Consider the following 57,671-nt stretch of genomic DNA (forward strand, 5'->3'; position numbering starts at 1 on the left):
GGGCGCTTTAATCGAATAAAAAGGAGAAAACATATTATATATGACTAATATGTTTTCTCCTTTATTTTTTATGGATTTTTATAATTCAGGTCTTGATAACTTCAGCAACCTTTTCTTTTTCTAAGCATATCAGAATTGTCTATGATATGCTTCTTTAATAATACAGAACTTTATTTTTTAATAATGTGAGAAAACACCCTCTATAAATTTAAAAAGGGTGTTTTCTAATGTATTTACTCTTTGTCTATAGTGTTGTCTGTTATGTGCATAGTGGATTATAGTACAACACCTTATTAGGTATATAGTTATAGTTGTTTATAGTTTTATTTGTTTTTTCGATTTAAGAAATCCAAACTTTACAACAATAAAGGCTGATAAGATTAACAAAAGAATAGCCCAAGGAAGTGTTTGTATTCCAATGATTTCCAAGAAAATTCCTCCTACAACACCTCCACCACCAATCGCCAAGTTCCAAGATGTTACAAGCATCGCTTGTGCTACGTCAGCATTTTCTCCGGCTGCTTCAGCAGATGCTGTCTGCAATAAAGTAGCAGCCCCACCAAAAGTAAGTCCCCAGATTGCAACACCTAAATAAATAGTAGTTGGAAAACTTATAGCTATTCCGATTAAAACGGATGCAAGGGCAAAACCGGCAAGACTTAGCAGTATTAATACACGTAACCATTGATCAATGAATATTCCTATTAACCAAATACCAATAACAGATGCTACGCCAAATATAAGTAACATTAGCTCTACAGTTCCTTTTAAGTCTGCACTAGCCAGATAAGGAGCAATATAAATATATAAAATATTGTGTGCAAGCACCCATGCAAGGACAACAATTAAGATTGGCCGTATACCAGGCAGGAAGAAAACTTTATTAAGAGGTTGTTTACTAGCCCTAGAATCCTGTCCAGAGAAATCAGGCAGCTTCCAAAGTATCCAGAAAACTAGGACAAGTGCCATTAATGACATGATTAGAAAAACAATCCTCCAACCGAATATGGAACCAAGAAATGTCCCGATAGGAACTCCTAATGCTAATGCAAGAGGAGTTCCCACCATAGCAACTGCCATTGCTTTCCCTTTTAATTTATCGGGTACTAATCGTCGGGCATAACCAGCAGTAATGCCCCATAGAACCCCTGCGGAGACCCCAGCAAAGAATCGAGCAACTATAGTTAATAAATAAACAGATGAAATTGCCGTTATTGTGTTAAATACAAAGAAACCAACAATACATAAAAGCAAAAGTGGACGTCTATTCCACCCACGGGTCGCCGTAACTATCGGTATAGCTGCTACAAGTGAACCAAGAGCATAAAATGTCACTAACTGACCTGCAAGTGATTCGGATATCGATAGGCCAGCACTAATTTGTAATAAAAGTCCTGCAGGAACTGACTCCGTTAATATACAAATAAACCCAGCCATAGCAAGTGCTAATAAGCCACTCCATGGAAGGTGAGATGCTGATTTTGATTTAGAATCCTGAAGAGCAATAGTAGAAGAAATATTTTTTTGAGACATGTTTAAAATCCTCCTTTTTCTATTAAAGCCGAAGAAAAATTACTTGATATTAATCTTCGTTTGAATATAATTAGTTTACAAAAAAGAAGAATCCTTTTACATACATGATTATAGGTGTTATCTCTTTTTTACTTTAAAATTAATCTTATTTACGTAACATTACTTATACAATTAAGGTGATGATTGTAATGGTGCTTTTAGCGATAAATATACTGTAAAAGGGAGCTTGTTCAATCAATATGATCATGAATTTGTAATGAACCGCTGACAGCAGCCGAATTATGGAAATCCTTTGGCTTCTATACGGCACCAATCATTGCAGCTGCCAAAATGTTGCATCTTGAAATCATTCCATTTGGGATGGTTTTACACTTTTTTCTGGCGAAGTGTTATAATAAATGTTTCCAACCAAGGAGAAGGTGACATTTTAAGTTTGGATACATACCAAGATTGGTGAGTAAATATAAGATGCTATTTATTATAAAAAGAAAAAGCGCTAAATGAAGGAGTAAAGATGAATAATTATAAATTAGTCATTCAATATGATGGTGGACGCTATAAAGGCTGGCAGCGGCTTGGCAATGGCGACAGTTCCATTCAAGGAAAAATAGAAAATGTGTTAACGGAGATGACGGGAGAAAAGGTCGAAATTATTGGCTGCAGCAGAACGGATGCAGGTGTTCATGCTCTTTCGCAAATTGCCAATTTTAAGATTAGCAACAATTTTACGGAATCGGAAATTAAGAATTACTTAAATAGATATTTACCCCAAGATATCAGTATTTTAGATGTTGTGTTAGTGCCTGAACGTTTTCATGCTCGGTATAATGCGAAGGATAAAACGTATTTGTATAAGATTTGGAACGAGGAATATACACATCCTTTCATGCGCAAGTACAGTATGCATGTAGAGCAAAAACTTGATATCGAAAAAATGAATCATGCAAGTCAACATTTTATCGGGAAACATGATTTTACTGCTTTTTCAAATGCGAAGTCTAAGAAAAAGTCGATGGTGCGTGAGATATATTCACTTCATATTGAAGAAGAGGCTGGATTCCTGCAAGTTAGAGTGCGTGGGGACGGGTTTCTTTATAATATGGTTAGGAAGATTGTCGGAACATTAATAGAAGTAGGATTAGGCAGAATAGATGCCAATCAGATCCCTGGAATATTAGATGCAAAAGAACGAAACCAAACCGGTGGCATGGCAGATGCATGTGGTCTTTATTTGGAAAAGGTTGATTTTTAACAACAGGATTAAAAAAACTACGACGTACAAAAAAAGCGTATCAGTTGGAAGTAATAGCAAAATACTATACGTAAAGCCTCTGAAGAATTGTTCCAGAGGCTTGCTTTTGTATACTTTTATAATGACTATTAAAAAAACTAGGAGTTTTTCTCATGAGCGACATATTAAGCGGTTATTATTATAAGGCAGTAGAACGAACAAAAGAAATGATTTTGGAGGATATAGACAAGTATTTGCAAGGGAAAAAGGAAATGCCTTCGTATGAGCAGTATTTACGGGAAAGAGAAGAATATATCAACCAAATTTGGTTAAATACGTGGCTGAATTCAGCAGCAAGCCATGCCTCTTTTGAGGAAAAGAAAAAGTATTTAACACACAAGGGTTTAAGTATAGAGGGTGAAAATAGAAAACTGATAAACAAACTGTTTCGAAATGAAATAAGAGAAATAAAACCGTATGATTATCATGATTGGCTAGACAGTCTTTTTGCTAATCAAAAATCTGCATGGGAAATACGATACATAAAGGCGAGAGAAGCATATTTAGACCAGCAAAAAAAGGAAAAACAACGAGATATTCGAACGAAATTAGATCGAAAGTTTCAATACTATATCAAACAAATATTAGATGAAGATTATGAGTATTTATACTTGTATGTTCGTTATTTAATAGGAAGCCACCTTGCCATTGAAATAGAAAGAAAAGGGATTACGCTATCCTCTGAGGAACTAACGTTTGATGAGTATTTGTACGATGAAATGGAGCTGCCGGATAATAAATTTCTTTTTTTAGAGGACTTAACAGAAACATATGAAGCGATCATTTTGCAGTATTTATTTGATTTTGGTCCAAATTGGCTAAAACAAACATTACCTGCCCACCTATATGAGGAATATGAGAAGGTCTTCCAAAAAGCGTTAACAGACTCCTATTTAAAGGAAGTGGGAATGGATCTTTTTGAAGATAGTTCTCTAGAATTTTTTGAGGACCTTCTTGAGGAAAACATTGCCGATTTGATGAAGCTGATTGATATTCCATTTGATCTAGAAACACATCAAGAAATTTATGAAAAAGATCGATTAAAAAGACAACAAAAAGAAATAGCGGATAGGGAAGAAAGGAAGCGGCGCAAAGAGGAAGAAGCACGAATGATTGATGATATTTTCGGCAGAGAATATAATCCTCCATCCGGCCGAAATATTCATTATGTCCTTCATGTGGGCGAAACAAATACAGGGAAAACATTTCAAGCAATAAAACGGATGAAAGAAGCAAATAGTGGACTGTATTTAGCTCCGCTTCGATTATTAGCACTTGAAGTGTATGAGAAATTAAATGCAGATAATGTGCTCTGTTCTTTAAAAACGGGGGAAGAAGAAAAACTGATAATGGGTGCAAACCATCTGTCATGTACAGTCGAAATGTTTCATGAAAAGGATTTTTATGAAGTAATTGTCATCGATGAATCGCAAATGATTGCAGATAAGGACAGAGGTTTCGCTTGGTATCGAGCGATAACAAAAGCAAATGCAAAAGAGGTCCATATTATTTGCAGCTTCCATGCAAAATCGATGATCCTTCAGCTTTTGGGTGAGTCTTATGTGGAAGTGCATGAATATGTAAGAGAGACACCTTTAGAAGTGGATTCCCAATTATTTCGTTTCAATCAAACACGAAAAGGAGATGCTCTTGTTTGCTTTTCGAGAAGAAGAGTGCTTGAAACGGCGTCAGAACTGCAAAGAACGGGTCGTCAAGTAAGTTTAATCTATGGAAGTATGCCGCCTGAAACAAGAAAAAAACAGATGCAGCGTTTTTTAAAGGGGGAGACATCCGTCATCGTATCAACAGATGCCATAGGAATGGGCTTAAATTTGCCGATTAGACGAATTGTATTTTTGGAGAATGACAAGTTTGATGGAACGAAGCGAAGATGGCTCACTTCTCAAGAAGTAAAACAAATTGCTGGACGTGCAGGACGGCGCGGTTTATATGATGTTGGAAGAGTTGCTTTTACAAGTGATCCGAAAAAAATGACGCAGCTTCTCGAACAAAAGGATGAAGAACTCACAGGATTTGCGATTGCCCCTACATCAGCTGTTTTAGAAAGATTTCAAAAATACGCGAATAACCTCGGGTTGTTTTTTCACTTATGGGATCGTTTTAAAAGTCCAGAGGGAACAAAAAAGGCTACTTTATCAGAAGAAAAAATATTATATGAAATGATTGAAGATACGATGGTAGAAGCAAGGTTATCTGTCAACGATTTATTTGGGTTTTTACGACTCCCTTTTGCTACAAGTGAACCTGCTTTAAGAGCACAATGGAAATTAAAAATGGAAGCACTTGTAGAAAATAAAGAACTGCCTGACCCATTAATAAAAGAATCTAGTCTAGAAGATATGGAGTTATCTTATAAATCAGTAGGCGTTCACCTTTTATTTTTATATAAATTAGGGAAAAGAACAGAAGCACATTACTGGGAAAGGGTAAGAGATGATATTAGCAGCAAAATACATGAACACTTAAAAGCTGGGATACCGACAAGAAAAAAGGTTTGCAGAATTTGTGGAGAGTCCCTTCCCACACGTTTTAAATATCAGGTTTGCAATGATTGTTATTTTGTAGGGAAGAAATAGTGAAAGTAAAAAGCTGACATTTTCGTCAGCTTTTAATCATTGTCCTTATTAAACCAAAGTGGTTCTTTGTCATCTACATCACCATTATAGTTGATGAGAATTTCTTCTCCTGCTTTTATATCGGTAAAAGCATAGAAGTCAAACGTATGGTTGGCAAAATTAATATCATAGGTTGCATTAGGTTCATACGAATGATTAAACAGCATGCCATAACCAAGAAGGACAGCCGTGTGATTTTTCCCATACTCAAAAACATAATCTTCGAGAAGTGTTTGCTCAATGTGTTTATGCTGGTCGTTAGGATAAGGAAGAACAGGTGCTGCATGTAACAGCGTACCTTTTTTTATATCGCATGTAGCGAAGACGCCTCTATTAAATTCTCCATCACTTAGTGGAGAGGTTTTTACTTCTATCAAATTTGTCACCTACTCATCTTTTAAGTTTCTATCTAACTGTAACATTGTTGTTGAAATAAAGGAAATAAATGTTTCGACCAATTCAATATGATGGACTTAAATATAGGTGCGGCTGTCCCATATGTCGGTTATATCGACTTATAGGACAGACCTTGAAAATGATGTGAATTCATCTTTTATTCCTGTATAAATGAGATGCAACGAACTATCTTATCTCATCTTGGATAAGAACAACAGGTACAAATAGATCATTAAGTGACTGTGTAAAGGTAAGAACCATGTCATCACCATCTCGTTCTATCTTGATCGGGCTGCCGTCAGCAAGCAGGCATGCTTCGCCATCTAAGAATATTTCTTTTACTTTTATTTTTGATCCGCTAGGCTTACCTAGAATCATCAAGTAAAGCTTATTGTCCTTTTTAGTAAAGCGAACAGCCTCTCCTGTCTCTGTGATTGCTTCCGCCTGTGTCCATGGCCGTGTACCGTATACTGCATCACCATTCTGCTTCAGCCAATTGCCGAATTTTGATAATCGGCTTAGTTGTTCACTAGGTATTTGTGCATCTTCACCACGAGGACCTACATTCAGCAGTAAATTGCCATTCTTGGACACAGCATCTATAAAATCTAAAAATAATGTCTCAAAATTGGCGTAGTCTTTATCGCTCTCATTGCGGTTATAGCCAAATGAATTTCCGATTCCACGTGTCATCTCCCATTTTTTTGCTTGTATTTCCGTGTATTTCGTATACTCTGGTGTAGCGAAATCGCTATGGGGAATGGCAGGTTGTACAAGAGCAGAGTGAATATCGGGATTTTTCTTTATCATTTGTTTTACCATTAAGTCCATCATGGCTCGTACAGGTTTCAGACCCATAATCTTGTTGGTTGAAGTGGCATGTTTCCAGCGGTCATTTACCACACCGTGTGGAACGGCATCATAATAGTAGGCAAACAAACGAAATAGTCTATCCTGATTATCTGGCCAGCAAATATCATTCCATAAAATATCCGGATGATATCGATCTATTAGCTCGCGGACTTGAGCATCAACGTATGCCGGATAGTCGCCGCCAGGTGTGAAAAAGGAATAATCCATAAACGTTCTTGAAATCCTGCGACGAAACGTCCAGTCTATTCCCCCTGAATAGTATATGCCAAAGCGCATGCCTTCCTTTCGAACCGCTTCAGCTAATTCACCGATAATGTCACGCTTGCTAAACCAATTATCCTCGTGTGAATTTTTCACCTTAGTAGGCCATAGACAAAAGCCATCATGGTGTTTTGAAACGATCACTACGTATTTAGCACCGGTGTCTCTAAAGGTTTTTGCCCAAGCAGAGGGATCCCAATCTTTCAGTCCATCCACAAACATCTCTTTAAATCCTTGATAGGGCATGTTGCCATAATTAGTTTTATGGTATTGAGCGGATGGTGTATTCGGGTCCTTAATAGCATTCCAATAGCCTTCAGCATAGGGGTAGTTTAACAGTGCCCGATCATAATCCGTCTTCAAAGTCTCCGCTAAACTACCTAAAGGTGCAAATCCAGGAACTGAGTACAACCCCCAGTGTATAAACACTCCAAATTTAGCATCTTCAAACCACTCCGGAACCTGGTGAGTATTGAGGGACTCCTTTGTTGGTTGATAATTTTTTTTATTCATTTACTGAACCTCCTATATTTAAAATCTAAACATCTCTTTATTTCCGTTTATTCAGCAATTACCAAGGCATATTTATATCATTATTGGCACAATAAATTTTACAGTAATCCGTTATATAGGAGTCTGCTTCTTCCATTAATGCACGTGCACCCTCTGGCCACATCTCCCTGTTTTGATTAACCTGAAGATAGGCATTCAAAAGCTGTTCATTCCCTCCAGTAGCAGATTCTGCCATGTTCATCCATTGTTTTGCAAGATTTTGCGCAACTGATTCAGAGGGTTGAATGCCAGCTGCATAAAAAGTCACGGCTTTAATGGATAGAGATTTCCATGTGTGAAAAATACTTATAATTTCATCAATGCTATGAAAGTGATTGTTAAATATCTGCTGTTGCTCTTTGGTGAAATCGGATGAATCCCAGGTTAGAAAATCACTGTTATTAAGTTTACTGATGAATGAAAACAGAAACTCCCAAGGAGGATTTTTTTTCACTTCAATAACCTCTCGACAAGCTTCAATAACTGCTAAGCTTGTGTGAGTTGATTCCATCTGTGAATATAAAACTGTAGATTGGTTTAAAAAAATCTTGTCCATCTCTTGCAAATCAGAAGTATGGACAAGTTTTTCCCGTATCTGCTGCAAGGAAAATCCCAGGTTTTTATAGAAAACAATTTGCTCTAGTTTTAAAATATCTGATTTGATGTAAAACCTGCGTCCATTTTCTGTTCTTCCAGAAGCGGGAAGAAGGCCGATGTTATCATAGTGCTGCAATGTTCGAATGGTTAAACCTGACATATTGGCAAAATCACCTATAAAATATCGCTGATCAGTCATATTTCCACTCCCGTTATATTTTAAAAAAAGGCTGTTTTCTCAAAGTTTGTTGTTTTTTACATATTATATTTGGAAAAGCGTTTCTTAGCAGCCAGAATACACGTAGACTCCTGTGGGAATGCGAGAAAGACGAGACCCCGCAGGAGCGTATGCGACGAGGAGGCTCGACGCTCGCCCACGGAAAGCGAAGTGTATTCTGGCTGCGGGTTAAATAACAACAATCTATACGAAAATAGCCTGAAAAAAACTTTGATATGTAAATTTTATTACATTACGTTACGTAATTAGCAAGTAGGAATTTCAAGTTATTTTGCGAGAGGATCTTAAAAAGTAAAACATACTTATTACGTGTTATTATTTTCTATTTTTATCAGCTGGTGGTAGGTCGTTTTATTCGATAATAAAAAATTTCGAGAGTGAAAATAATTAACTGATATGATATGATGGCAATATGAAAATATCATTGGCAGAAGTGAATAGTAGGAAGGCTGATGATACATAGGGAGCGAACAATATGCTAAATTGGAAACGTAATTTATGGATATTATGGATTGGGAGCTTTTTTACAGCAGCGAGTTTTTTTATGGTAATTCCTTTTTTGCCAATTTTTCTTCTGGAGATTAATGTGCATCAACATACGGAAATGTGGTCAGGGTTGATATTTAGCTCCGCTTTTTTTGCAGGAGCAATCTCTTCGCCTTTCTGGGGAAGGATAGCTGATAAATATGGGAGGAAGCCAATGATTATCCGAGCGGGGTTTGCTCTCTTTATCATCTATATTCTAGTTGCTTTTGTAACCAACCCGTATCAGTTATTAGCATTACGAATTATGCAGGGGTTATTATCTGGATTTATTCCAGGAGCTATTGCATTGGTCGGAACGAATACGCCAAGTGATAAAATAGGATATGCCCTTTCGATGATTTCCACGGCTACCGCTACGGGAGGCATTGTTGGACCTCTGCTGGGGGGATTAATTGCCGAATTTGTTGGAAATAGGTTAGCATTTGCCAGTGCTGCATTACTAGTCTTCATTGCGACGATTCTGGTCATTTTTTTGGTGAAAGAGGAGAATTTCACGCCAAGTAAGGAGCGTGGTTCTGTCAAAAATGATATTATGGTGGCTTATACAAATCGGCCCTTTATGCTAGTCCTTGTTTTAACTGTTGTAACAACCTGTTCGATCATGACGATTGAGCCGATTCTTCCCTTATATATTGTTGAACTTGGTGGTTCTTCTGATAAAGCTTCTTTAATTGCAGGTTTTGTATTCTCTCTTCCAGGACTCGCAAGTGCATTGATTGCTCCATACTGGGGGAAATGGGCAGACAAAGTAGGATTCGATAGAGTTCTATTCATTGGGCTGCTAGGTGGAGGACTTGGGACCTTAGCTCAAATAATATTCAGCGATATTTGGGGTTTTTCCATTACCCGCTTCGTTTTTGGCATATTTTTCTGTGCGGTCTTCCCTGCATTAAATGGTCTCGTTGTAAAGTCAACGGATGCTGATTTTCGTGGCAGGGCATTTGGATTAAACCAAACCGCCAATCAAATGGGAGGGATGATTGGTCCCATGATTGGCGGATTTATTGGCGGTATTCTTCCAGTTCAAAGTGTGTTTGTGATAACAGGCATGCTGCTGTTGGCAGCAACAGGACTAGCATATTGGAAAGCCAATGACTTAAATCCTGCTTTAAAGAGAAAAATAATGCCTGGAAAGTAGATGGAAAAAAGGGGTCAGACCCCTTTTTTGTGTGATTTAATAACTTCTTCACCAAATGTTAAGCATTCACTGCATATTGAAACACCTGGTCCTATAGCTAATTCTCCGATTTCTTCTTTACTTCTCCGGCAAAAGGAACAAGCATCAATGTATTCAGTATCCACTGTATTTTTAGGTTCTTTCTCGACTGCATTGTATAGCTCGTTTATTACTTTTGGTTCAATATAATCGAACTCGCCTTTTAATCTCAATGTAATAGTCGTATAAGCAATAGCCATCCCTTCATAGAAACGCTGTCTTTCTATTTGTTGGCTATTTTTAATTTTCTCTTCACAAAGCTGACTTAATTTCTCTAATTCTAAGATGGTGTCTTCAATTTTTGCACCTCGAAATGTTTTCTTTCGAAAATCTTGATCCATTCACATCATCAGTCCTTTCTATTTTAATGTATACAATTGTATACATTTTTCTTTCATTCTATTATCTGAACTAACTGAATATTCCTGCATCTTTTAATAAAAAATGCTGTTTTCTCAAAGTTTTTTGTTTTTTACGTAAAAAAATGAGAGAAGAAGTACTCAGCAGACTGAATACACGTAGCCTCCTGTGGGAATGCGAGAAAGACGAGACCCCACAGGAGCGTATGCGATGAGGAGGCTCGACGCTTGCTAAACGGACGAAGTGTATTCGGGCTGCGGGTTTAAAAGCAACAATCTATACGAAAACAACCAATAAAAATGATAAAAAAACCCATAAATTGCAAATCACTGACCTTGCTAGTGATGTATAGGTTTATCAATAAAAGAAAACCTATAATTGCTAACTATAATGTTAAGGAGTGGACATGTTGAAAAAAGGGATAAAAATAATGACTTCTGCAATTCTGTTATTTAGTTTAGCGGGTTGTACAGTTGGTGGTAACAATAATGCATCACGCAAGGAAAGCAATAATCGGATGACAAATGTGAAAAATGAAAATACCAATATAATAAATGTTGAAAATGGTGGGAAAGATAGATCACCAAACAAATCAACTGGATTTGTTTCTAATGCAGACCTGGATAAGCATGTTATTTTTCAAAGTTTCAGTCTGTATCAGCCATATGAAAGCAATATGTATAAAATATTCCAAAAAAATAGTGCCATGTTAAATAAATGGAAAATTTCCGATGTCTGGATGCCGCCTGCTTACCGAGCATTTGGTCAATCGTACTATGGCGAAGGGTATGCGATCATGGATAGATATGATTTAGGAGAATTTGCTCAAGGTCAGAATGGTAAAAAGCAAACAAAATATGGAACGAGTGGAGAACTTAAGAAGTTAATATCAGGCTTGCATAAAAAGGGCATTCGCGTCCAAGAAGATCTTGTACCAAATCAAATGATGGGGCTGCCGAAACCAGAAATTGCTAGTATAACTGCTGTTGACCAATATGGAAATGAAAACAATGCAAATGTGAAAGACAAACTTGTTGAACTTTATAGCAAGGGTGGGGGACAAGGCCAGGCAAAATACGGAGTCATCAAGGAATGGAATCACACTTATTTTAATGGTACAGGCCCTCAGCAATTGGGGATTTACCGAGTGATGGTGGATGAAAATAAGAAACCATACCGTTATTATGGGCCTAATGACAAGAACAATCACCTTCCGAGCTGGTTAGAAAATACAGATGCTCAAAAATACGGAAAAATCAATACGATAGATAATTATTTAACAGTAGATGGAGCTTTTGCAGTTAAAGGAGCCAATACAGAAAAGGATCAAGTATGGCGTTCTCTTCTTCTTTATTATGTTGATCGACAAGAAGGATCTACGAAACAGAACTATTTGGATTATATGAGAGCGAATGGCTTTAGTGGAAACAGTGATGAGGAAGTAAGACAAAAAATAATAGCAGGCGACAGCACTGCAGTTACGAAATTAACGGACAGTTATATTAGTGCACAGCCAGGCTACTCTGCAGCATCTGACCCGCAAAGTATTATGCGTTTTAATAATGGTGTCAATGAAAATGTAAATAAAAATGTGTTGCAATACGAATTTTTAATTGGAACAGATATCGATAATACGAATCAAAAAGTCCAACAGGAACAAGCCAATTGGGCAAAATTTTTAATCGATCAATATGGTTTTGATGGATTTCGCATCGATGCAGCATCTCATTACAACACAGATATTCTTTCAGGGCTGCATGATTTAATAAGTAATCGTTTTGGCAAAAATTTAAACAATCATTTAAGTTATATAGAATCCTATACGGATAACCAAGTGGATTTTGAAAATAGTATAAACAATGGGCAATTAGTATATGACCACAAGCAATGGGCTGCTATGAGAGACAGTTTAGGGAAGGCCAGTAACCCAAGTCCTTTAAGCAATATAATAAACTCTTCCTTTGTTGATCGAACAAACCAAAATGCAAAAAAAGTTCCGAACTGGTCATTTGTAAACAACCATGATCAAGAACATAATATTTTAGAAAAAATTCTAGTGTCCGAAGCAGAAGCGAATGGGGCAAAACCACATACATTACAGCATGAAGCCATTCAGTTTAAAAAGTATGCAAAGGATCGGGAAAAAACAGATAAGGAATATGCTCCATATAATGTCCCAAGTCAATATGCATACATTTTAACGAATAAAGATACCGTTCCAACTGTCTTTTATGGAGATATGTATAAATCAGATGATCCATATATGGCAACTAAAACTGTCTATTATGATTTAATAGTCAAGCTGTTAGGTGTACGGAATCAGTACGTTTCAGGAGATCAAAAAATTACCTATTTCCCATCTAATACTTCCTCGACACCAGGAAATGATTTAATTGCCAGTGTTCGTTATGGAACAAACAAAAATTCGGGAGTGGCAACGATTATTGGAAATAATCCAAATACAAATGCGACAATTAATGTAGACATGGGTAAAGGACATGCCAATCAAACATTTGAAGATGCATTAAGTTTTAACAAGGATAAGTTAAAAACAGACAAAGATGGAATTTTAACAGTAACAGTAAAAGGTATCAAAAATCCGTTAGTAAATGGGTATTTAGCTGTATATGTACCTTCGAAAGAAGCTGGAAAACGAGTAAATAGAAATAAAGGAAATAATGGAATAGTAGGAAAGATAAACAAAAATATAAGAGACAAATATGATAGAAAAATTAATGGGCATAGATGGCAGCAAGATGAAGAATTAAGACAATGGAAAAGATGGATTAAAAGACAAGATTAAGTATACTATTTAGATAAAAAATAAAATCCTCTGGAAAATTTTCCAGAGGATTACTGTATTTTATTTAAATAATGCACTAACAGATTTATTCTCATAAACGTTAATGATCGCGTCACTAATTAATGTCGCAACGGAAAGTTGGGTAATTTTATCGATTCTTTTTTCTTCTGGAAGGGCAATGCTGTTTGTAACGATTAGTTCTTTTAGTTTCGATTCTTTTATTTTTTCGATGGAAGGTTTAGATAGAACAGGATGTGTACAGCAAGCATATACTTCTTGTGCGCCATTTTCTAATAATGCTTTTGTTGCGTTTGTGATTCTTTTCGCAGTATCAACGATATCGTCGATTATGATTGCTGTTTTGCCTTCGATATTCCCAACGATATTGATTTCTCCTGCATCAAAGTCTCGAGGTCCCCGCTTATCAATAATGGCAATTGGTGCTTTTAATCGATCAGCCATTTGGCGAGCACGCGTTACACTTGCATGATCAGGCGCCACGACTACGACATCATGAGCAAACTCTTTTGTACTTAAATACTGGGATAGTATTGGCATACCAACTAATTGATCCACTGGTATATTAAAGAAGCCTTGAGTTTGTGGTGCATGAAGGTCTAATGTAATAACACGATGTGCACCTGACTTTTGAATTAAATTAGCAATTAATTTAGCGGTAATCGGCTCCCTTGGATGAGCTTTACGGTCTTGACGAGCATAACCGTAATATGGAATTACCACATTGATCGATTTTACGGATGCACGTTTTAACGCATCAATCATGATAAGAAGCTCCATAATGCTTTGGTTCACTGGCTCACTAGTCGATTGGATGACAAAAACATCACTGCCGCGAACGCTTTCCTCAATATTGATTTGAATTTCTCCGTCACTAAACTTCTTTACGGAGCATCTTCCTAGTTCAATTCCTATCGTTTCAACGATTTCTTGTGCTAACGCTGGATTGGAGTTTAATGAAAAAACTTTTAATTTGGATCCTAGATATGTATCTGGCACGAAAAATTCCTCCTATAAGATAAAGTGTTCTATATAGTTCTAATAATTCCAAAAATAATCTAGCTATACTGTATTTTAGGTTAGTGCATGTACCTTTGCAATACATTATGTGATTAAATGCAAGTTTTTATATAAGTGCATTAATATACGAGGCGTTGTGAATTAAAAAATTGGCAAGAATGCCGGGTAAATTTTGATAATTCCGCGAAAACTTGATAGTTTCCGGAGAAAATAGTAAATATATTTAAATTCTCAAATAAATTAGGTATTGATTTTTACTAGCAAACCAGTATATTATTTAGTTAATAATGATAATCGTTATCATTTAATGTTTAGACAACATAGGAGGGAAATAAATGTCAGCAAATACATATTCATTAAGTAACAAATATTCCTTTTCTTTACTTGTAATCATTTTATCTTTTGTCATGTTTTTAGCTGGTTGTGGAAATCAATCATCACAAGAAGCTTCTAAAGATAGCAAAGGTACTGAACAGAAAGAATCTACGGATTCAGAAAGTGTTCGTGAAATAAAACATGCGATGGGTACAACAAAAATCAAAGGAACACCAAAAAGAATAGTTACCTTATATCAAGGGGCTACAGATGTCGCAGTTGCATTAGGAGTTAAACCAGTAGGTGTTGTAGAATCTTGGGTACAACAACCTGTTTATAATTATTTAAGAAAAGATTTAGAAGGTGTACAACAGGTTGGTTTGGAAACACAGCCAAATCTAGAGGAGATCGCTAAACTTAAACCAGACTTAATTATTGCTTCAAAGTTGCGTCACGAAAAAGTTTATGAACAACTTTCGCAAATTGCTCCAACAGTGACGCATGATACAGTGTTTAAATTTAAAGAAACGGTTGATTTGATGGGGAAAGCGATGAATAAAGAAAAAGAAGCAAATCAACTTTTAGTAGATTGGGATAATCGGATTGAAGATTTTAAAGGGAAAATTACAGATAAGTTAGGTGATCAATGGCCAATTGAGGTATCAGTACTTAACTTTAGAGCAGACCATGCACGTATTTATATAACAGGTTTTGCTGGTGATATTTTAAGCGAGCTTGGGTTTGTGCGGCCTGAATCTCAACAAAAAGCTGAGAAAGAAGGCAATGTAGTACTTCAGTTAACAACTAAGGAAAGTATTCCTTCCATGAATGCAGATGTATTCTTCATTTTTAATGCTGATGGGCACAATGCAGATGCCGAAGCAATTCAGAAGACATATGATGAATGGACAAACCATCCGCTATGGAAAAATCTTGATGCTGTTAAAAATAATCGTACTTATATGGTGGATGAGGTTGCATGGAATATGGGCGGAGGCTATATTTCGGCAAACGATATGTTAGATCAAATCTATGATCGTTTTGATTTAGAAAAATAGGTGACTATTAGATTAGGTTGGAGGGACTCCTCCTCCTAATTTTTTCATATAAAACTCCTATGGAGACTCGTGCCTCATTTCCACTATCTCACAAGAAAAAGGCAGATTCTCACCTAATAAAGGCAGAGCGAGCGGAGTCACACCCTCCCCATAGGGAAAAAACAACATACCAAGCACAATCACTCGGCAGATCCGACCCCTTTTACATATAAAAATTATTTTGAAAAGAGTGAGATTATGAAACCATTATTTCCTCGAACCTCACTAAAGATTCTTGGGCTTTTAATTGGTCTATGTATTTTGTTTATTTCTATTTTATCAAGCATGGTGTTTGGTCAAACATTGACACCTATTCGTACTGTAATGAATGCTTTTCTTCATTTTGATGAATCTTCTACAGAACATATTATTATAACAACTACTCGTCTTTCAAGGGTAGTAATTGCTACCGTAATCGGAGCAAGTCTAGCTATAGCTGGCGCACTTTTGCAGGCACTAACTAGAAATCCACTTGCTGCCCCTGATATTTTTGGAATAAATGCAGGAGCTTTATTTTTTGTTGTAGCAGCCACCGTTTTTTTCTCTGTTCATTCACTAATTTATTTGATGTGGATTGCATTTTTAGGAGCAGCTGTTGCTGCCATCATGGTTTTTTTTCTTGGCTCACTCGGAAGGGATGGTTTGTCGCCAATTAAGATTGTATTAGCGGGCGCTGCTTTGACTGCCCTTTTTAGTTCTTTTACACAAGGGCTGCTTGTGATAGATGAACAAAGTTTAGAAGGGGTATTATTTTGGATAGGTGGCACGGTTGCGGGAAGAACATTAGATATGCTGGAGCCAGTTTTACCTTTCTTGTTAGGGGCAGGTATTTTGTCCTTCTTTTTAGGAAACGCCGTCAATATTTTAACGACGGGAGAAGATATTGCGAAAGGATTAGGACAACAGACTATTTTAGTTAAAATTCTAATGGCGATTGTTATTGTTTTTTTAGCTGGTGGATCCGTGGCAGTAGGTGGTTTAATTGGTTTTATTGGATTAATTGTACCTCATATGGTTCGTGGCTTAGTAGGTATTGATTATCGGTGGATTATCCCCTACTGTGCAATTTATGGTGCAAGTTTGCTGCTGCTGGCAGATGTTGCAGCAAGGTTTGTCATTATGCCTGAAGAAATGCCAATTGGAGTAATGACAGCAATGATTGGTGCGCCATTTTTCATTTATATTGCACGAAGGGGGTTTAGCAAGGAATGAGGAAACATACTATTATACGGAATCGATCAGGTTCGATTTCCTTATTGATTGAAAATAAAGCAGTTTTTGTATTCCTATTGCTTTTGTTCTTATCTTTACTGTTATTTATTATAGGTTTGTCAGTAGGCAGTACGATGATCAACCCCTTATTCATTATTCAACATTTGCTAGGGTTAGGGAATGGGGAATATGCTTTTGTTATAGAAACGCTTAGACTTCCTAGAATGGTTCTTTCTTTTCTTGCAGGAATTTGCCTAGCAGTATCTGGACTAATTTTGCAAGGAGTGGTCCGAAATCCATTAGCTTCCCCTGATATTATTGGGATTACGAGTGGCAGTGCAGTAGCTGCAGTTGCATTTATTACCTATTTTCCGGAAGTTAATATTAAATTACTTCCATTTATAGCGATTGTAGGTGCAGGAGTTGCTTGCCTCCTAATCTATATATTAGCTTGGAAAAAGGGAGTTACACCAATAAGGCTTGTGCTCATTGGTATAGGAGTTCAAGTTACAATGGGAGCTATTATAACGATGTTAATGGTGCTAAGTCCTACGTACTCTACCAGTGAAGCCTATATTTGGTTGACAGGCAGCGTTTATGGAGCAAATTGGAATAATGTTTATTCTATGTTGCCATGGGTGTTAATCTTTGTTCCGCTTTCATTAATAATGTCTCGAAAAGTTAATGTTCTTGAACTAGGGGATGATCTGGCACTAAGTTTAGGGTCAAAAGTGCAATTAACTCGCTTTGGTTTAATAGGTATTAGTGTAGCTTTGGCTGGTGCTGCAGTTGCATTTGCCGGAGGAATAGGTTTTGTAGGTTTAATTGCACCTCATATTGCTAGAAAACTTGTTGGAAGATCATTCGGAAGTTTAGTACCAGTTTCTGCGTTAATTGGGGGAATAATAGTTGTATTAGCAGATATTGTTTCGAGAACAGCCTTTTTACCACTAGACCTGCCTGCAGGAGTTTTTGTATCTGGTATGGGTGCACCATTTTTTATTTATTTATTATACAAAAATCGTAATATGTAAATTAATAAAACTTTTTAAAAAGGAGCTGTGACGATGAGTGTGCTGGAAGCAAGTTCTCTAACACTGTGTTATAGTGACAAAATTATTATAGAAGATCTTGATTTAAAGATTCCGACTGGAGAAATTACAGTATTCGTTGGAGCAAATGGCTGTGGGAAGTCGACATTATTGCGTTCGCTTGCTAGACTTTTAAAACCCCAATCTGGTCAAATCCTTCTAGAAGGAGATGCAGTAGAAAATTTATCTACTAAAGAAGTGGCAAAACGACTTGCTATTTTACCACAGGGGCCAATTGCACCGGAAGGCCTTACCGTTTTACAACTTGTGAAACAAGGAAGATACCCGCATCAAAGCTGGTTAAAGCAATGGTCAACTGAAGATGAAATAGTTGTTAATCAAGCACTTGAAGCTACCAAAATGAAAGAATTTGCAGAAAGAACAGTTGATTCCTTATCAGGTGGACAGCGGCAAAGAGCATGGATTGCGATGACTTTAGCGCAGGATACAGATATTATTTTACTGGATGAACCAACAACTTATTTAGATATGACCCATCAAATCGAAATTTTAGACCTATTATTTGAACTAAATGAACAGGAAAATAGAACCGTGGTAATGGTTTTACATGATTTAAACTTAGCGTGCCGGTATGCCCATAATATTGTAGCTGTTAGTAATCAAAAGGTATATTCACAAGGAAGGCCAGAAGAAGTAATAACTCAAGATATGGTCAAAGATGTTTTTCACATGAATTGTGAAATTACGAAAGATCCGTTATTTGGGACTCCTTTATGTATTCCGCATGGAAAAGGGAGAAAAGTAAAAGAAAATGCAATTGTAGTTTGAATTAAAAACTGGAATACCTATATAAAACATTTCGATTACAATAAAAAAAGTTATTATATCTAGTATGGATGAACCATCTTTTTGACTGACTAATAATCGCAATTCAATTTAAGGATGATAAAAAATGAGCAGCATTGTAATGAATAAGCTTAAAGCGTTTGATATACATTTTGAACATGAGAATTCTAAGGAGATTGCCATATTAGATTTGTTAAATGAAGAAAAATGTTTGGCATTTTTACAAAAACATATGACTGAGATAAAAGCCCCGAATTTTTCGATAGCAGCTTCCATGTTTTCTAAAAGATATGCTTATCTTGTCGTGTCGTCCACTTTATATAGCATGGTAGAGTTCAACGGTATTCTCCATTTTCCAGTAAAAGCTTGCACATTAAGTAGAGAACGGAAATTATGTATTCAAACAGGTATGTGTAAATGGCAGGAAGTAAAGAGTATGAAGAGGGAACAATGGCGTGAAAACGTACTGCGCGATCTTTTTTCATCACATATAACGCCGGTTTTAGAGATATTGAATAAGACATCCCGCATTCCAACATCCATATTGTGGGAAAACGTGGCCATTCGGATTAACTCAATTTATCGGAAAATACTAGCAGAAGAATGTGATCCTATTAAAATAGAAAGGGTAAACAGCGACTTTCATTTCTTGAAAAATGCAAGTGGAGACTTGTTTAATTTAAAAGAGAATCCGATTACATATTATTTGAAAATAGGAGAGGAACTTAAATTGAATCCATGTCGGAAAACGTGCTGCATGTACTATAAATTAGAAAAAGATGTTCGGTTATTGTGGCAATTGCCCAATTAAAAATAAGCAGTCAAAAGCAGAAAACTAGTAAACTCGTTTCAGTAAGCTAAAACTTTGGGAATGAGGTGAAAGAGTATACTTCACTTGGTTAGATCTTGATTATCTATATGTCTAAACCCTTAAAATACAAAGTGGGGAAAATTAATAATAACTTTACAAATAGTAAAACCTATAAAATCATCCATAATATCATAAAGAAAAAATGCTTTTGATAGAAAATATGAGAAAAACGTATTATGAGTTAGTTTTTACCATAAAAATCATAAATAGTGGTTAATTTTGCACGAAAATAGTTAAATTAAAGGATATTTATCCCTTTACAAGCAGAAATTTGAGGAGTAATATTACGTTCATAAAATGTTGCATTAACATTTTAAACAGTCGCTGAATCCTATGTTGGAGCGGAGGAACCATAAATTGGGGTGAATTCTTTTTGTTAGGGCAACTCTTATTGTCCGAACCCGACAGCTAACTTCGCAAGCGTTATAAGAGAAAGGAAGTGACATAGAAAAGTAGATGAATTTAAATAAGGCAAAGAATGATTCCTATTATCGCTTAATCCGATAGGAGCGGGGGACCCAATTTTGTGATGCAAAGTGATCACTTGGGGTGAATCCAGGAAACTGGTAGGGCTACTCTTATAGCCCGAATCCGACAGCTAACTCCGTAAGCGTTATGAGAGAGGGGATTTCTTGTGATTTTTAAAAATCACTGAGAACCCTCAGTGGTCTTTTTTATGCCTTTATAAGAAAAAAATAACATATTTTACAAAAAAAGTCGCTTAATCTTATTAAAGAGCGGGGGAACCATTTTGCATGATTTTTACATGCTAGGGGTGAATCTTAACAAAAATGTTAAGAAGGGATACTCTCTGTCCCGAATCCGACAGCTAACCCCGTAAGCGTTGTGAGAGGAACCAAAAAAATTGTGGATAGACAATGCTTCTTTAGTGATGTCTAAAACCCGCATGAAGGTCCTCTTCTTGCGGGTTTTTTGTATTCATTTTTGAGATAAGTATAATTATTTAAACAAGTACACAAACTTTTTTATTAATGTACTAACTAAAAATATCCTATGGAAATGAAAGAGGGGAATGGAATCATGCTCGATATTTTAATGGTTGGAATCTTTATTCTTTTGCCAATTCTTATGGTTGGTTTAACAAAGTGGTCGTCGCAAGTGATTAATCAAGGAAGTGAAAAGCAATGATTATTTTATTTGTGTTGGCATGTTTGGTTTCTATCTATCTTTTATATGTGTTAATCAATCCAGAAAAATTCTAATTCGGGGGTAGTAACATTGAGTTTAACAATCCTTACTATTGTCATTCTACTTGCGGTTGTATTCTTGTTGGCTAAACCTTTTGGCTTATATTTAGCAAAAGTGTTTGACTATAACGAAACAGGTTTAGATAAAGTGTTTGGTCCATTTGAAAAGCTTCTCTTTAAGATTGGAGGCATAAAAAATGTAAATCAAACTTGGAAGCAATATGCACTATCTTTAGCTGTAGCCAATGCTTTTATAATTTTTCTTGTTTACTTGGTTTTTCGATTTCAAGGAGTTCTACCTTTAAATCCAAGTAATATCCTAGGTATGAATCCTGCATTAGCGTTTAATACGGCTATTAGCTTTATGACGAATACGGATTTACAGCATTATAGCGGTGAAAGTGGTTTAAGTTATCTATCCCAAATGATTGGCGTTCTGTTTATGATGTTTGTTGCACCAGGTACAGCTCTTGCTGCAGCAATAGCATTTGTTCGGGCGCTTTCTGGAAAAGAAATGGGGAACTTTTTTGTTGATTTAGTTCGCTCGATCACAAGGGTTTTATTGCCAATTTCATTTGTTGCTGCCTTTATCTTTATTGCTTTAGGTGTTCCTCAAACACTTGATCCAACTGTTACAGCAAATACGATTGAAGGAGCAAAGCAATCCATCGCTCGTGGACCAGTTGGCTCTTTCCTTTCCATCAAGGAATTAGGCAATAACGGTGGAGGATTTTTTGGAGCAAATTCAACACATCCATTTGAAAATCCAAATGCAATAAGCAACTTTATCCAAATTGTCTTAATGTTTCTATTGCCAACAGCATTGCCATTTACCTATGGGAAAATAGTTGGAAATACTAAGCAAGGTCGAGTTTTATTTGTATCAATGGCGATGATTTTCGTGGTTTTCTTAGGTACAGCATTAGTTTCTGAGTATCAGGGGAACCCAGCTTTAAATCAACTAGGAATTCAACATGACCAAGGCAGCATGGAAGGAAAAGAGGTTCGTTTTGGTGTTGGTCAATCTACTCTCTATGCTGTAGCAACAACCGCTTCAGAGTCAGGAGCCGTCAATACGATGCATGATACATTGACACCAATGACCGGAATGATAGCTTTATCCAACATGCTTTTAAATACTGTATTTGGCGGTGTTGGAGCAGGATTCATCAATGTCATGATGTATGCAATGATTGCCGTATTCTTATCAGGTTTAATGGTTGGACGTACACCTGAATTCTTAGGCAAGAAGATTGAAGGCAAGGAAATGAAATTAATTGCCATCACCATGTTAATGCATCCGTTGCTTATCCTTGGTGCTTCTGCCATCGCATTATTCAGCCCATTAGGAGTTGAGGGGATCTCTAATCCTGGTTTCCACGGCATTAGCCAAGTTGTCTATGAATACACCTCAGCAGCTGCCAATAATGGATCTGGTTTTGAAGGATTAGGAGATGCCACACCGTTCTGGAACATCTCAACAGGAATTGTGATGTATTTAGGCCGATACTTTGGATTAGTTACGATGTTAGCTGTTGCTGGTTCATTAGCTGCTAAAAAGGTCATCCCAGAAACAGTAGGTACGTTTAGAACAGACACAAGTTTGTTTGGTGTCATTTTAGTAGGCGCAATTTTTATTGTTGGGGCTTTAACGTTCTTTCCAACATTAGTATTAGGACCAGTAGCAGAATATTTAACTTTATAAGTTGAATGGAGGAAAGCAAATGGCTAATCAATCATTAAATGCGAGAGGCAGCGTGAACGATTTTCCACAGCAGTCTCAACCAAATAGTCAAAGAAATAACCGTCGTCAATCTGAACCTGGAAATAAAGGTGGAAGTAAAAAACCAATGGAAAAAGAAATGGTCATTCAAGCATTAAAAGAATCTTTTATCAAGCTGGATCCACGTAAAATGGTAAAAAATCCAATTATGTTTGTCGTAGAGATTGGATTTGTCATTACACTTATTTTATCCATAGCACCAAATATATTTGGACATCAGCATGTTGAACCGTGGTTTAATTGGTCAGTTACATTTATTTTACTATTTACTGTTCTTTTTGCCAACTTTGCAGAAGCTCTTGCAGAAGGTAGAGGGAAAGCACAGGCGGATTCATTGAAAAAATCAAAGCAAGACATCCAAGCGAATAAATTATTAGCAAATGGACAGACAGAACAGATTTCATCAGCAAATTTACGTAAAGGAGATATCGTAATTGTTTCTCAGGGGGAAATGATCCCAGGTGATGGAGAAGTAATAGAAGGTTTAGCTTCTGTTGACGAATCGGCCATAACAGGTGAATCAGCTCCGGTTATAAAAGAAGCAGGAGGAGATTTTAACTCTGTCACAGGTGGAACAAGAGTAGTCAGCGATCAGATTAAGGTGAGAATAACAAGTGATGCTGGTGAATCGTTTTTAGATCGGATGATTTCACTTGTTGAAGGGGCGGAACGTCAAAAGACACCTAATGAGATTGCCTTAAATACTGTTCTAACAAGCTTAACATTAATTTTTATGATTGTTGTTGTCACATTGCCTTTCTTTACGAATTATTTAGATTTTCAACTGGAAATACCAGTGCTAATTGCATTGCTTGTTTGTTTAATTCCAACAACGATTGGAGGCCTCCTTTCAGCTATTGGTGTAGCAGGAATGGACCGTGTTACTCAATTCAATGTTTTGGCAATGTCAGGTAAAGCAGTAGAAGCAGCTGGTGATATTAACACGATTATTTTAGATAAAACCGGAACTATTACATTTGGTAATCGAATGGCGAGTGATTTTATTCCAGTCGGTGAAGAAAGTCAAGATGACTTATCAAAATGGGTAGCGATAAGCTCGCTGCGTGATGAAACACCGGAGGGTCGTTCTGTATTGGAACTTTTAAAGCAGCATGATTATAAATATGATGAACAAGTTGCAAATGGTGGAGAGTTTATTGAATTTATAGCAGAAACAAGAATGAGTGGAATAGATTTAAAGGGCGGAACGAAGGTAAGAAAAGGGGCAGTCGATGCGGTTAAGAAATGGGTAAGCTCACAAGGAGGAACCATTCCACACAACTTAGATGAGAAAACAAGTGGAATTTCAAAAGCTGGCGGCACTCCTTTAGCTGTTGCAGTGAATGACCGTATTTATGGGTTGATTTACTTAAAGGATACAGTTAAACCAGGGATGAAGGAAAGATTTGATCAACTGAGAAAAATGGGAATAAAAACGGTTATGTGTACAGGGGATAATCCTCTAACTGCTGCAACGATAGCAAAAGAAGCAGGTGTTGATGAATTTATCGCTGAATGCAAACCGGAAGATAAGATAGAAGTGATTAAATATGAACAACAGCAGGGCAAGTTAGTGGCGATGACAGGTGATGGGACAAATGATGCACCAGCCCTTGCACAGGCAGATGTTGGTCTTGCGATGAATAGTGGAACAACGGCAGCCAAAGAAGCAGCAAATATGGTGGATCTTGATTCAAATCCGACAAAAATCATTGAGGTTGTTTCGATTGGCAAGCAATTGTTAATGACTCGGGGGGCGCTTACAACATTTAGTATAGCGAATGATATTGCCAAATATTTTGCAATCATTCCTGCCATGTTCATGATTGCAATTCCAGAAATGGATGCGTTAAATATTATGAAACTAGATTCACCGATTTCTGCTATTTTATCAGCTCTAATCTTTAATGCGTTGATTATCCCAATGTTAATACCGCTGGCTATGAAAGGTGTAGCCTATAAACCATTGAGTTCCAATGCGCTGCTTAGAAGAAATTTAACTATTTATGGTTTTGGCGGGGTGATTGTACCTTTTATAGCAATTAAATTAATCGATATGTTTGTATCATTATTTATCTAGAAAAGAGGGAATAGAATGGAAGTGAAACAATCAATAATTGGTCCAATCATTCGCATAAGCTTGGTTATGATGCTTTTGTGTGGTTTAGTTTATCCACTTGTTGTAACTGGGATTGCCCAGGTAGTGATGCCAGAAAAAGCAGATGGAAGTTTATTATATAATGAGGATAATGAAGTTATTGGTTCACGGTTAATTGGTCAAAATTTTACAGGATCAAAGTATTTCCATGGAAGAGTATCAAGCATTAAAAATGATGGTGCAAGTTCAGGATCGAATAACTATGCTCCATCAAATAAAGAAATGGTCAAACGAATAGAAGCGTCTATAGCAGCATGGGAGAAAGAAAACCCTAATATTCCAATTCATCATGTACCAATAGACCTTGTGACAAATTCGGGATCAGGTTTAGACCCGCATATTAGTCCTGAGGCAGCATATGCTCAAATTGACCGCATCTCAAAAGCAACAAATCTTTCTACTAATGAATTAAAAGAATTAGTAGAAAAACACACAGAAGGAAAAGAACTAGGTTTATTAGGCGAAGAACGTATTAATGTTCTGTTATTAAACCTAGATCTTGATAAAAGAATAAAGTAAAGGATGAAGGAGGTTGACTCTAAGAGTCGGCCTCCATAGATTTAGAAGATAAGAAGTATAAAATTTTTGAACTTAGATGAGTGTCTAGCTCTCTAGCTAAGCCCCAGTGAGAAATAACCCTTTGCCTCTAAAAGTAAAAAGCACTTTATCTAAGTCGAATGAACATTTTTCTTCGGAGCTGAGCAAGGTGCCCTAAGCTTTTTTTATGAGGTGAATGAATTGGGAGAAAATCATCCTTATTTTAGACGGAAAACACCTGAGGAACTGTTAGAAGAAATAGCGGAATCAAAGAGGGGACAACTAAAACTTTATGTAGGTGCAGCACCAGGTGTAGGAAAAACCTACAAAATGCTGCAAGATGCATGTGAACTGGGGGCAGAGGGGAAGGATATTGTCATCGGACTAATTGAAACACATGGCAGAGCAGAAACGGAAGAGCAAATAATGGATTTGGAACAGGTTCCGCTAAAGGCAATTGAATACAAAGGGAAAATATTCTATGAATTAAATGTAGAAGCAATCATTAGTCGTTCACCAGAAATTGTGCTTGTAGATGAATTAGCACACACAAATATTCCCGGTTCCAAACATGTGAAGCGCTACTTAGATGTAGAAGAGCTATTAGATGCTGGCATACATGTTCTATCAGCTGTGAATATTCAGCATTTAGAAAGTGTAAACGATATTGTCTATCAAATCACTGGAGTTGCTGTTAGAGAACGAGTGCCTGATACTTTTATTCAAAAAGCTAATGAGGTTCAATTGATCGACGTTACACCAGAAACACTGCAAAAGAGGCTGAAAGAAGGAAAGCTCTATAAGCAAGAAAAAATAGCACAGAGTTTAAATCATTTTTTTACATCTTCAAATCTATCTTCATTGAGAGAATTAGCTTTAAGAGAAGTGGCTGACGATGTAGATGAAAAAAACATGCAAAATATTTCAAATTCTTCATTGCTTCACACGGGGGTACATGAAAAAATTCTAGTGTGTGTACAATATGGACCAACTGCTGAAAGGTTAATTAGAAGAGGGTTTCGCATGGCCAGTCGATTGAAAGCAGAACTCTATATTTTAAATGTAATAGGAAATGCCAGCAATATTTCTAGTGAGAAACAACAAAAAATTAACCAGTGGAAGCAATTAGCTAAACAATTTAATGCTGAATTTTTATTACAGGAAGCAAATAAACGTAAGCCCGCAAAAGCGATTGTAGAAATAGCAGCACAATATAAAATAACGCAAATCCTACTAGGGCAATCTGCAAAATCTAGATGGGAAGAAATAATAAGAGGCTCCATTGTCAACAGCATTATGAGGGAAACTTCCAATATTGAAATTCATATTGTTTCAGTTGGAAAGTAAGGAGAAAACAAAAAATGAATATAGCATTTTTCTTAATTCCGAAAAAAGATGTTGTATATCTTCCTTTTAAATCAACAATGAGGCAAGCATTAGAAAAAATGGAATACCATCGATATACGGCAATTCCTTTATTAACAGAAGAAGGGAAGTACGCTGGAACACTTACTGAAGGTGATTTACTTTGGAAATTAAAACATACACCAACTTTAAATTTTAAAAATACAGAACGAGTCAACATCTCTGAAGTGCCAATTCATCGAGTTAATCAACCGATAACAATTAATGCTGAAATTGAAGATGTATTTTTACGAGTATTAGAACAAAATTTTATTCCTGTATTAGATGACAAAGAGATTTTTATTGTGATTATCAGGAGAAGAGAAGTTATTGATTATTTAATGAAAATAAATAAAAAAATAGGCAACCTATAATTCAAAGTTTCCAAAACAAACATTATATATTATTTATTTAATCCTTTCACTCCTTCATTCTCACACTTTGAACGTTAACAAGTGTGAGATTTTTTTTCGTTAAATCAATTTAATTTTTTTGGTAAAATAATAGAAAGCCATTCACTTTAGAGGTGCATAATGAATAGTCAAGACATTAATAAACTGTTATCAGAATTTTCTCTTTTTAAAGAGTTGGATAATCGTGAATTAGCAAGGATTGTGGAAATAGGCATGGTTAGAACATTTAAGAAAGGGAGCCACGTATTTCTGCAAGGTGAACCGCTTAAAAATACGTATTTTATTTTTGATGGAAAAGTGAAAGTTTATAGAACGGATCTAAATGGAAAAGAACAAATCGTGGCGGTTTTAAAAAAAGGCGAAATGTTCCCGCATGTAGGTTTTTTCAGAAAGGGTGGATATCCAGCTTTTGCAAAAGTGCAGGAAGAAGCATCATTGGTCGTTATTCCCATTCAAGAGTTTGAAAAAGTGTTAATAGATAATCCCGAGCTATGTATTAAAGTATTTAAAGTACTAGGGGAAAAAATTGTGGATCTTCAAGATCGGTTAGGGGAGCAAATATTAAACAATACATATCAGCAAATCATCAAATTGCTGATTCGATTAAGCAAAACGCATGGGAAAAAATTAGAGGACGGATTTGTTCTTTTAACAGGAGAATTTACCAATAAAGATCTAGCGAATATGATTGGAACAACAAGAGAAACGGTCAGCAGAACATTTACAAAGCTAAAAAAAGAGCAATTAATCCGTACTTATGAAGGAGATATCATCATACATCCGGACAAATTGCTTGATCGATTATTTCAATAAAAAAACAGTGAGTAGCTCACCGTTTTTTATTGAAGCATTTCTTGCAAATCTTCTTGTGCTGTACCAATTAATTTTAAGTTGAAAGTTTCTTGCAGAACTTGCATAACTCCGTCTGAGATAAATTCTGGAGGTTTTGGTCCAATTCGAATATCTTGAATGCCTAAACTAAATAAACCTAATAAAATAGCGACTGCTTTTTGTTCAAACCATGAAAGAACTATGCTGATTGGCAAGTCATGAATAGAGCATTCAAATGCTTCGGCTAACGCCTTTGCAATTTTAATCGTAGAACCAGAATTATTGCATTGGCCTAAATCAATGTATCTTGGTATATTTGTACCAGGTACGACACCATAATCGACATCGTTAAAGCGGAACTTGCCGCAGGAAGTCGTTAAAATGACTGTTTCTGGTGGGAGAGAGGTTGCTAGTTCACGATAATATTCTCCCCCTTTTCCTGGAGCATCGCAGCCTGCAATCACGAAGAAACGTTTAATTTTTCCGTCTTTCACTGCTGAAATGACTTCGGGGGCAAGCCCAAGCACTGTTTCATGATGGAAGCCGGTTACTAGAGTTTCATCAGATTCGATATTCGCTTCTGGCAACTCTAATGCTCGATTGATTAGAACAGAAAAATCATCTCCCTCAATCTTTTGGACATTTTCCAAACCAGCTACTTCATAAGAGAACATTCTATCCGCATAGGAACCTTTAATTGGCATCACACAATTTGTTGTTGCAAGAATGGCGCCAGGGAATTTTTCAAATAAACGGCGTTGATCATACCAAGCCTTTCCTATGTTTCCTTTCAGATGGGAATATTTTTTTAATGCCGGATAACCATGGGCAGGAAGCATTTCGGAATGTGTATAAATATTGATTCCTTTACCCTCTGTTTGCTTTAATAATTCTTCTAATGCAAATAAATTATGGCCTGTTACGATAATGCATTTGCCTTCTATCTTATTTTGTGAAACTCGAATAGGCACTGGAATGCCTATTCGGTTGGTATGAGCTTCATCAAGCAATTCCATGACACGAACAGCTGATTGACCTACTTTCATTGCCATATCAATATGTTCCTGCACATTAAAATTGGAATTAGTCAGTGTCATATATAATGCTTCGTGGGTTGTTGCATCCACAAAAGGATCTGTCGCACCGAGCTGAGCGGCATGGGTACGATAAGCAGCGATCCCTTTTAATCCAAAAATAATCGTATCTTGTAAACTTGCGATTGTTTCATCTTTCCCACAAACGCCGATGACCTTGCATCCACCCTTTGGCGTCTGCTCACACTGATAACAAAACATTTTACTTCTCTCCCTCATTCATTGATACAATAAGCATACATTTGATTTTTATCGAGCATAGTGATATAAATCACCATTCTGCAGATGTCATAAATTGTTCAAAAATAAGGAGGAGTACAGATTGCTAATCAAGCCTCGAAAAAGCTGTTAAATCCTTTGTATTCCCGATCACGACCAAAATATCGGATTGTTGAATATTTATTTCAGGAGATGGAGTGATAATAATATCTCCGTTTCTAACAATGGCAATGACACTTAAGTTATATTGAGCACGCACATCAAGTTCACTTAAACTTTTTCCGATCATAAATGAAGGAACTTTTATTTCTTCAATATGATAATCTCTAGAAAGTTCGATAAAATTTAAAACATTTGGAGATAAAAGCTGATGAGCAACACGTTCACCCATATCTCTTTCAGGGAATATAATCCAATCAGCTCCTGTTTTTTGTAAAACTTTTCCGTGTTTTTTATTCACCGCTTTTGCGATCACTTGTTTTACTCCTAATTCCTTTAAGAGTAAAACAGTTAAAATACTTGCTTGCATATCATCTCCAATTGCAACGATTACCGTATCAAAATTTCGTATTCCAATAGATTTTAGCGCTTCTTCTTCCGTAGTGTCTGCAACAACGCCGTGAGTAACCAATGAACCTGCATCTTCAACACGCTTCTCCTTAATATCAATCCCCATTACTTGTTGTCCAGCCTCGAATAATTTTTCAGCAACGCTGGACCCAAAACGTCCTAGTCCAATGACAGCATATTGTTGTTCTGGCATATAATCTTTACACTCCTTAAAGTTTTAATTAACCAATCATAATTTTCCCTTTTGGATAACGGAAAGGATCCGGTTTGCGTCTCATTGTAATTGCGAATGCAATTGTTAAAGGTCCAACTCTTCCTGCAAACATCGTAAAAATGATAAGTATGCGGCCAATAGGAGACAACTCAGGGGTCAAGCCCATGGAGAGTCCTACCGTGGCAAATGCAGAAGTAGCTTCAAATAAAATCATTAAAAAATCTTTTCCAGTCTCTGTGATAGACAGCAGCATAGTGATGACTACAACCAAAAATGCGCCACTAAAAGTAACGGTAATGGCTTTAAATATCGTGTCAAAAGCAATCCGCTTTCGAAAGAAAATAACATCTTCTTTCCCTTTTATCTGTGCTCGTACTGTACCTAATAATGTTGCAAAAGTAGTTGTTTTAATCCCTCCGCCTGTCGAACCTGGAGATGCCCCAACAAACATAAGGAAAATGATCAGAAATAAAGTAGGCTGTGTCAAGTCTGGAATATTCAATGTATTAGAGCCTGCTGTTCTAGGCGTAACCGATTGAAAAAATGATGCTAGTACTTTCCCAGAATAGGATAAAGGCTGCAAGGTCTTACTGTTTGAATACTCTAACAGCATAATTAGGAGCGTCCCACCAATAGTAAGAAATAAGCTAGTTATCAAAACTATTTTCGTATGTAAAGAAAAACGACGGGTTTGACGGTATTCATAAATTTCATTCATAACAATAAAACCTATGCCCCCAAGTGTGATAAGAGCACAAACAGTTAAGGTTACGATTGGATCATCTACATAGGGGGTTAAACTTCTAAACTCTCCCATTAAATCAAAACCAGCATTGTTGAAATTGGAGATAGCATGGAAAAAACCATAATAAATGGCTTTACCAATCGGCATATCTAGAGCAAAACGGAAAGATAAGATGACACCTCCGACAAACTCTATAACTGCAGTAAAAATTAAAATTCTTTTAGCCAACCTCACAATTCCTTCAATTGAAATGTTATTTAATGATTCCTGAAGCAGCAATCTTTCTTTTAGTGAGATTTTTTTTCCTAAAAGAAAAGCGATTAATGTTCCAAACGTCATAAATCCTAGTCCGCCAATTTGTATAAGGGACAGAATGGTTGCCTGTCCAAATCGAGTAAAGGTAGATCCTGTGTCTACTACAACAAGCCCTGTTACACATGTAGCAGATGTAGCTGTAAATAATGCGTCTAAAAAAGATAATCCTTCTCCATCAACCGTAGCAATGGGGAGGGTTAAAAGAATAGCTCCAATAATGATGATTGTCGCAAAGCCTAGTACTAGTATCTTTGGAGGATCTAAATACATTTTTTTCATTTTAATCTTCCTAACTAAATGGATTTTTTAAATACAATTAATTTCTTGCTCCCTTCATAGGAGATTTTAAAATAATACCCAGCTTTTTTGCAACAAAACTAGTTGTACTTGCTTGCAAAAGAATAGTTACAAGTATGGCAATAAAGGTAACAGAAGAAATTTTATTTGCATAGTCAACCCCTGCAGCGACAATCATTCCAGAAAGAGCAGCTGGTATAACGCCTGTTTCACGAACCCAGAACATAAAGACAATTTCTTTCCAGCTCCATTTTGCATTTCGGTCTGGTAAAGTACACAATAAGACAGTGAGCGGCCTAGCAACAAACATAAAAATAAATACAATCAGTATCCCTTGCATCCAAAATTGACTTAATACGTTAAAATCTACTTGGGTTCCTAGCAGCATGAAAATAAGTGTTCTTAGAAGTAAAGTTAATGTTTCTGAAAAGCGAGAGACAGTTAAATTAGTCTCTTGTGTAATTTGAAAACGAAACAGCTGTGGATTCCCTAGAATAAGTCCTGCTGTAAAAGTAGCCATAAATCCACTAGCTTCGATAACCCCTGCAGTCAAATAAGCACTAATGGCAATAACAATGCTTACTATTGAACTGTATTTTTGCAATAATCCCCACTTATGTTCAGCAGTCAGAAATATACCAATGAAGCCAATTAATATTCCGATAATAATTCCGCCGCCAGCTTCACGCAAAAAACTCCATACACTAGAAGATAAAGATAATTTTGTCTGTCCAAGAATAACACCTAATAAGGTAAAAGTTAAAATGGAAGCTGTTGCATCATTAAAAGCAGATTCGCTTTCTACCGTTTGCCTTACTTTTTCCCTAATGGCAACTTGTTTAAAAACGGGAATTAAAGTTGCAGGATCTGTAGATGCAATCACAGATGCTAATAAAAGAGCATACAAAAGTGGAAGATCTAATAAATAATAGGCACTAATTGCAACAACTATTGCGGTAACAACTACACCTACTATAGATAAAAGGGATATGGTCAACCATACTTTTTTAAGAATGGAAATTTGAATGGCTCTGCCGCCTTCAAATAGGATTAAGATAGAACCTAGTACAATAATGAATTGATAAGAAACTGATTCAATTGGTGCTGTTATTAAATTTAAAACCGTTGGGCCTAAAATAATACCTACAATCATAAACAATGCTACATCAGGAATATGAATACGTTCTGCTGCTTTCATTGCAATAAGTCCAAAAATAAACACCATCGTCAACATATATAGTTCATGTTGAACAATATTCATTACACTTGATTCCATTATCTCTCCTCCTTCATTCCTTCCAATTTCCATACTACCTATGTTGCACATTTAAAAAATAATTATTTATTGAAGATAAATGTCATTAAAAATAATGGATGTTTTTACTATAAATAAGAAAAATGTTATTCTATAGTATAGTGAAAAAATTAATATTTGAAGGAAGTTAATTACGATGTCAAAACAAAAGAATAAATCAAGATACTTTGCAAAAATTTCATTAGGAATAATGGGAGCTGGGTTTCTCCTCACTATTCCTTTTCAAGATTCAATAATAGGCCGATTGCTACAAGGAGGATTTGAAGCAGGGCTAGTAGGAGGACTGGCCGATTGGTTTGCTGTTACCGCTCTTTTTCGCCACCCTTTTGGCATTCCGATTCCACACACTGCATTGCTTCCAAAAAAGCGTGCTACTTTGGTCAACGGTCTTATTTCCATGCTTGAAAATAATTGGCTGACAAAAGAAAGCATCCAGAAGAAATTAAAACAAATAAAATTTACAGACAAATTATTGCAAATTGCAGAGAAAGAATTGAATTCAGATGGCTTTTATAAAAGGATTGGATCGATGCTTCATCAGGCTATTAGCTATGTGAATCCAGAAAAAATTGCACCAATTATCGAGAAGGAGCTAAAGAAACATATTCTTTCGTTTGATGTAAAGAACTTTCTACAGTCGCTTGTCAATCAAGCGATCAATCGAAATTTGGACGAAAAAGCGCTGAATTATGTATTGGTGGAGACGGAAAAGTGGCTGGCAAAAGAAGATACAAAACGAAAAATTGGGGTAATGGCGAAACAAATGCTGGACAATACGAAAGCAGATGGCTTTTTAAAGATGGCTCTTCATTCGTTTAGCAATTTAATTAATGAGGAGAAGCTTGGGAATATGCTTCAACCATTTTTTCTGAAAAGAATCGCTCTTTTACAAGAGAGTGATAATCCATATCGCCATTTGATTCTTGCTCGAGTTCACAAAGAATTGGAAAGTGTGCAAGATCGAGCAGAGCTGATAGCAGATATAAATGAATGGAAAGATGAGATGGTAAGCAGTTGGAGTCCAACAGAGCAAATTACAAAAAGCTTGGAACAGTTTCAGAATAAATTGCTTCTGCTAACAGAAGATAAAGAATTTATAGAGAAGCATGTGCTTACATTTATTCGAGACTTTATAGATGGAATAAAAGCTGATCCTGAAAAATTAGATAGAATGGAAAATTGGATTCAAGCACAAATCTCTTATTTTATTGAAAATAATCATAGCAAAATAGGTATGCTTGTAAAAGAAAATCTCGATAAATTAGATAATGAAACGCTTATTCATTTAATGGAACAAAACGTCGGGAAAGATTTGCAATGGATTCGAGTGAATGGTGCTATTTGCGGTTTTCTAATTGGAATTGTCTTAGCTATTTTTAAGGCGATTGTGTAAGAGAATAATTAATAAAAAGTCTTAGTAGAGGGTGCTCAAAAGCCGTATTATACGGTCTTTTGTGGGAGCCTCTATTTTTTATGCTTTAAAAGTTGAACAAAAGGAGAAATCCGCCGGACAAGAAAGGAAACTCGCCGGATGGAAGTAGAAAACGGCTATTCCTACACCTTACCTAAAAAACCCCAATTATTAGATTTTTTGTCTAACAATCGGGGTACGGCTCAACGTTGCCTAAAAATTAGGGTGCAGTTCACTTATGGACAGTTCTTATTCATCATGTTGCCCACCTATTTGACAAAAATTTAAGCAACGTTTTTATTTGAAAATCTGATCAATTTTATTGATATCTTCTGGTGATAATTGAACTTCTAACGTTTGAAGATTATTTAAAACCTGCTCTGATCGCTTTGCACCTGGAATAATGGCATCAATGGAGTCTTTCGTTAGATACCATGCTAAAACGATGTGAGCTATTTCTGCATTTTTGGCTTCTGCGATAGGGTGCAGCTGATCGACTTTTTCTAAGTTTTTGATGAAATTTTCCCCTTGGAAATGAGGCATGTTTGATCGTAAGTCATTAAAGGTGTCTTCTTTGCTGTATTTTCCTGCTAATAAACCGGAAGCTAGTGGAAAGTAAGGAATAAAGGAAATTTGATTTTGGGCAGTATATGGCAGCATTTCTTTTTCCGCATCTCGCTGAAGTAAATGATACTCTCCTTGAATAACATCAACATAGCCGTCTTTGTTTGCTTCTTTTAATTGTTCTAAAGAAAAATTGGATACACCAATCGATCGAATTTTCCCTTCATCCTTTAACTCTTTTAAAGCACCCACCGCTTCATCTTTCGGTGTTGCTTCATCAGGAAAATGGATGTAGTACAAATCAATATAGTCTGTTTGAAGGCGTTTTAAGCTATCTTCAACCGATTGCTTTAAGAAGGAAGGAGAGTTATCAAACACTACTTGATCATTAACAAACTTATGAGCACCTTTTGTAGCGATTACAACATCCTCACGTTTTCCAATTTCCTTGATTACTTCTCCGATTAATTCTTCTGAACGCTTTGGTCCATAAATAAAAGCTGTATCCAAAAAGTTTATGCCGTTGTTCAAAGCTGTACGTACAAGGTTTTTGCCTTCTTCTTCATTTAAATTAGGATATAAATTATGCCCTCCAACTGCATTTGTCCCAAGACCAATTGGATTTACATATAAATCTGATTTTCCTAATTTCGTAAGTTTCGTCACAGAGCAGCATCTCCTTTTGTTTGATTCACCTTTCATATTAGCAAAATTAGGGAAAAAGCAGAAAAGATATGCTTGTTAAGCCTATGATTATTTTCAAATCATCGTTCGCTAATAACCTCAAAAAAACTACTAGATTTTAAAACCTTTTATATCCATGTCTCGTTCTATTAATTGTGGTGGAACAATGATACCAGACGAGGAGTTAGTAAGAGAAATTAAAAATGGCAGTGAAACGGCTATAAATCTTTTGGTGAGGATGAAATGGTATGAAACAATTATTGAAGTTTGAGTTATATAAAATATTTCAGCAAAAGCCAATCTATTTTTTGAGTATTTTTCTATTTGGATATTTGTCATTAGGAATTATCAGTAATGCTTCTTTTGAAGACAAAACAACTAATAAAGCGCAATATGAAGGACCTATACCAGAAGAAGTTATTTCAATGGTTTCAGGCACTGCTAATGATAAACAAAAATCACAGATACCATCAGAAATTTATGGGGAAATGGTAAACAATGTCCAAATTCTTCAAAACTTAGATAAGCGGACGAAAGTGATTGAGGAAAAACTGTCTTCGCTTAAAGGGGAAGGATTTGAATATCGTAAAAGTATAATGGAAAGAGAGTTATTAAAGAACATTTCACAACCAGTTTATTATGAAGATATAGGGTTGATGGATTTAATTTACTATTCGGAAACGATTGCTATTTTAATAGCTGTACTGATTACGATCGGTTTAGCGGGCATCTTTTCAATCGAAAATACAACTGGGGTGGATCAGCTGATTTTAAGCGCTGAAAAAGGCCGCAAAGAGATCGTTACGGCAAAAATATTAGCAGCGGTTATTTTTTCAACAATTGTCTGTATTACTTTTCATTTATATGCATTATGTTTAATTAAATTCTGTAATGGTCATTTTGGATGGTCATCACTTCTTCAATATGTATATTCGTTTTATGAATCTCCTTATGCTCTAACAATGGGGCAATATTATTTTATACAGCTAGGAATTCAACTCATTGCAACGATCAGCTATTGCTTATTTATTCTGCTCGTTTCATCGTTGTCTAAAAATGCATTTATTTCTTTTGCTGTTAGCGGGTTTGTTTATATAAACTTTATCTGGATTGATTTGGATGCATATTCGAAAATTGCAAAAATAATCCTTTGCTTTACTTCCTATGGTTTAATGAAAGTAAGTGGTTTATTTAAAAATTTTGAAGTTATTAATGTTTTCGGATATCCTTTGTTATTGCCTTTTGCCGCGATTGTTTTTATTGTCATCGTGTCACTAATTTTGATGAAAATGATTTATGCTTATAATAGAATGAAGTATTTGGAATAGACTATTGTTCTAAAATCTTAAGTCCTTTCTACTATTTATATGATGATTATCAGTAAATTCATAACTTTACTAATTCGCATAGTAATCTTCTATTAAGTTATGCTATAATCAAACAGTAAAATTCTAACTGCAACACTTAGCCTAAGAAATAAAAATATGGAAAACTTTAAATAGAGGTTGAAGAATGCTCAGGAATTTGTTAAAGTTAAGGTAATTGAAAAGGCTATGTGTGACTGGCGAAACGCGGATAACCGTGAGGGAGCACATAGTGTCGTAGCCGTTCGCCTGGGCAGAGGTAAGGGATTTTATCCCTTGCCTCTTTCTGCTTATTAGGAGGGGATATTTAAGTCGATACTACTTTTAATGGAAAAGATAGATTATTTCATCAAAGTTGAATAGTGGCTAGATCCCGGACCTAAATCTTATGCATTTATTTAGTAATTTAAAAACGATCATAAATGAGAAGAGGAGAACTAAAATGACATCAACAATTGCTGAAAAAGTAAAAACTATTAAAACGTTAAATAATATTGCCGAAAGCGGGCTTAAAGTATTCAATAATGATAACTATACGATCGACAATGATAGCGAAAATCCAGATGCAGTTCTTCTTCGTAGCTTTAACATGCATTCAATTGAACTTGGCGATAATTTAAAAGCAATCGCGCGTGCAGGTGCTGGTGTCAATAATATTCCAGTTGACAAATGCACAGAGCAAGGAATTGTTGTATTTAATACACCTGGTGCTAACGCTAACGCTGTAAAAGAATTGGTGCTAACTTCAATAATGGCTTCATCTCGCAACCTTTTTGATGGTGTTGCTTGGACAAAGACAATAGCAGATCAAGGTGAAGAAATTCCAAAGCTTGTAGAAGCAGGAAAAAAACAATTTGTTGGAAATGAAGTGAAGGGGAAAACGCTAGGTGTAATCGGGTTGGGTGCAATCGGTGCACTTGTAGCAAATACTGCTCTTGATTTAGATATGGATGTTATTGGGTTTGACCCGTTCATCTCTGTTAATACAGCTTGGAACTTGTCACGCAATGTTCAGCGTGCTATGTCAATTGAAGAATTGTTTGCTAATTCTGATTTTATTACGGTCCATGTTCCGTTAACTGCTGATACAAAAGAAATGTTTAACCAAGGAACATTTAGCATCATGAAGGATGGCGTTACTATTTTAAACTTCTCACGTGGTGGACTTGTGAATGAAGAGGATATGGAAGCTGCAATTGAAAGTGGAAAAGTCGGCAAGTATATTACGGACTTCCCAAATGAGCAAGTGTTAAAAATGAAAAACACTATTCCAGTTCCGCATTTAGGAGCTTCTACAGAAGAATCAGAAGAAAACTGTGCGATTATGGCATCTCGTCAAACAAAGGATTATCTAGAAACAGGAAATATTAAAAACTCAGTGAACTTTCCAAACGTTTATCTTCCATATACAGGAAAAAAACGCGTGGCAGTTTTCCATCAAAACGTTCCAAACATGGTTGGCCAGCTTACATCTGCAATTTCAAGCTATAATTTAAACATTGCTGATATGGTGAACAGAAGCCGTGATGGATATGCGTATACGATGATTGATATTGAAAATGAAGTAAATGGCGATATCATTCCTGGATTAAAGGAAAAAATCGGACAAATCGAAGGCATCGTTACAACTCGTGTTATTTAAGCAAACTATAATAAAGTCTCAATTCCTTTTAGGGGTTGGGGCTTTTTTTAATTTGTTGAAACTTTTTATGGAATAATTCGTAAAAAGATAAAGAAGGAGGGAATAAGTTTTGTTTAAAGTTACTGCTAAATGTTCTGTTTGTGACAAAGAAATTCACGCATATGAAGAAATTTATGTGAAGATGCGTTATCCAAAAAGCAGAGGGATGACAGAAGTTAAAGCATTTTTACAAAATGAAGGAAAAATAATTTGTGAAAAATGCTTTAATAAGATGAAATTATATTCGCCAGGGGATAGGAATCCTTAGTACAAATTTTAAACATTTAATAATCCTTGTTTAATTGCATTTACTACAGCTCCTACTCTAGAATCAGCATCTAGCTTGCGAATAATGGATGAAATATGATATTCGGCAGTTCTTTTGCTGATTTTTAATTCGTTGCTTATTTCTATGTTTGTCAAATCAGCTGCAATTAATGTTAAGATTTCCTTTTCTTTCGCAGTAAGCTGCTCGCCGATATGTGCAGAATAAAAGTTAGGAAATAGTTTGTTACCTTGATACACTTGTCGAATTGCTTCTGTTAACTCTATGTTTGATTTTTCTTTTGTAACATAAGAATCAGCTCCTGCTTTACGAGCCGCTTCGATGTACTCCACATAATCATAACCAGATAGGATGACAACTTTTAATTCAGGGAAAGTTTGTTTCATTCTTTTGGTTAGCTCAATTCCATTATAAGCTTTCATTTTAATATCCATTACTAGTACATCTGGATGAAAGGTAAGTATATCGGTTTCAAGAGTCGAAGGATCGGATATCGTATGAACAATATGTAAATCCTGCTCTTTTTCTAAAAGTTGCTTTAAACCCATTAACATTAAATTATGATCATCTACTAATAATACGTTTATTGTCATTCATCTCACTCCATTCTATTGGAAGAGTAATTGTAATATTGGTACCTAAATTTAGTTCTGAATAAAGGTCTAGTGTTCCGTTTAGTTGATTTACACGTTTTTGTATGGATAGCAAACCTAAGTGATTTTTTTCGGATAAGCTAGATAGATCATTTGGTACTTCAAAACCTTTGCCATCATCCTTAACATGAATGTTTAATGAATCATGATTCTCTTTTATGGAAACGCATATGATAGAAGAGTCTGCATGTTTAATAGAGTTATGTAACAGCTCCTTTATGATTCGAAACATGTGTATAGAAAGCGATTTAGGAATCATTTTTAAATAAATTTGGAAATCTGTTTGAATCTGAATATTATGGTTCATTTGCAGTGTCCTTTTTAGTGCCTGAACACTTTGTTCCAGTCCTAAGTCCTCAACCATTACAGGGTATAATTCGTTGCACATTTCTCTTATTTCATAAATACAATTAGAAAACATTTCATTTATTTCTAGCCTGGCCTCATCCTCTATTATTTCCTCTTGATGCAACAAAACGAATTTATTTGAAAGAAGGATGATGTTTTGAAGAACTTCATCGTGAAGAAAAATCGATAAACGCTTTTTTTCCTCCTCTTTTTCAATTAAAAGCAGTTGATTGATCTTTTCTACGGTTAAAGCTTCTTTTTGAGATTTTTTTACTTCCGTTTCGATATTATACAGTGATTCAGTGTTTGTTAATAATGCAATTGCTTCCAATTTTATTTTCTCTAATAGAAAAAGTTCTTCTTTAGCCACTTTTGCAGCGTTTTCCTTTTCACCAATAATCATCCAGCCTTTTATTCCATTCTTTACTTCTAGGGGGAATATATGCAATAAATTTATTCGAAAATAATTTTTATTTGTACTGTTCGATAGTTGTTGGATTACTTCGTTGATATCTATAAAACTCTCAGTTTTAGCAAGAACAATAGGTGTTGCTTTGTTCCAAATTATGTAGGCACTGTCTACCTTAATCGTTTTTTGAATTAAATCGATTAACAGTCGAGCACAGGTGGCAATATGCTGTCCCTGTAATAGTTGCTGAAAAATTATTTGTTTTTCTCTTTGAACCATGTCTGTTTTATTCTTCCATTTTTTCTTTTTTAACAATTCTAGGGCCTTTTGAATTCCACTATTAACGACGAGAATGGTAATAATAAAAATGTTTAATTGGTAATAAGATGTTCTTGTTAAATTGAAAAAGAAAGATGCTAATGTATTGAACAAAAGAAGCAATAATAATGTTGTGACCAATTTATAAAATAGCCATTTTAGGCTGATTTTAAAGTCAATGATTTCCTGTTTAGTTAAGAGATAAGCTAAAGTTATAGGAAATATAATGATGCAATTGAGACTGTAGTAATAAGGCATATTCGGTAGATAGAATATATCTTCTGGAATAAGGCTAAATAAAAGTACAGGTAAAAAAGAAATAACTAGACTACCAATTAAAAAATAAAGTTGGTTTTTAACCTTTGCAGAGTTCAATTTTAAATGTAAGAAGATCAGACCAATACAAGCAAAGACTGACAAAGTGAAATTGAAAACAATACCAGTTATAGCTAATTGATGAAATACAGCATAGTTATGTAGCTTAAAAAGGATTAAAGTTAGGATACTTCCACTGATTGTGATAGCAATACACATAATAAATAATCTTATTTTCTTAAAAACGTTTGGTTTAGAGGAAGCAGGAAAGTACTCAAAAAAAAGCATTAAAAAATAAGGGGAAAAGCTAACCGTTAATGCCTCGAATATCTTAGCTAAAAATATTCCCTTACTTGATGGAATAGAGAGACTGATAGCGAATCCGCTTACATACATTATATGTAAAAAATGTAAGGTTACCATCGATTTTGTTTTTTTTAGATAACAATAAAGCCCAACACAAATAAAAAATAATCCGATCAAAAACAAAGAAATATAGTGAGAGATGATAGTCGGGATAAAGCTTAAAGAATCAAATGAAATGGGATTTTTCCATAAACTTACTAAACCGTTCGCTTCTTTTAAATTTATAAACTTATATAGGCTATATATATGTAGAGCAAAAAAAAGTAATATAAGCATTAATGGGTAAACTTTTTTATTCAAAATCCTCACCTATCAAGATATTTAATGAGTGCTTCCATTTGCGATTTGTTATTAGTACTTTGATTCTTAAGCAGTGCAATTGCTTTGTTGATATGAAGTTTAGATAAAATTAAACAATAATCGATAGCACCCGTTTTCTGAATATAATTTCTTATTTTTTTTATCAAATCTTTGTTGTTAGAGTCCATTTGAAGAATGGTTTTAAGCAGCCAGTCTTGATCTTTTTCTTTACTAAACTCTAAAGCTTTTATTAGAGGTAAGGTTGCTTTTTTATTAATTAAATCACTTTTCGATTCAATGAGAATATCTTTAGCATCATTTTTTAATTGACCTGCAATTCCAATGTGAGTAGCTATCATATCCCATCTAGATTCGATTGTTAAATGATGCAGCTCGAAAATTAATCGAACTAAAGAAACTGATTTTTGTTTAATTAAAGCAAAATAATCAGCCTCAGTAGGAATACTTTGTGAAATAGTAAAAGATATATCCTTCCATTGTCCCATAGCTGCAGTTCTTAAATTACAGATAATACTATAAAATTCTTGAATTGTATTTGTTTTTGAATACTGTAGAAACAAATATAATGATTCCATTAATAATACATTGGAGATAGTAAGAGCTTTTGGAGTTGGTAGCTTTGTTAAAATCTCACTTTCACTGTCATTATCTACAATATCATCGATAATGTCTGTGGCTAAAATAAGAAATTCAACAGCTCCTGCATATGCGATTTTTTTCTGTTGATGAACATCCTCATTTAAAAAAATGGAGGATGCATAGTAGAAAAATTCACTCCATGTAAAATAAGTTTCATCATTGAAGATTTTTCCTTTTATATGTAAAAGATCATAAACCACTTGTTGTATATTTTTATCCAATTCATCATTATTCAAATAGCCATGAAGATAAGTACTTATACTTTTTTTTATATTCATTTGTATACCATTATAACCAAGGGTCTACCATCATTGTAATCCCTTTTTCAATGTGTGCTTTTAATATTGAAAATACATTAGGGTCTAAATACTCTTCAGCAAGTGCCATATCTGCTGAAGCAATTTCTTCTCTTTCTGATAGTAGTTTAATAATGTCCCATAATCTTTCATCCATGTTAATTACCTCCTAAATATGTATGTGATTACCTAGTTTAATAATAACAGATTTTCCCCTTTTTATTCTACAAAAAATCACTTTTAAAAAAATATTTTGCGTGAAATATAGTTTGGATTCTACATTATTTTGTAAAGAGAAAATAGGAAAATGGTGTCATAGAGATAAAATAGAATTTGTGTCTGTTTTTTGAATGGTTATTATTTTGCGTGAAATACGGATAAAAGATTAAAGGTAATTTGTTATATTCAAATTGTACAAAATGAAGATGAATTACTACAAGATTATCATAACATGTTTCTTTTGCTGAAAATAAGGAAGATTATTATAAAAAAGTAAAGAGAGATGTAGAAATAAATATTTTATAACTATGATATTAATTCAAGTAATTCTCCTGCTAAATACATTTTGGGGTGTAAGTGCACACTTTTATAAAGAAGGTTTTCTTATTTGAAAATTTGTTTTTTATTTTTAAATGAGAAGTTAATTAAAAGTACTGTTTAAAATTTCTGTCAGTTTAGTTATAACAATATGTTAAAAAGGTGATTACATGAGGCAAAAACAATTCGAGTGCGAAGAAATCGGGAATCTATACAAAGGAAAATTTTTTTTTGATTTTCATTGTACATCTGCTTCAACTGTTTTTTCAAATAATAACATTTTAACCCGAACAATGCCTATTGAAAAAATTAATATACCGGAAGATTTTATCGACATTATGGTAGAAGAAAAAAATTCTATTCTAACATTGAGTTTGAAAGAATTTATTTGTGAGACATGGGAACAATTACAAAAAGAGGATATTTTTTTAAACGTATATATTAACAATAAAAAGAGTTATATAGAAATTAGCTCTGACAATTTTCTCAAAGTTGATGATCGAAAATATAATATTGCTCGTATTATATTAACAGATAAGAAAAATAAAAAAAATACAGTTTTTAAACAAATTGAGCTTTCTAGTTTAACTGTCGATTTCTTTTCCAGCCTAATAGCAGAATTTAGAAAAGAGTTAATTTACTTACGTAATGAAACAAAAAGGATAACTTTACAAACAAATATACTACTTACAAAGGCTACTGGAGGATATTTTATTCATGAAACTGTAGGACATTTACTTGAAGAAGATTATTTCTACAATTATAAACTAGAAAATGTGTTTGAAAATGTAGAATTTCCACAATTTTTATCAGTAGAAGATACACCTTTACGTTATGAGAATGCACTTAACTTAAATCGTTATGATGATGCAGGTACAAAATTATCAACAATTAAGTTAATAGAGAATGGAAGTTTAAAAGAAATTATTGAAAGAAACAAAGGTGTTTATAGAAGAGAAAGTATATATTCTAAGTTATTACCAAGAATGAGGGCGACCTTCGTTCAGCCATTTAATCATGGAAATTCAATTAGTATAGGAAATAATAATCATTATGTCATTATAACTGATATTTATAACGGACAAGTAATACCATCAACACAACAATTTTTTTTACAAGGAAAAGGATACTTAATTCATGACGATGGAAAATCCTTATTTTCAAATAATATTTTAATTACAGGAAATTCTATAGAGACGTTAAGAAACGTAGTTTATATAGGAGATTCATCCAATTTTGAATGGAAACCAGTTTTATGTCATAAGATGGGACAAACAATTCCAGTAGTTGTTGGATCTCCTGATATCGAAATAGAAAAAATCAACATACAGGGTGATTTTGTTGAAACTAATAAATGAATTAAAATCAAAAAATAAATCTATTAGACAAATAAAAAAATCTGTCTCAAAGAAAATATATAATTTAGATAATAGTAGTTCGGAGACAATTAATTCCACTGTTAATAATTGTTATTCTATAGGAATAGATGAAAAAAATATGTATTATAGGAATCACTATCTAACTCCAAATTTTAATACGATTAGCATAGAAAAAAACAAGGATAGCTTAAATGGTGAAGGAATATACAATTTGATGCATTCACAATATTTAAAAAATAGATATGCAAATAAAGAAATAAATAAGTATAAGACCTCACAGTATGTGATAAAAGATGATATTCAAAAACTAATAGAATATTTTCAACCATCTTCCGTTAGGTATCATTTGGAAGAAGTTAGCATACAAAAAGAAGTCAAAACATACATAAATCAACATAATGCATTAGTTGCGGAACAGGAAATATTTACTATTGAACAAGCACTATATTTAGAAATTCAATCTAAGCCAGTTCTTATTAGTGATTTTAAAAATATAAATGACTTAGAAAATACGAAGAAGATTATTACAGCAATTGTACACAAAGACGTACTATCTAATTCAATATTAAAAACACATGATTATTTAAAAATTCATAAAAGAACACTAAACAAGTTAATAAATAATGCTTTGTTACCATTTCATGCTCATTTAATAATTAATCAAAAAAGTTATTTTGATTTTAAAGACAAAAATCGCGAATTATTAAAAAATCAATTAACAATTTCAATTAAAAATCTATATCTAGATGATGATGGCTATATGCCCAAATTTATTCCTATTTTTGAAAAAGGTAGACTTATTAATTTTATTAGTAACGAGTTTTATGCTGGTATAAATAATGATGAAAGTCTTGGATTTGCTAATTACTCTAATTTATCTTTACTAGAAAATCAATATAACATTGAATTATGTATTAAAGAAGATAAGTATTTAAATAAAAATATACATGAATACTTAGAAATATTGGATTTAAATCTTGTGGTCAACTATATGACTCTTGATTGTATGATAACAATGATTACAGAATTGGGAATAATTCATATAAACACGAATGTTCTAAATCTATTGAATTCTATACATTGTTGCAAAGGGGAAATGTTTTTATTAACTTTGAAGGAGATTATAGATGAAAAAAGCAATTAATTTTAATAAGGTCTCATTCTTTTATGATAAAAATAATAGCATATTTAATAATTTTTCAACCTCTGTTCCAAGTGATGGAATTATTACTGTATTAGGGCATAATGGTGCAGGAAAAACTACGTTCATTCGTTTATTATTGAATCTTCTTCAACCGAATCAGGGGTCTATAGATAAAAATAATATTACTTTTTCCTATCTTCCTTCTGAAAATCCTATCTATGCAGATTTAACTGTAGATCAAAATATAAATTTTTATAAAAAACTGTTCGGGATTAAGGAAGTTGGATCAACATTAAATACCTATTTTCAACAATTACAAATTAATTCTTTTAAAAGACAAAAAGTGAAAAATTTATCTACAGGACAAAAGCGAAGACTTGGTTTATTCATTACTCTTATGAAGGAAGCTGATTACATAGTTTTAGATGAGCCAACAATTGGAATAGACCCCGAAAGTCTAGAAATAATTATTAGAATTATAAAAGGCCTTACGGAAAATCAAAAGACAGTAATATTAGCAACACATGATTTATATTTTGTACAGGAAATTGCCGATTATATCATGATTTTGGATAATGGTAAATTGCTGTTTAATGGAAATAAAGACGAATTAGGATTTAATATTCGCGAAACGTATTTATCTATTATAAAAAGTAATATGGAAGAAGAGGGAACATGAAACGAAAAGTTCATCCTAAATGCTGAAATTTGTACTATGTAATAGGAAATTGTGATTTTTTAATGACTGAAGGAGGTCTTTCAATCATTTTGTAGATGGATACAATAGCAGATAGCTAGAATCTTTAAGTAGAAAAATTTAACGATAATGAATTGGGAACCCTGTCAAGATAATAATAATGTCATTGCATATGAAAGGAGGTGAAAAAGATGGAAGCACCAAAATTTTTAGAAGCAAACGTTGGAATCTGTGCTGTTCAACCTGAAATTGCCATACCTGTAATTGTAGAAGGGGTAGCCATAGCAGCAGTTTGCAGCTGGGTCGCAGTAGCAGCTGGTTAAAATTATTAAATAGTGAATAGAAGTTAATTGGAAAATTGAGCATTCTTGCCAGAAACCAAAAAAAGGTTGCATATACAAGGAGTTGAGAAAAATGGAAGCACCAAAATTTTTAGATGCAAACGTTGGAATTTGTGCTGTTCAACCTGAAATTGCCATACCTGTAATTACAGAAGGGCTAGCCTTAATAACACTTTGTGGCTGGGTTGCAGTAGCAGCTGGATAAAAAATTGGACTCTTAAGTAATCTGTTATTTAAGAGCCCTCAAATAGTTATTACCCTTAGGCTGTATTCCTACGTCTAAGGGTCCCCTTATAGTATATACATAAAGGAGCGATTTTGTGTACTATTATTTAAAAAATGGATCGAGAATTAAAAAATATAATAATAGTGAGTATTATTTTTGTTATAATGACAAAAATACTTTATTAATTCAAAGAGTTAATCAATCTGCTTATGATACTTTAACTCTTTGTAATGGAGAAAATTCTGAAGAAGATATATGTACTTATTTGGAGAACCTTCACGGAAAGGTTAATGAAATTGAGGTTATTGAATTTCTTAAACAATTAGTTTCATTGGAATTATTGGATTTTTCTGAAATTCCAAACAGGTGTAAAGGGGAGGTTTTCGATGGAAAAGAGTTTTACAGCCCATTTATTGCTACATTGGAATTAACGCGGAGATGTCCATTAAAATGTCAACATTGTTATATAAATGCTGGTGATGGTCCTTCAATGAGTAGGACAGAATTACATAGTATACTAGGAGAGTTAAAAAAGATAGGCGTAAATATTATTCAATTAACTGGTGGAGAGCCCTTATTCTATAAGCATATTCTTGAGTTGCTTGATTTACTAACACATGAATATGATTTTGGAGTTGAAATCACCACCAGTGGATCGTATTTTAATACTGCTATTATCGAAAAACTAAATTTATTAAATAAGAATAGAAAATTATCTATTCAAGTTAGTATTGATGGTTTAGAAGAAACCCACAATTCTATAAGGGGACGAACAAAAGCTTTTCAAAAGGCTCTTGAGTTTGTAACACAGGTAGTTGATAAAAATATCAAAACAACGGTTGCCTCTTGTTTAATTGAACAAAAAAAATCAGAAATAGAACTTTTATGTGATTTATTATTTAAGAAAGGCGTTAACAAATATAGATTAGGTCTTTTAAATGAACAAGGAAGAGCATCTAGTAACGACCTAGAAAGCAAATGGAATAGTGTAAGTTTAAATAAGCTAATAGAATCTTTGAATAGCAAGCATAATAATTTTGTTGTTCTTCAAGATGAGATAGATATATCAACTGAGTCTAAAAAAAATTGTGGAGCTGGCTATAAAATATTTAAGATTGATGCAATTGGCGATGTATATCCTTGTGCTCCACACTTATTAAAAATGGGTAATATATATGATCAAAGTTTAACTACTATATTAGGAACAATTGGTAGACAATTTGCTAAGTTATCTTCTCCTAATCAAAATTCATGTGAAAAATGCGAAAATAAACAGATTTGTGAAGGTTGTTCTGCGCGTACAATGGTACAGAAAAATAAAGTGCAAGAATGCTGGTGGTATAATGAAATTAAAAACTCAATTGTTTAATTTAATAGAGGCATATTATCAAAAAGAATATTATTTATATTTAGGGAAAATTAGAAGCGTAGCTTTTTTCTTAATGGCTAGTTCACTTATTACATGGTATTCCGCTTCACAAAAATCAGCGTTTTTACTAATGGAAGGATTTCTATTGTTAAGATTAACTATACTGCCTATAGTAATACCTTTCCTTCTATTATCAGAACATAGAAAAGCCGATCATACACTGATAGATTTTTTAAAAATAGATAAAATAAACATACTATATTTTGTTCCGTTTATTATTAGTTCCTTTGAGATAATGGTAGGGAGTATGTTTTTTTTACTTAATTTCATTGTATTGAGTTTTAAAGTACATTTAAGCGGATCGATGTTGTTAGTGGCTTGGATATTTATTCTAGTAAATATACTATTTGTTGTAACTTTAATGGAGTATATAAATACGTATAAAAAATTATGTGTGTATCCAATGATCTTAATAGTCCCAATACTTACTTTATTTTTAACACATATGAATATTACTGTTACAAATACGATTATGTTTTTTCTATTTTTAGCGGTGTACTTGTTATTTAGCTTTCGAATTCATAATTACGAGAGGGAAAGAAAATGAAAAAAATTAATGCTTCATCCACTTTAAACGCTTTTTTTTATAAAGATATACGGTTATTCTTTAATTTCAAGAAAATTATCTTATTTTTATTACTAATTTTATTTTTTATTGCGCTGTTATGGTGGAAATTACCTAAATATCTCCCATATAATCTAATGTTATCTGTTTTTGTTTCCTTAGCGGGAGTGATCTTTACATTTGGAGTGCTTGAGGAAATAAATCGGGAAGAACAAGTAAATTCAGATGTTTTTCAATTACTAGATGTCCCCTTTTCCATAATACGCATTCAGAAGCTTTTTCTGGCAAATGGGAGTTCTTTCTTCTTTTGTGTACTAACTTCTTTATTTATTTACTTCCTTTTTGTAGTGCCAAATCAAGGGAATTGGGATTGGTTTTATGCTATTTTCATTGGTTATCTCCCTTGCGGATTCATTATTTTCATTAGTTCTCTATTCAAAAATTTACGAATGAATTTTTCTAAACATTATAGTATCCTAATAGCAATAATTGCTGCTACTTATTTTATTTTAAAACATATTAATACACTAGAAATGAATATGAAAGTCATAATCATTATTACTGATTTATTATTATTACTTGTTTTTCCTTATATCATTCAATGGTTTAGACAAAAAGCGAGTTCAAAGATGATTAAAAAAAGTACTAGTACAAAAATAGTGCATTAGGAATGTAGATTAGTGTGACTGCCTTCTTTTTAGTTTCTCAATATTATTTGGATTAGTTATTTTTGATTGGAACGAATATACTCTTAGATATGTCTATAAAACAGCAGGAGATATGTAAGAAGGATTAATCTATATTATTTTCTAAAATTAATGGCTGTCCTTCAACGCTTAGACAGGCTCCCTTAGCCAACTCGTATTATTTAAGTATATTAAAAAAATCTCTATTTCTTTTAGGAGTTGAGAATTTTTTTAGTTGAAACTTTTTAAAGGATAAGACGTAAAATCTAATGGAAAAAGGAAAATTGTAGAATGAGGGGAGGTTTTTGAAAATTACCTGCAAGTTATTCTGCGTGTTACAAAAAAAGGAGTTCAAGTGCTATGAGTAGGCAGAAGAAGTAAAAGTAGGATTCAATATTTTCTAAAATAATCTGCTTGGGACGATTGATATTTTTAACAAAAATGGTATCATTTAACTTGGAAGAATTAAAGGAGGATTCGTAATGAAACGTACAGGAGAAATAGTTTTAGGAGTAATTGGTGTTATATTGTCAGCATTTTTTGTAATTCTTGGGGTTTTTAAATTGATTTTACAATATAATGAAAGTACGCAATCGAAAATAAGATCGAGTTTGCAAGATTCTGGAATTTCCGGTGCTGATTTAAATAGTTTTATGCATTCGATGACAAGTGGAGGGTGGTTAATTAGTATTGCAGCTCTTTTAGTATTCATCCTTGGTATTGTTGCAATAGCAAGTGTGAAAAAGAATAAGAACCCTAAAAAAGCAGGAATATTGTTTATCCTAAGTGCACTTATTATCGGTATTTCTACCCTTGGTGGAGGATTTTTACCAGCCATTTTGTATTTGATAGCAGGAATAATGAGTTTAGTAAGAAAACCGAAGGAATCATTTAATGCGAATAGTTCATTTTAATGATCAGGATTTTGATGTGTGAGCTATATCACATTTTGAAAACTTAAGTAATGTAAGCGATTCTTCATTAAAGAAGGTCGCTTCTTTTCATTTATTACTTTGAGAGGAGCACCTTTCATTTTAAATCCTATTAATTGATTGAATATTCTGTGAAAAATATTGTTTAGGCAGGCTTAATAAGCTATAATTCAATGGGGTTAAAAAAAGAGTGTGTCTATGAAATCGTCAAGCTATAACCATAATATGAAGCGAGGGATTTGTATGAATAAGTCAGGAGTACTGATTGCAGGATTATTAGTTTCATGGTTATTAATGTTTATTGTTGTTCAGTTTATTATCAATTCGAAAAAGCATGCTGCTGCAGAACATTATGTAATCAATCAAAGAAGACCACTTACTCATGATTTGGAGTATATTCTTCCGTATAAGCAGCCTTATATGGGCAATGCGTCCAATGTCATCATTTTATTTAATCATTTACCACTGAACGAAGTCGAAAAAGACTTTCAACTACTTTCTGATATATTCACAATAAAAGTAAACTACCATCTTCCGAGCACAGAAATTGGTACGAAACTTGTGAATCAGTCTATCATTTATAACTCCACTGCTACCTTTTTATTAATTGGAAACTTAGAGAAAATCGAATTAGGCTTTCTAGATAAATCTGTTATTGTCAACAGGGAAATGGTTAAAAAATTATATAAAGATTTTGATCGATTGCTTAAAAGCAAGAAAGTCTGGGAGCAGCAAGTTCGTAGTCTATTAATGGACGAATACTATATAGAGAATGGTTTAGGGTCTCTATCCTAATAAGGTTGCCTGTCTCCAGTGCTTTAAAAGCGCTGAGAGACAGGCAACCACCGCGAGAAAAACGAAACCACCGCGAGAAAAACGAAACCACCGCGAGAAAAACGAAACCACCGCGAGAAAAACGAAACCACCGCGAGAAAAACGAAACCACCGCGAGAAAAACGAAACCACCGCGAGAAAAACGATAGGTTTGCAGATTAGCATAAGGGCTATGGGAACAGGCACCCATAGCCCTTTCTACGTCTTAGGTCGTAGTTATAATTAAACCTCTGGTGCATTATACAAAATGTGGAAAGTTTAGTATAATAAAGCAGGCAATTATTAAAGTTTTAGGAGGATGCAATGAAATCAATTATTCGTTTTAGTATGAAAAACACGGTCGCTTTATGTTTAATTGTGGCGATGCTGATTGGAGGGGGTATTTATTCCGTACAGAAAATGAACGTTGAAAAATATCCTGGAGTGGATATTCCTTATTTAAGTGTGTTCATTTCCTATCCTGGGGCATCGCCGGAGCAGGCATCGAAAGATATTGCTGAGCCTGTTCAGAAGGAAGCGATGAATATTAATGGAGTGAAAAACGTATACTCCGAAGCTTCGGCATGGGGAGTTTGGATCACACTCGAATACGAAATGAGTGTAGATATGGATGACGGGGAGGATCTAGCAAGACAAGCCATCTCCAAAGTAAAGCTGCCAGAAACAGTAGGTCAGCCTGAATACATGCGCCAATCTCCTGACGGTGAAGCAGTTTATAAAGTGGGTATTTATGCCGATGGAGAACAGAAGGATGTTCAAAACTATGTAAAAACAGAAGTGGTTCCTGCTTTAGAAGGAATTGAAGGAGTAGCAGAGGTCAAGGCGGCAGGCATTGATGAAAACAAGCTGTATGTCGAGCTTTTACCGGAAAAGCTAACCCAATATGGATTGACGCTTGATGAAGTAAAGCAAACAATCATGGCCAATCATTTATCCATTCCAACAGGTGAAGTAGCAGTTAATGACGAAGTATTGCCTGTACGTGTGAGCAAGGAGCTTAACTCAGTCAAGGACATTCAAAATATCAACGTTCTTTTACCTAATCAAGCAACGGTGAAAGCGGGAGAATCAGCACCGTCTATTCCATCGATAAAATTAAAAGAAATTGCAAATGTCAGTAATGGGAATGGGGAGCAAAAAAGTTTTACAAGGATCAATTCCAACCCAGCTGTCATTATTGATTTAACGGTAGAATCGGGAGAAAATACAGTTGCGATTGTAAAAGAAGCAAATAAAACGTTAAAAGAAATGGATATCCCATCAAACTATAAACTGATTACTCTTTCCGATCAGTCGATATCCATTCAGGAATCGGTTTCATCGATGCTGCGTGAAGCGATATTAGGTGCTGTAATGGCTGTTATTGTTACGCTGCTATTCTTGCGCAACATTCGTTCAACCCTTATTGCGATTATTTCTATTCCACTTTCCATCCTTTCGTCGTTTTTATTGTTAAAAATGTTAGGGTACACCTTAAACATTATGACACTAGCAGGGATTGCAGTAGCGGTTGGTAGAGTCGTAGATGACTCCATCGTTGTCATTGAAAATGTATTCCGTCGAGTGAGTGCTTCCAAAAATCGTGATCAAAAGCTAGTTGAAGAGTCGACAAGAGAAGTGGCATCCGCCATCACGTCATCGACGATTACGACGGTTGCTGTCTTTTTGCCAATGGCATTCGTCCCTGGCATTGTAGGGAGATTCTTTGCACCGCTTGCATGGACAGTGGTTATTTCGTTATTGTTCTCCTTATTGACAGCAGTCACAATTGTTCCATTGCTATCTAGAATCTTTTTACTAAACATTAAACCGAAGGAACATAAAGAGAACGGGATTCAAAAAGCATATCGAAAGGCATTGGCATGGGCACTTTCTCATCGAGCAGTGACCTTAATAATCGCTGTACTTTTATTAGCTACAAGTATAGTGACGATTGCGCCAAGACTTGGAACGACCTTTTTGCCACAAGAAGAAACGCTTGAATACCGAACTTCTATTTCTATGGAGCAAGGAATTGGAGCAGAGAAGACAAATGAACTTGCTAGTCAAGTAGAAAGTATTTTAATGACTAGAAAAGAAGTGAAGCAAATTGCAACTTCAGTAGGGGAAGGTTCAGCATCTGTTTCTTTTGTTATGAAGGATTCGGTGAAAGATCCTAAAAAATTAGCTAAAGAGCTTCGAAATGAATTTAAGGACATAAATGGTGCAAAGGAAATCACGTTAACTAGCACTGGAGACATGACTGGTGGCGGTCAATCTTACTTAGAGATTATTGTAAATGGTCCAAATATAGAAGATATAAAAACTGGAAGCGAGCAAATGACTCAAGCGCTTAAAAAAATAAATGGATTAGCAGATATCAGCACAAACCTTGAAGGAGAAAAGCCTGAAATTAATATGGATTTAGACGAGAAAAAGCTGAGTGAACATGGCTTTATGCCAGGAATGGTTGCGCAAAGCCTTCGCACCCTTATTACGGGTGATACGGTAACAGAACTTGAGATGGATGGCGATAAAACAGATTTGCAATTAAAGCTTCAATTAGACGATGTTTCATCCATTAAAGCACTCGGAGAGCAAAAAATTAAGAACCCATTAGGTCAAGAGGTTGCTTTAAAAGACCTTGGCACGCTTAAAAAAGTAAAAAATAGAATTTCTATTAGCTACTTAAATGGCAAAGAATACGTAATGCTTCGAGCAGCCATTACAGATTCTAATACAGGAGAAGTAAGCAATAAAGCCAATGCAGCACTAGAAAAACTAGATTTGCCAAATGGAGTATCCTGGTATAAAGAAGGAGCTTCAGCTGCGATGGATGAAGGCTTTAAAAACATGACGATCGCTATTGCGGTTAGTATTTTACTAGTTTATATGGTTATGGTTATCTCTTTTGGAGAAGGAAAGGCACCATTTGTGATTCTTTTTGCAATTCCATTCTCTTTAATTGGAGCTTTGATTGGATTGTTTGTTGTAAAAGAACCAATTGGAATGCCGGCCATGATCGGCATCATGATGCTAAATGGAATTGTTGTAACCAATGCGATTGTGCTGCTAGATCGTGTAAAGCAAAACGAAAAGATTGGTTTAAGCATCCACGAAGCCTTGCTTGAAGCAGGTGCTGTCCGAATTCGCCCGATCCTTATGACAGCCATTGCAACAGTCGGAGCCTTGATTCCAATGGCTGTTTCAAGCCATGCAGGACTCGTATCCCGATCTTTAGCTGTTGTTGTAATCGGAGGGTTAACAACATCAACGATTCTAACGTTAATTATCATTCCAGTTCTATACAGCCTCTTTCATCCAAAAAGAAAGAACAAACGAAATAAAAAGAGTGAGCATGAAGTTGCATAAGTAAAAGGAAAAACCGAGCGTAATGGCTCGGTTTTTCTTGTGGAATTAGGTGCATGAGCACCATCAAAAGGTGGTTGTTTTTTGTCGGCAATTTTTCGACAAAATGGACAGTCACAATTAATACCTTCAGCATAGGATAAAGTACTATAGTGAAAGAAAGGAGATGATTCAAATTTCAAGCTGGGTGATATATGCCGTTTGGGCTGTGTTTGGATTTATGTTGCTGGATTTTCTTTTTGGCCTTTTTAAATCATTTGTGACTTGGAAACTTTCTCCGGAAATTATAACCAATTATTTAAAGGATATTTTATACTTTGTGATCCCGCTAATTACACTTACATCCTTATTCCCGATTGATCCTACAGGATGGATCCTGCTTATTTTTTACTATATTTGTTCTGTTGGTATAATATGGATGTATATAATACGATTAATTGATAAATGGAGGGCTTAAGGCTCTTTTTTTTTCTGGGCTTCATCATACGAGAGGCTTAGATAGTTAATCTTCTTTTTGACAGATACCCCTAAAGCTTTGTATCCATGTTTTTTCTGAAAAGTAAATGGATATTTAAAAAATATGTTGAAGAATATGTTGCTACATACTCAGCAAGATGTTTTTTGTTTTTCGACTTCAAAGTACTGTTTTGCTTCCTCGATAAAATAATGTACGATTGGAGAAACCCATCTGCTTTTATGGTAAAAAAGGAATGTAGCAACTTTGCCATGCTTTTCATGTAGACGTTTCGCTGCCAGCTTTCCTTCCTTTAATTCATTCTGAATCGTAATTTCAGGAACAAGCGCCATGCCTAATCCACATTGGACACACTGCTTTATGGCCTCGATGCTCCAGAATTCGTGAAAGGATGTTGGAGACATCTTTTCCTCTGCGATAAATTTATTCATTAATGAACGATATGGACAGTTTCCTTCTGAGTAGATAATGGAATTAGGCTGAAGATGGTTTGGCGAAAAAATAATACTCATATGCTCGTCGATCATTTTTTCCATTTCAAGGGTAGGAGGTTTTTTAAAATCTAAATTGAGCAGTAGGGCAATATCTAAATCGCCAATTTCCACTAAATGCTGGATTTCCTCACATGTTCCAACTCGAACCGATAAATGTACATCGGGATACTTGTCTTTATAAGACTGAAGGATAGTAGGCAAACGATAAACGGTTAGAGACTCTGAGGCACCAATTGTAATTTGCCCTTTTTTTGTAACAGAAGACTGGTGAAGCTCTTTTGCTCCTTTATGCAAGCGCAGCATTTCATTTGCATACGGAAGAAAAGACTTTCCTAGCTCTGTTAAGGCAACACTTTTGCCAAGTCGATCAAACAGTGGTCCTTCCAGTTCATGTTCTAATGCTTGGATATGGGCTGTGATTGTGGATTGCGCATAGCCGAGCTGAAGTGCTGCCTTCGCAAATCCGCCAGCCTCTACTATTGATTTAAACGTTTGTAAATGACGAATTTCCAACCTAATCCCTCCAATTATCGGAATATCCGATATCATCTATCATACATATCTATTTTACTGAATGATGACCTGTGAATACAATAAGGATAAAGAAAAAAATACGCGTGTTTTCTCGAGGATTAAAACATTATTATTTTGAAAAGGGGAAGGAATATGAATCAAAGAAAAATTGGTGCACTTACGTTAAGTGGTTTAATAATCGGACCTCTACTAGGGTCAGGCATTATTTTATTGCCGCCTATTATTTATGATACTTCTGGAGATTATGCGATTTTTGCATGGCTAATCATGTCAATTATTGGCGTGTTTTTCGCCTTTCTTTGCGGGGAGTTGACGCTGATGTTTCCGGGGGAGGCTGGCATCGGCAATGCGATTGCAGAGGCATTTGGACAGCGAATGAAAAATCTTTCGTCAATTTTTTTAATGTCCGCAGCATTTATGGGACCGATTGCTGTTATGATGACGGCTGCTGAATATTTGGATACTTGGTTATTTAAATCTGCGATTAAAACGGAGTGGATTGCCATTGCCCTTTTAGCCTTAAGTGGATTAACCTTGCTATTTCGATTGACTTTTCTTGGGAATCTTTCCCTTATTATTTCGTCTATTGCCGTTTTCATTTTAACAAGCGGGAGTGTGGTTTCCTTGCTGTTTTATCATCGCAGTGAATTCATGTTGCAGGAATTTCATGCACCTTCATTTGGACATAGCTTATTGCTGCTTTTTTGGATTATGGTTGGGTGGGAAATCGTTGGGAACTATTCGGCTGAAGTGAAAAATCCAAAAAGTACTATTCGCAAAGCGGTTTTTTTAAGTGCTTTTGTGGTTACGGCAGTCAATCTGCTCATTGCTACAGCTGTACAATGGACGGATTTTTCAAGCAACCAATTTTCGATTAAATTAACTGGCGTTTTGTACCCTCTGTTTGGAGGGGTATCCATTGGTTTATTGACGATTGTAGCGGTGGGGCTTTGCTTAACGACTTATTTGATGATTGCAGGGGGAGTATCAAGACTAATTGCGTCTCTTGCACAGTCGGTTCCTGCACTCCATATCCTAACAAGAAAATCCAAAAACGGAGCACCAATCGCTTCTATCCTACTGCTCATTATCATTCATATAACTGTTGCAACATTTGTACTTCTTCATATTGTTACAGTCGAAAATCTTGTGGCTTTAGCAAATGCATTTTTCATCTCAAATGCTTTAATTGGCATTCTTTCGGCAATCAAATTATTCAAGAGTCCGTTTATGAAAGGGGTCGCCGTTTCATTGAGCATTTTATTCGGACTATTGCTGTTTAGGTCATCTTTTGTAGCGCTAGTTATTATCGTTATTCTCACAATATTGTTTGCTTTCTATAAAAATGGTTCCAAATGGATGCGATTTCGGAAAGTAGGGTGAATGTGCTCATAAAAAAAATAGATCACATTTTTTCATATTGAGTATGAGTCATATAAAAAATTTGGATTTTTATATTCTGAACTCTCTTTAATGTTAAAGATAAACAAAATAGTTTAAACAACATTCGATTATCACTTATCACTTATAATAGGAGTAATGAATAAAGGTGTCTGTCT

Annotated in this window: 49 protein-coding genes and 4 riboswitches; of the genes, 33 read left to right on the forward strand and 16 right to left on the reverse strand. The window is 34.8% G+C overall.

Features of this window, described 5'->3' with window-relative positions; all coding sequences use genetic code 11:
• Positions 1–315: 315 nt before the first annotated feature.
• On the reverse strand, positions 316–1,533 hold the full coding sequence (locus ACTYA4_RS18505; protein WP_443481224.1) for an MFS transporter: 1,218 nt from the start codon (positions 1,531–1,533) through the stop codon (positions 316–318).
• Between the two features lie 514 nt (positions 1,534–2,047).
• Between ACTYA4_RS18505 and truA the strand changes: the two genes are divergently transcribed.
• Together truA and ACTYA4_RS18515 are read left to right on the forward strand one after the other, a co-directional pair.
• Complete coding sequence (gene truA / locus ACTYA4_RS18510) at positions 2,048–2,785, forward strand: tRNA pseudouridine(38-40) synthase TruA (RefSeq protein ID WP_443481223.1); 738 nt, start codon at positions 2,048–2,050, stop codon at positions 2,783–2,785.
• 152 nt (positions 2,786–2,937) lie between these two features.
• Positions 2,938–5,421: a DEAD/DEAH box helicase gene (locus ACTYA4_RS18515; RefSeq protein ID WP_443481222.1), complete on the forward strand. Its 2,484-nt coding sequence runs from the start codon at positions 2,938–2,940 to the stop codon at positions 5,419–5,421.
• Positions 5,422–5,453: 32 nt separating this feature from the next.
• On the opposite strand, the gene ACTYA4_RS18520 is transcribed toward ACTYA4_RS18515, so the two are convergent.
• The 3 genes from ACTYA4_RS18520 to ACTYA4_RS18530 form a co-directional block, all read right to left on the reverse strand.
• A complete protein-coding gene (locus ACTYA4_RS18520) occupies positions 5,454–5,837 on the reverse strand; it encodes an SET domain-containing protein (protein ID WP_443481221.1) in 384 nt (127 codons plus the stop codon).
• A 205-nt stretch (positions 5,838–6,042) separates the two neighbouring features.
• A complete protein-coding gene (locus ACTYA4_RS18525) occupies positions 6,043–7,503 on the reverse strand; it encodes an alpha-L-fucosidase (protein ID WP_443481220.1) in 1,461 nt (486 codons plus the stop codon).
• Between the two features lie 58 nt (positions 7,504–7,561).
• Entirely contained in the window at positions 7,562–8,338 is a 777-nt protein-coding gene (locus ACTYA4_RS18530) for a MerR family transcriptional regulator (protein WP_443481219.1), read from the reverse strand.
• Between the two features lie 514 nt (positions 8,339–8,852).
• On the opposite strand from ACTYA4_RS18530, the gene ACTYA4_RS18535 reads away from it, so the two are divergent.
• Complete coding sequence (locus ACTYA4_RS18535) at positions 8,853–10,061, forward strand: MFS transporter (protein WP_445505829.1); 1,209 nt, start codon at positions 8,853–8,855, stop codon at positions 10,059–10,061.
• 14 nt (positions 10,062–10,075) lie between these two features.
• Here ACTYA4_RS18535 and ACTYA4_RS18540 read toward each other — a convergent pair whose 3' ends face one another.
• Complete coding sequence (locus ACTYA4_RS18540; RefSeq protein WP_443481217.1) at positions 10,076–10,480, reverse strand: ClpX C4-type zinc finger protein; 405 nt, start codon at positions 10,478–10,480, stop codon at positions 10,076–10,078.
• Positions 10,481–10,905: 425 nt separating this feature from the next.
• Between ACTYA4_RS18540 and ACTYA4_RS18545 the strand changes: the two genes are divergently transcribed.
• Positions 10,906–13,302 carry a glycoside hydrolase family 70 protein gene (locus ACTYA4_RS18545; protein ID WP_445505830.1) on the forward strand — a complete coding sequence of 799 codons (2,397 nt, stop codon included), beginning with the start codon at positions 10,906–10,908 and terminating at the stop codon, positions 13,300–13,302.
• 60 nt (positions 13,303–13,362) lie between these two features.
• On the opposite strand, the gene ACTYA4_RS18550 is transcribed toward ACTYA4_RS18545, so the two are convergent.
• Positions 13,363–14,319, reverse strand: a complete 957-nt coding sequence (locus tag ACTYA4_RS18550; protein ID WP_443481215.1) for a ribose-phosphate diphosphokinase — start codon at positions 14,317–14,319, stop codon at positions 13,363–13,365.
• Positions 14,320–14,675: 356 nt separating this feature from the next.
• On the opposite strand from ACTYA4_RS18550, the gene ACTYA4_RS18555 reads away from it, so the two are divergent.
• The 13 genes from ACTYA4_RS18555 to ACTYA4_RS18615 all read left to right on the forward strand — a co-directional run bounded on the left by ACTYA4_RS18555 (position 14,676) and on the right by ACTYA4_RS18615 (position 28,049).
• The gene (locus ACTYA4_RS18555; protein WP_443481214.1) at positions 14,676–15,713 is read left to right on the forward strand and encodes an ABC transporter substrate-binding protein; all 1,038 of its coding nucleotides are present in this window, start codon (positions 14,676–14,678) and stop codon (positions 15,711–15,713) included.
• A 237-nt stretch (positions 15,714–15,950) separates the two neighbouring features.
• The gene (locus tag ACTYA4_RS18560; protein ID WP_443481213.1) at positions 15,951–16,964 is read left to right on the forward strand and encodes a FecCD family ABC transporter permease; all 1,014 of its coding nucleotides are present in this window, start codon (positions 15,951–15,953) and stop codon (positions 16,962–16,964) included.
• Positions 16,961–17,998, forward strand: coding sequence for a FecCD family ABC transporter permease (locus ACTYA4_RS18565; protein WP_443481212.1), 1,038 nt, complete (start codon positions 16,961–16,963; stop codon positions 17,996–17,998). Before ACTYA4_RS18560 ends, ACTYA4_RS18565 begins: the two co-directional genes overlap by 4 nt.
• Before the next feature lie 33 nt (positions 17,999–18,031).
• Positions 18,032–18,844 carry an ABC transporter ATP-binding protein gene (locus ACTYA4_RS18570; protein ID WP_443481211.1) on the forward strand — a complete coding sequence of 271 codons (813 nt, stop codon included), beginning with the start codon at positions 18,032–18,034 and terminating at the stop codon, positions 18,842–18,844.
• 124 nt (positions 18,845–18,968) lie between these two features.
• Positions 18,969–19,673 (forward strand): IucA/IucC family C-terminal-domain containing protein, encoded by a 705-nt coding sequence (locus ACTYA4_RS18575; RefSeq protein ID WP_445505831.1) that lies wholly within the window; start codon positions 18,969–18,971, stop codon positions 19,671–19,673.
• A gap of 372 nt (positions 19,674–20,045) precedes the next feature.
• Positions 20,046–20,172, forward strand: a riboswitch (cyclic di-AMP (ydaO/yuaA leader).
• Positions 20,173–20,215: 43 nt separating this feature from the next.
• A riboswitch (cyclic di-AMP (ydaO/yuaA leader) is annotated at positions 20,216–20,362 on the forward strand.
• 79 nt (positions 20,363–20,441) lie between these two features.
• A riboswitch (cyclic di-AMP (ydaO/yuaA leader) is annotated at positions 20,442–20,591 on the forward strand.
• A 183-nt stretch (positions 20,592–20,774) separates the two neighbouring features.
• Complete coding sequence (locus ACTYA4_RS18580) at positions 20,775–20,882, forward strand: signal peptide protein (protein WP_443481209.1); 108 nt, start codon at positions 20,775–20,777, stop codon at positions 20,880–20,882.
• Positions 20,879–20,956, forward strand: a complete 78-nt coding sequence (gene kdpF / locus ACTYA4_RS18585) for a K(+)-transporting ATPase subunit F (RefSeq protein WP_443481340.1) — start codon at positions 20,879–20,881, stop codon at positions 20,954–20,956. Before ACTYA4_RS18580 ends, kdpF begins: the two co-directional genes overlap by 4 nt.
• A gap of 28 nt (positions 20,957–20,984) precedes the next feature.
• Entirely contained in the window at positions 20,985–22,646 is a 1,662-nt protein-coding gene (kdpA, locus tag ACTYA4_RS18590; RefSeq protein ID WP_443481339.1) for a potassium-transporting ATPase subunit KdpA, read from the forward strand.
• Between the two features lie 145 nt (positions 22,647–22,791).
• A complete protein-coding gene (kdpB, locus tag ACTYA4_RS18595) occupies positions 22,792–24,804 on the forward strand; it encodes a potassium-transporting ATPase subunit KdpB (protein ID WP_443481338.1) in 2,013 nt (670 codons plus the stop codon).
• 15 nt (positions 24,805–24,819) lie between these two features.
• Positions 24,820–25,401, forward strand: coding sequence for a potassium-transporting ATPase subunit KdpC (gene kdpC, locus ACTYA4_RS18600; protein ID WP_445505832.1), 582 nt, complete (start codon positions 24,820–24,822; stop codon positions 25,399–25,401).
• A gap of 219 nt (positions 25,402–25,620) precedes the next feature.
• Positions 25,621–26,766 carry a KdpD-like non-kinase potassium sensor gene (kdpDN, locus tag ACTYA4_RS18605; protein ID WP_443481207.1) on the forward strand — a complete coding sequence of 382 codons (1,146 nt, stop codon included), beginning with the start codon at positions 25,621–25,623 and terminating at the stop codon, positions 26,764–26,766.
• Between the two features lie 14 nt (positions 26,767–26,780).
• Positions 26,781–27,197, forward strand: a complete 417-nt coding sequence (locus ACTYA4_RS18610; protein WP_443481206.1) for a CBS domain-containing protein — start codon at positions 26,781–26,783, stop codon at positions 27,195–27,197.
• A 159-nt stretch (positions 27,198–27,356) separates the two neighbouring features.
• Positions 27,357–28,049, forward strand: coding sequence for a Crp/Fnr family transcriptional regulator (locus tag ACTYA4_RS18615; RefSeq protein WP_443481205.1), 693 nt, complete (start codon positions 27,357–27,359; stop codon positions 28,047–28,049).
• Positions 28,050–28,075: 26 nt separating this feature from the next.
• Here the strand turns inward: ACTYA4_RS18615 and hcp are convergent, their stop codons facing one another.
• The 4 genes from hcp to ACTYA4_RS18635 form a co-directional block, all read right to left on the reverse strand.
• A complete protein-coding gene (gene hcp / locus ACTYA4_RS18620; protein ID WP_445505833.1) occupies positions 28,076–29,362 on the reverse strand; it encodes a hydroxylamine reductase in 1,287 nt (428 codons plus the stop codon).
• 124 nt (positions 29,363–29,486) lie between these two features.
• On the reverse strand, positions 29,487–30,143 hold the full coding sequence (locus ACTYA4_RS18625) for a potassium channel family protein (protein ID WP_443481203.1): 657 nt from the start codon (positions 30,141–30,143) through the stop codon (positions 29,487–29,489).
• Between the two features lie 28 nt (positions 30,144–30,171).
• Positions 30,172–31,503: a TrkH family potassium uptake protein gene (locus ACTYA4_RS18630; protein WP_443481202.1), complete on the reverse strand. Its 1,332-nt coding sequence runs from the start codon at positions 31,501–31,503 to the stop codon at positions 30,172–30,174.
• A gap of 37 nt (positions 31,504–31,540) precedes the next feature.
• A complete protein-coding gene (locus ACTYA4_RS18635) occupies positions 31,541–32,797 on the reverse strand; it encodes a cation:proton antiporter (protein ID WP_443481201.1) in 1,257 nt (418 codons plus the stop codon).
• 175 nt (positions 32,798–32,972) lie between these two features.
• On the opposite strand from ACTYA4_RS18635, the gene ACTYA4_RS18640 reads away from it, so the two are divergent.
• Entirely contained in the window at positions 32,973–34,229 is a 1,257-nt protein-coding gene (locus ACTYA4_RS18640) for a DUF445 domain-containing protein (RefSeq protein ID WP_443481200.1), read from the forward strand.
• A 315-nt stretch (positions 34,230–34,544) separates the two neighbouring features.
• Here the strand turns inward: ACTYA4_RS18640 and ACTYA4_RS18645 are convergent, their stop codons facing one another.
• The gene (locus tag ACTYA4_RS18645; protein ID WP_445505834.1) at positions 34,545–35,477 is read right to left on the reverse strand and encodes an aldo/keto reductase; all 933 of its coding nucleotides are present in this window, start codon (positions 35,475–35,477) and stop codon (positions 34,545–34,547) included.
• A 266-nt stretch (positions 35,478–35,743) separates the two neighbouring features.
• Between ACTYA4_RS18645 and ACTYA4_RS18650 the strand changes: the two genes are divergently transcribed.
• The 3 genes from ACTYA4_RS18650 (at position 35,744) to ACTYA4_RS18660 (ending at position 38,808) form a co-directional block, all read left to right on the forward strand.
• Positions 35,744–36,823, forward strand: a complete 1,080-nt coding sequence (locus ACTYA4_RS18650; protein WP_443481198.1) for an ABC transporter permease subunit — start codon at positions 35,744–35,746, stop codon at positions 36,821–36,823.
• Between the two features lie 219 nt (positions 36,824–37,042).
• Positions 37,043–37,121: riboswitch (ZMP/ZTP riboswitch) on the forward strand.
• A gap of 180 nt (positions 37,122–37,301) precedes the next feature.
• Positions 37,302–38,501 carry a phosphoglycerate dehydrogenase gene (locus ACTYA4_RS18655; protein ID WP_443481197.1) on the forward strand — a complete coding sequence of 400 codons (1,200 nt, stop codon included), beginning with the start codon at positions 37,302–37,304 and terminating at the stop codon, positions 38,499–38,501.
• 109 nt (positions 38,502–38,610) lie between these two features.
• Complete coding sequence (locus ACTYA4_RS18660; RefSeq protein ID WP_443481196.1) at positions 38,611–38,808, forward strand: Fe3+ hydroxamate ABC transporter substrate-binding protein; 198 nt, start codon at positions 38,611–38,613, stop codon at positions 38,806–38,808.
• A gap of 8 nt (positions 38,809–38,816) precedes the next feature.
• On the opposite strand, the gene ACTYA4_RS18665 is transcribed toward ACTYA4_RS18660, so the two are convergent.
• From ACTYA4_RS18665 to ACTYA4_RS18680, 4 genes are read right to left on the reverse strand one after another with little or no spacing between them, the layout of a single operon-like run.
• Positions 38,817–39,419: a response regulator gene (locus ACTYA4_RS18665; protein ID WP_443481195.1), complete on the reverse strand. Its 603-nt coding sequence runs from the start codon at positions 39,417–39,419 to the stop codon at positions 38,817–38,819.
• The gene (locus ACTYA4_RS18670; RefSeq protein ID WP_443481194.1) at positions 39,391–41,535 is read right to left on the reverse strand and encodes a sensor histidine kinase; all 2,145 of its coding nucleotides are present in this window, start codon (positions 41,533–41,535) and stop codon (positions 39,391–39,393) included. Before ACTYA4_RS18670 ends, ACTYA4_RS18665 begins: the two co-directional genes overlap by 29 nt.
• A gap of 5 nt (positions 41,536–41,540) precedes the next feature.
• Positions 41,541–42,473, reverse strand: coding sequence for a polyprenyl synthetase family protein (locus ACTYA4_RS18675; protein WP_443481193.1), 933 nt, complete (start codon positions 42,471–42,473; stop codon positions 41,541–41,543).
• Between the two features lie 10 nt (positions 42,474–42,483).
• On the reverse strand, positions 42,484–42,648 hold the full coding sequence (locus tag ACTYA4_RS18680; RefSeq protein ID WP_443481192.1) for a hypothetical protein: 165 nt from the start codon (positions 42,646–42,648) through the stop codon (positions 42,484–42,486).
• A gap of 550 nt (positions 42,649–43,198) precedes the next feature.
• Between ACTYA4_RS18680 and ACTYA4_RS18685 the strand changes: the two genes are divergently transcribed.
• From ACTYA4_RS18685 to ACTYA4_RS18735, 11 genes are all read left to right on the forward strand, one after another.
• Positions 43,199–44,386 (forward strand): metallopeptidase TldD-related protein, encoded by a 1,188-nt coding sequence (locus ACTYA4_RS18685; RefSeq protein WP_445505835.1) that lies wholly within the window; start codon positions 43,199–43,201, stop codon positions 44,384–44,386.
• Positions 44,370–45,551 (forward strand): hypothetical protein, encoded by a 1,182-nt coding sequence (locus ACTYA4_RS18690; RefSeq protein WP_445505836.1) that lies wholly within the window; start codon positions 44,370–44,372, stop codon positions 45,549–45,551. Before ACTYA4_RS18685 ends, ACTYA4_RS18690 begins: the two co-directional genes overlap by 17 nt.
• Positions 45,535–46,230, forward strand: coding sequence for an ATP-binding cassette domain-containing protein (locus tag ACTYA4_RS18695; RefSeq protein WP_443481189.1), 696 nt, complete (start codon positions 45,535–45,537; stop codon positions 46,228–46,230). The genes ACTYA4_RS18690 and ACTYA4_RS18695 overlap by 17 nt, the downstream gene beginning before the upstream one ends.
• 209 nt (positions 46,231–46,439) lie before the next feature.
• Positions 46,440–46,571 (forward strand): hypothetical protein, encoded by a 132-nt coding sequence (locus ACTYA4_RS18700; protein WP_443481188.1) that lies wholly within the window; start codon positions 46,440–46,442, stop codon positions 46,569–46,571.
• A 91-nt stretch (positions 46,572–46,662) separates the two neighbouring features.
• Complete coding sequence (locus ACTYA4_RS18705) at positions 46,663–46,794, forward strand: hypothetical protein (protein WP_443481187.1); 132 nt, start codon at positions 46,663–46,665, stop codon at positions 46,792–46,794.
• Between the two features lie 115 nt (positions 46,795–46,909).
• Complete coding sequence (locus ACTYA4_RS18710) at positions 46,910–48,184, forward strand: radical SAM protein (protein WP_445505837.1); 1,275 nt, start codon at positions 46,910–46,912, stop codon at positions 48,182–48,184.
• Positions 48,159–48,791 carry a hypothetical protein gene (locus ACTYA4_RS18715; RefSeq protein ID WP_443481185.1) on the forward strand — a complete coding sequence of 211 codons (633 nt, stop codon included), beginning with the start codon at positions 48,159–48,161 and terminating at the stop codon, positions 48,789–48,791. The genes ACTYA4_RS18710 and ACTYA4_RS18715 overlap by 26 nt, the downstream gene beginning before the upstream one ends.
• Positions 48,788–49,477 carry a hypothetical protein gene (locus tag ACTYA4_RS18720; RefSeq protein WP_443481184.1) on the forward strand — a complete coding sequence of 230 codons (690 nt, stop codon included), beginning with the start codon at positions 48,788–48,790 and terminating at the stop codon, positions 49,475–49,477. Before ACTYA4_RS18715 ends, ACTYA4_RS18720 begins: the two co-directional genes overlap by 4 nt.
• A gap of 500 nt (positions 49,478–49,977) precedes the next feature.
• Complete coding sequence (locus tag ACTYA4_RS18725) at positions 49,978–50,409, forward strand: DUF4064 domain-containing protein (protein WP_443481183.1); 432 nt, start codon at positions 49,978–49,980, stop codon at positions 50,407–50,409.
• Positions 50,410–50,670: 261 nt separating this feature from the next.
• A complete protein-coding gene (locus ACTYA4_RS18730) occupies positions 50,671–51,222 on the forward strand; it encodes a DUF4825 domain-containing protein (protein ID WP_443481182.1) in 552 nt (183 codons plus the stop codon).
• Positions 51,223–51,564: 342 nt separating this feature from the next.
• The gene (locus ACTYA4_RS18735) at positions 51,565–54,612 is read left to right on the forward strand and encodes an efflux RND transporter permease subunit (protein WP_443481181.1); all 3,048 of its coding nucleotides are present in this window, start codon (positions 51,565–51,567) and stop codon (positions 54,610–54,612) included.
• Between the two features lie 603 nt (positions 54,613–55,215).
• Here the strand turns inward: ACTYA4_RS18735 and ACTYA4_RS18740 are convergent.
• Complete coding sequence (locus ACTYA4_RS18740) at positions 55,216–56,091, reverse strand: LysR family transcriptional regulator (protein WP_443481179.1); 876 nt, start codon at positions 56,089–56,091, stop codon at positions 55,216–55,218.
• Between the two features lie 153 nt (positions 56,092–56,244).
• Here ACTYA4_RS18740 and ACTYA4_RS18745 point away from each other — a divergent pair, with 153 nt between their 5' ends.
• A complete protein-coding gene (locus tag ACTYA4_RS18745; RefSeq protein WP_443481178.1) occupies positions 56,245–57,495 on the forward strand; it encodes an APC family permease in 1,251 nt (416 codons plus the stop codon).
• Positions 57,496–57,671 lie beyond the last annotated feature (176 nt).

It is taken from the genome of Niallia yueguangensis (genome assembly GCF_052663115.1).

What these genes read in the sequence shown, in the direction of transcription:
- ACTYA4_RS18505 (WP_443481224.1), bottom strand. Translation starts at nt 1,533, where the DNA reads ATGTCTCAAAAAAATATTTCTTCTACTATTGCTCTTCAGGATTCTAAA.
- truA (WP_443481223.1), top strand. Translation starts at nt 2,048, where the DNA reads ATGAATAATTATAAATTAGTCATTCAATATGATGGTGGACGCTATAAA.
- ACTYA4_RS18515 (WP_443481222.1), top strand. Translation starts at nt 2,938, where the DNA reads ATGAGCGACATATTAAGCGGTTATTATTATAAGGCAGTAGAACGAACA.
- ACTYA4_RS18525 (WP_443481220.1), bottom strand. Translation starts at nt 7,503, where the DNA reads ATGAATAAAAAAAATTATCAACCAACAAAGGAGTCCCTCAATACTCAC.
- ACTYA4_RS18530 (WP_443481219.1), bottom strand. Translation starts at nt 8,338, where the DNA reads ATGACTGATCAGCGATATTTTATAGGTGATTTTGCCAATATGTCAGGT.
- ACTYA4_RS18535 (WP_445505829.1), top strand. Translation starts at nt 8,853, where the DNA reads ATGCTAAATTGGAAACGTAATTTATGGATATTATGGATTGGGAGCTTT.
- ACTYA4_RS18540 (WP_443481217.1), bottom strand. Translation starts at nt 10,480, where the DNA reads ATGGATCAAGATTTTCGAAAGAAAACATTTCGAGGTGCAAAAATTGAA.
- ACTYA4_RS18545 (WP_445505830.1), top strand. Translation starts at nt 10,906, where the DNA reads ATGTTGAAAAAAGGGATAAAAATAATGACTTCTGCAATTCTGTTATTT.
- ACTYA4_RS18555 (WP_443481214.1), top strand. Translation starts at nt 14,676, where the DNA reads ATGTCAGCAAATACATATTCATTAAGTAACAAATATTCCTTTTCTTTA.
- ACTYA4_RS18560 (WP_443481213.1), top strand. Translation starts at nt 15,951, where the DNA reads ATGAAACCATTATTTCCTCGAACCTCACTAAAGATTCTTGGGCTTTTA.
- ACTYA4_RS18565 (WP_443481212.1), top strand. Translation starts at nt 16,961, where the DNA reads ATGAGGAAACATACTATTATACGGAATCGATCAGGTTCGATTTCCTTA.
- ACTYA4_RS18570 (WP_443481211.1), top strand. Translation starts at nt 18,032, where the DNA reads ATGAGTGTGCTGGAAGCAAGTTCTCTAACACTGTGTTATAGTGACAAA.
- ACTYA4_RS18575 (WP_445505831.1), top strand. Translation starts at nt 18,969, where the DNA reads ATGAGCAGCATTGTAATGAATAAGCTTAAAGCGTTTGATATACATTTT.
- ACTYA4_RS18580 (WP_443481209.1), top strand. Translation starts at nt 20,775, where the DNA reads ATGCTCGATATTTTAATGGTTGGAATCTTTATTCTTTTGCCAATTCTT.
- kdpF (WP_443481340.1), top strand. Translation starts at nt 20,879, where the DNA reads ATGATTATTTTATTTGTGTTGGCATGTTTGGTTTCTATCTATCTTTTA.
- kdpB (WP_443481338.1), top strand. Translation starts at nt 22,792, where the DNA reads ATGGAAAAAGAAATGGTCATTCAAGCATTAAAAGAATCTTTTATCAAG.
- kdpC (WP_445505832.1), top strand. Translation starts at nt 24,820, where the DNA reads ATGGAAGTGAAACAATCAATAATTGGTCCAATCATTCGCATAAGCTTG.
- ACTYA4_RS18610 (WP_443481206.1), top strand. Translation starts at nt 26,781, where the DNA reads ATGAATATAGCATTTTTCTTAATTCCGAAAAAAGATGTTGTATATCTT.
- ACTYA4_RS18615 (WP_443481205.1), top strand. Translation starts at nt 27,357, where the DNA reads ATGAATAGTCAAGACATTAATAAACTGTTATCAGAATTTTCTCTTTTT.
- hcp (WP_445505833.1), bottom strand. Translation starts at nt 29,362, where the DNA reads ATGTTTTGTTATCAGTGTGAGCAGACGCCAAAGGGTGGATGCAAGGTC.
- ACTYA4_RS18625 (WP_443481203.1), bottom strand. Translation starts at nt 30,143, where the DNA reads ATGCCAGAACAACAATATGCTGTCATTGGACTAGGACGTTTTGGGTCC.
- ACTYA4_RS18630 (WP_443481202.1), bottom strand. Translation starts at nt 31,503, where the DNA reads ATGAAAAAAATGTATTTAGATCCTCCAAAGATACTAGTACTAGGCTTT.
- ACTYA4_RS18635 (WP_443481201.1), bottom strand. Translation starts at nt 32,797, where the DNA reads ATGGAATCAAGTGTAATGAATATTGTTCAACATGAACTATATATGTTG.
- ACTYA4_RS18640 (WP_443481200.1), top strand. Translation starts at nt 32,973, where the DNA reads ATGTCAAAACAAAAGAATAAATCAAGATACTTTGCAAAAATTTCATTA.
- ACTYA4_RS18650 (WP_443481198.1), top strand. Translation starts at nt 35,744, where the DNA reads ATGAAACAATTATTGAAGTTTGAGTTATATAAAATATTTCAGCAAAAG.
- ACTYA4_RS18655 (WP_443481197.1), top strand. Translation starts at nt 37,302, where the DNA reads ATGACATCAACAATTGCTGAAAAAGTAAAAACTATTAAAACGTTAAAT.
- ACTYA4_RS18665 (WP_443481195.1), bottom strand. Translation starts at nt 39,419, where the DNA reads ATGACAATAAACGTATTATTAGTAGATGATCATAATTTAATGTTAATG.
- ACTYA4_RS18675 (WP_443481193.1), bottom strand. Translation starts at nt 42,473, where the DNA reads ATGAATATAAAAAAAAGTATAAGTACTTATCTTCATGGCTATTTGAAT.
- ACTYA4_RS18680 (WP_443481192.1), bottom strand. Translation starts at nt 42,648, where the DNA reads ATGGATGAAAGATTATGGGACATTATTAAACTACTATCAGAAAGAGAA.
- ACTYA4_RS18685 (WP_445505835.1), top strand. Translation starts at nt 43,199, where the DNA reads ATGAGGCAAAAACAATTCGAGTGCGAAGAAATCGGGAATCTATACAAA.
- ACTYA4_RS18695 (WP_443481189.1), top strand. Translation starts at nt 45,535, where the DNA reads ATGAAAAAAGCAATTAATTTTAATAAGGTCTCATTCTTTTATGATAAA.
- ACTYA4_RS18700 (WP_443481188.1), top strand. Translation starts at nt 46,440, where the DNA reads ATGGAAGCACCAAAATTTTTAGAAGCAAACGTTGGAATCTGTGCTGTT.
- ACTYA4_RS18705 (WP_443481187.1), top strand. Translation starts at nt 46,663, where the DNA reads ATGGAAGCACCAAAATTTTTAGATGCAAACGTTGGAATTTGTGCTGTT.
- ACTYA4_RS18715 (WP_443481185.1), top strand. Translation starts at nt 48,159, where the DNA reads ATGAAATTAAAAACTCAATTGTTTAATTTAATAGAGGCATATTATCAA.
- ACTYA4_RS18720 (WP_443481184.1), top strand. Translation starts at nt 48,788, where the DNA reads ATGAAAAAAATTAATGCTTCATCCACTTTAAACGCTTTTTTTTATAAA.
- ACTYA4_RS18725 (WP_443481183.1), top strand. Translation starts at nt 49,978, where the DNA reads ATGAAACGTACAGGAGAAATAGTTTTAGGAGTAATTGGTGTTATATTG.
- ACTYA4_RS18730 (WP_443481182.1), top strand. Translation starts at nt 50,671, where the DNA reads ATGAATAAGTCAGGAGTACTGATTGCAGGATTATTAGTTTCATGGTTA.
- ACTYA4_RS18735 (WP_443481181.1), top strand. Translation starts at nt 51,565, where the DNA reads ATGAAATCAATTATTCGTTTTAGTATGAAAAACACGGTCGCTTTATGT.
- ACTYA4_RS18745 (WP_443481178.1), top strand. Translation starts at nt 56,245, where the DNA reads ATGAATCAAAGAAAAATTGGTGCACTTACGTTAAGTGGTTTAATAATC.